The organism is Aeromonas sp. s8, assembly GCF_040907785.1.
Lineage (GTDB): Bacteria > Pseudomonadota > Gammaproteobacteria > Enterobacterales > Aeromonadaceae > Aeromonas > Aeromonas veronii.
The window spans coordinates 56,439-103,695 of sequence record NZ_JBFOCL010000026.1; the positions used below are offsets into that span (position 1 = coordinate 56,439).

At 59.8% G+C, this 47,257-nt stretch carries 41 protein-coding genes and 1 riboswitch (1 of these 42 running past the window's edge); of the genes, 33 read left to right on the forward strand and 8 right to left on the reverse strand.

Translation table 11 applies throughout. The annotated features are described in order from the left end of the window. The 19 genes from mshE to tldD all read left to right on the forward strand — a co-directional run. A protein-coding gene (gene mshE, locus AB5Y86_RS08605; RefSeq protein ID WP_005348611.1) for an MSHA fimbrial ATPase MshE crosses the window boundary here: on the forward strand, positions 1 to 1,372 show its 3' portion. Its footprint begins 338 nt before the window's first position; 1,372 of the gene's 1,710 nt are visible here — the last part of the coding sequence; the start codon falls outside the window, past its left edge; its stop codon occupies positions 1,370 to 1,372. Positions 1,373 to 1,375: 3 nt separating this feature from the next. Then, positions 1,376 to 2,596, forward strand: a complete 1,221-nt coding sequence (locus AB5Y86_RS08610; RefSeq protein WP_139476570.1) for a type II secretion system F family protein — start codon at positions 1,376 to 1,378, stop codon at positions 2,594 to 2,596. A 77-nt stretch (positions 2,597 to 2,673) separates the two neighbouring features. After that, complete coding sequence (locus tag AB5Y86_RS08615) at positions 2,674 to 3,135, forward strand: hypothetical protein (protein WP_005340030.1); 462 nt, start codon at positions 2,674 to 2,676, stop codon at positions 3,133 to 3,135. Positions 3,136 to 3,212: 77 nt separating this feature from the next. Further along, positions 3,213 to 3,884 (forward strand): prepilin-type N-terminal cleavage/methylation domain-containing protein, encoded by a 672-nt coding sequence (locus tag AB5Y86_RS08620; RefSeq protein WP_005348617.1) that lies wholly within the window; start codon positions 3,213 to 3,215, stop codon positions 3,882 to 3,884. Positions 3,885 to 3,898: 14 nt separating this feature from the next. Further along, positions 3,899 to 4,330 carry a prepilin-type N-terminal cleavage/methylation domain-containing protein gene (locus AB5Y86_RS08625; protein ID WP_047434680.1) on the forward strand — a complete coding sequence of 144 codons (432 nt, stop codon included), beginning with the start codon at positions 3,899 to 3,901 and terminating at the stop codon, positions 4,328 to 4,330. Between the two features lie 57 nt (positions 4,331 to 4,387). After that, complete coding sequence (locus tag AB5Y86_RS08630) at positions 4,388 to 4,876, forward strand: prepilin-type N-terminal cleavage/methylation domain-containing protein (protein ID WP_368192600.1); 489 nt, start codon at positions 4,388 to 4,390, stop codon at positions 4,874 to 4,876. After that, positions 4,863 to 5,423: a prepilin-type N-terminal cleavage/methylation domain-containing protein gene (locus tag AB5Y86_RS08635; RefSeq protein WP_064337481.1), complete on the forward strand. Its 561-nt coding sequence runs from the start codon at positions 4,863 to 4,865 to the stop codon at positions 5,421 to 5,423. Before AB5Y86_RS08630 ends, AB5Y86_RS08635 begins: the two co-directional genes overlap by 14 nt. Then, entirely contained in the window at positions 5,423 to 6,352 is a 930-nt protein-coding gene (locus AB5Y86_RS08640) for a PilW family protein (RefSeq protein WP_368192601.1), read from the forward strand. Before AB5Y86_RS08635 ends, AB5Y86_RS08640 begins: the two co-directional genes overlap by 1 nt. 37 nt (positions 6,353 to 6,389) lie before the next feature. Continuing rightward, the gene (locus AB5Y86_RS08645; protein ID WP_368192602.1) at positions 6,390 to 6,815 is read left to right on the forward strand and encodes an MSHA biogenesis protein MshP; all 426 of its coding nucleotides are present in this window, start codon (positions 6,390 to 6,392) and stop codon (positions 6,813 to 6,815) included. A 137-nt stretch (positions 6,816 to 6,952) separates the two neighbouring features. After that, positions 6,953 to 11,380: a DUF6701 domain-containing protein gene (locus AB5Y86_RS08650; protein ID WP_368192603.1), complete on the forward strand. Its 4,428-nt coding sequence runs from the start codon at positions 6,953 to 6,955 to the stop codon at positions 11,378 to 11,380. A gap of 204 nt (positions 11,381 to 11,584) precedes the next feature. Continuing rightward, complete coding sequence (locus AB5Y86_RS08655) at positions 11,585 to 12,625, forward strand: rod shape-determining protein (protein WP_005340051.1); 1,041 nt, start codon at positions 11,585 to 11,587, stop codon at positions 12,623 to 12,625. Positions 12,626 to 12,667: 42 nt separating this feature from the next. After that, positions 12,668 to 13,558 (forward strand): rod shape-determining protein MreC, encoded by an 891-nt coding sequence (gene mreC / locus AB5Y86_RS08660; protein ID WP_005340053.1) that lies wholly within the window; start codon positions 12,668 to 12,670, stop codon positions 13,556 to 13,558. Then, positions 13,558 to 14,043: a rod shape-determining protein MreD gene (gene mreD, locus AB5Y86_RS08665; protein ID WP_005340054.1), complete on the forward strand. Its 486-nt coding sequence runs from the start codon at positions 13,558 to 13,560 to the stop codon at positions 14,041 to 14,043. The genes mreC and mreD overlap by 1 nt, the downstream gene beginning before the upstream one ends. A gap of 2 nt (positions 14,044 to 14,045) precedes the next feature. Further along, positions 14,046 to 14,633, forward strand: a complete 588-nt coding sequence (locus tag AB5Y86_RS08670) for a nucleoside triphosphate pyrophosphatase (protein WP_005340055.1) — start codon at positions 14,046 to 14,048, stop codon at positions 14,631 to 14,633. 95 nt (positions 14,634 to 14,728) lie between these two features. Beyond that, a complete protein-coding gene (gene rng / locus AB5Y86_RS08675) occupies positions 14,729 to 16,198 on the forward strand; it encodes a ribonuclease G (RefSeq protein ID WP_005340056.1) in 1,470 nt (489 codons plus the stop codon). Continuing rightward, a complete protein-coding gene (locus AB5Y86_RS08680) occupies positions 16,199 to 20,092 on the forward strand; it encodes a YhdP family protein (RefSeq protein WP_368192604.1) in 3,894 nt (1,297 codons plus the stop codon). A gap of 34 nt (positions 20,093 to 20,126) precedes the next feature. Next, positions 20,127 to 20,447, forward strand: a complete 321-nt coding sequence (locus AB5Y86_RS08685; RefSeq protein ID WP_368192606.1) for a Dabb family protein — start codon at positions 20,127 to 20,129, stop codon at positions 20,445 to 20,447. Positions 20,448 to 20,472: 25 nt separating this feature from the next. Continuing rightward, complete coding sequence (locus tag AB5Y86_RS08690; RefSeq protein ID WP_368192607.1) at positions 20,473 to 21,291, forward strand: carbon-nitrogen hydrolase family protein; 819 nt, start codon at positions 20,473 to 20,475, stop codon at positions 21,289 to 21,291. Positions 21,292 to 21,424: 133 nt separating this feature from the next. Continuing rightward, positions 21,425 to 22,873: a metalloprotease TldD gene (gene tldD, locus AB5Y86_RS08695; protein WP_368192609.1), complete on the forward strand. Its 1,449-nt coding sequence runs from the start codon at positions 21,425 to 21,427 to the stop codon at positions 22,871 to 22,873. Between the two features lie 132 nt (positions 22,874 to 23,005). On the opposite strand, the gene AB5Y86_RS08700 is transcribed toward tldD, so the two are convergent. From AB5Y86_RS08700 to AB5Y86_RS08710, 3 genes are all read right to left on the reverse strand, one after another. Continuing rightward, positions 23,006 to 23,209, reverse strand: coding sequence for a hypothetical protein (locus AB5Y86_RS08700; RefSeq protein WP_005340062.1), 204 nt, complete (start codon positions 23,207 to 23,209; stop codon positions 23,006 to 23,008). Positions 23,210 to 23,368: 159 nt separating this feature from the next. Further along, a complete protein-coding gene (locus tag AB5Y86_RS08705) occupies positions 23,369 to 24,091 on the reverse strand; it encodes a MarC family NAAT transporter (RefSeq protein ID WP_108612743.1) in 723 nt (240 codons plus the stop codon). Positions 24,092 to 24,229: 138 nt separating this feature from the next. Continuing rightward, entirely contained in the window at positions 24,230 to 25,549 is a 1,320-nt protein-coding gene (locus AB5Y86_RS08710; protein ID WP_139461607.1) for an MFS transporter, read from the reverse strand. 166 nt (positions 25,550 to 25,715) lie between these two features. Here AB5Y86_RS08710 and AB5Y86_RS08715 point away from each other — a divergent pair, with 166 nt between their 5' ends. Further along, positions 25,716 to 26,390 (forward strand): ATPase, encoded by a 675-nt coding sequence (locus AB5Y86_RS08715; RefSeq protein ID WP_019446503.1) that lies wholly within the window; start codon positions 25,716 to 25,718, stop codon positions 26,388 to 26,390. Positions 26,391 to 26,496: 106 nt separating this feature from the next. Next, positions 26,497 to 27,216, forward strand: a complete 720-nt coding sequence (gene aphA, locus AB5Y86_RS08720) for an acid phosphatase AphA (RefSeq protein ID WP_005342927.1) — start codon at positions 26,497 to 26,499, stop codon at positions 27,214 to 27,216. 73 nt (positions 27,217 to 27,289) lie between these two features. On the opposite strand, the gene AB5Y86_RS08725 is transcribed toward aphA, so the two are convergent. Next, the gene (locus AB5Y86_RS08725; protein ID WP_368192610.1) at positions 27,290 to 27,556 is read right to left on the reverse strand and encodes a hypothetical protein; all 267 of its coding nucleotides are present in this window, start codon (positions 27,554 to 27,556) and stop codon (positions 27,290 to 27,292) included. 169 nt (positions 27,557 to 27,725) lie between these two features. On the opposite strand from AB5Y86_RS08725, the gene AB5Y86_RS08730 reads away from it, so the two are divergent. Together AB5Y86_RS08730 and AB5Y86_RS08735 are read left to right on the forward strand one after the other, a co-directional pair. After that, on the forward strand, positions 27,726 to 28,547 hold the full coding sequence (locus AB5Y86_RS08730; RefSeq protein ID WP_368192613.1) for an HDOD domain-containing protein: 822 nt from the start codon (positions 27,726 to 27,728) through the stop codon (positions 28,545 to 28,547). 131 nt (positions 28,548 to 28,678) lie between these two features. Next, positions 28,679 to 29,176, forward strand: a complete 498-nt coding sequence (locus tag AB5Y86_RS08735; RefSeq protein WP_368192614.1) for a GNAT family N-acetyltransferase — start codon at positions 28,679 to 28,681, stop codon at positions 29,174 to 29,176. Positions 29,177 to 29,331: 155 nt separating this feature from the next. Here the strand turns inward: AB5Y86_RS08735 and AB5Y86_RS08740 are convergent, their stop codons facing one another. Both AB5Y86_RS08740 and AB5Y86_RS08745 read right to left on the reverse strand, forming a co-directional pair. Further along, positions 29,332 to 29,508: a hypothetical protein gene (locus AB5Y86_RS08740; RefSeq protein ID WP_005340085.1), complete on the reverse strand. Its 177-nt coding sequence runs from the start codon at positions 29,506 to 29,508 to the stop codon at positions 29,332 to 29,334. 505 nt (positions 29,509 to 30,013) lie between these two features. Next, positions 30,014 to 31,291, reverse strand: a complete 1,278-nt coding sequence (locus AB5Y86_RS08745; protein WP_021231596.1) for a sodium:proton antiporter — start codon at positions 31,289 to 31,291, stop codon at positions 30,014 to 30,016. Positions 31,292 to 31,507: 216 nt separating this feature from the next. Between AB5Y86_RS08745 and metH the strand changes: the two genes are divergently transcribed. Beyond that, complete coding sequence (metH, locus tag AB5Y86_RS08750) at positions 31,508 to 35,203, forward strand: methionine synthase (RefSeq protein ID WP_368192635.1); 3,696 nt, start codon at positions 31,508 to 31,510, stop codon at positions 35,201 to 35,203. Between the two features lie 231 nt (positions 35,204 to 35,434). Continuing rightward, positions 35,435 to 36,331 carry a 30S ribosomal protein S6--L-glutamate ligase gene (gene rimK, locus AB5Y86_RS08755; protein ID WP_005340088.1) on the forward strand — a complete coding sequence of 299 codons (897 nt, stop codon included), beginning with the start codon at positions 35,435 to 35,437 and terminating at the stop codon, positions 36,329 to 36,331. 95 nt (positions 36,332 to 36,426) lie between these two features. Here rimK and AB5Y86_RS08760 read toward each other — a convergent pair whose 3' ends face one another. Further along, a complete protein-coding gene (locus AB5Y86_RS08760) occupies positions 36,427 to 37,671 on the reverse strand; it encodes a HAMP domain-containing sensor histidine kinase (protein WP_323893676.1) in 1,245 nt (414 codons plus the stop codon). After that, complete coding sequence (locus AB5Y86_RS08765) at positions 37,668 to 38,336, reverse strand: response regulator transcription factor (RefSeq protein ID WP_323893674.1); 669 nt, start codon at positions 38,334 to 38,336, stop codon at positions 37,668 to 37,670. Before AB5Y86_RS08765 ends, AB5Y86_RS08760 begins: the two co-directional genes overlap by 4 nt. Before the next feature lie 88 nt (positions 38,337 to 38,424). Between AB5Y86_RS08765 and AB5Y86_RS08770 the strand changes: the two genes are divergently transcribed. The 8 genes from AB5Y86_RS08770 (at position 38,425) to AB5Y86_RS08805 (ending at position 47,159) form a co-directional block, all read left to right on the forward strand. After that, entirely contained in the window at positions 38,425 to 38,847 is a 423-nt protein-coding gene (locus AB5Y86_RS08770; protein WP_005340092.1) for a hypothetical protein, read from the forward strand. An 86-nt stretch (positions 38,848 to 38,933) separates the two neighbouring features. Continuing rightward, positions 38,934 to 39,419, forward strand: a complete 486-nt coding sequence (locus AB5Y86_RS08775; RefSeq protein WP_236272305.1) for a hypothetical protein — start codon at positions 38,934 to 38,936, stop codon at positions 39,417 to 39,419. Positions 39,420 to 39,679: 260 nt separating this feature from the next. Continuing rightward, the gene (gene aerA, locus AB5Y86_RS08780; RefSeq protein WP_368192637.1) at positions 39,680 to 41,143 is read left to right on the forward strand and encodes an aerolysin AerA; all 1,464 of its coding nucleotides are present in this window, start codon (positions 39,680 to 39,682) and stop codon (positions 41,141 to 41,143) included. Positions 41,144 to 41,414: 271 nt separating this feature from the next. After that, a riboswitch (TPP riboswitch) is annotated at positions 41,415 to 41,527 on the forward strand. Positions 41,528 to 41,807: 280 nt separating this feature from the next. Further along, a complete protein-coding gene (gene thiC, locus AB5Y86_RS08785; RefSeq protein WP_368192616.1) occupies positions 41,808 to 43,799 on the forward strand; it encodes a phosphomethylpyrimidine synthase ThiC in 1,992 nt (663 codons plus the stop codon). After that, positions 43,796 to 45,403 carry a thiamine phosphate synthase gene (gene thiE / locus AB5Y86_RS08790; RefSeq protein ID WP_368192618.1) on the forward strand — a complete coding sequence of 536 codons (1,608 nt, stop codon included), beginning with the start codon at positions 43,796 to 43,798 and terminating at the stop codon, positions 45,401 to 45,403. Before thiC ends, thiE begins: the two co-directional genes overlap by 4 nt. Next, complete coding sequence (locus AB5Y86_RS08795) at positions 45,393 to 46,187, forward strand: ThiF family adenylyltransferase (protein WP_368192620.1); 795 nt, start codon at positions 45,393 to 45,395, stop codon at positions 46,185 to 46,187. The genes thiE and AB5Y86_RS08795 overlap by 11 nt, the downstream gene beginning before the upstream one ends. Continuing rightward, positions 46,184 to 46,390 carry a sulfur carrier protein ThiS gene (gene thiS, locus AB5Y86_RS08800; protein ID WP_368192621.1) on the forward strand — a complete coding sequence of 69 codons (207 nt, stop codon included), beginning with the start codon at positions 46,184 to 46,186 and terminating at the stop codon, positions 46,388 to 46,390. Before AB5Y86_RS08795 ends, thiS begins: the two co-directional genes overlap by 4 nt. A 1-nt stretch (position 46,391) precedes the next feature. Further along, positions 46,392 to 47,159: a thiazole synthase gene (locus AB5Y86_RS08805; protein WP_368192622.1), complete on the forward strand. Its 768-nt coding sequence runs from the start codon at positions 46,392 to 46,394 to the stop codon at positions 47,157 to 47,159. The last annotated feature ends 98 nt before the right edge of the window (positions 47,160 to 47,257 follow it).

The window sequence follows — 47,257 nt, forward strand, 5'->3', positions numbered from 1 at the left end:
CGCACTGGATGCCGTCGCCGCCCTGCTCAGCCCGCGCATCATGGTGCTGGCGGTGGCGCGGGAAGGGCAGCTGCTGGAGTATTTCGACCGCCTCTATCGCCGGACCCGCGAGATCGAGAGTTTCGCCGAACAGTTGCAGGAGGAGTATCAGGACTCCGGCTTTGAGCTGGGCTCCAGTAACCTAGGGGCCAACGACGAGGGGGAGGCGACGGTGGCCAAGCTGCTGCGCTCCCTGTTCGAGGATGCGGTTCAGGTGGGGGCGTCGGATATCCACATCGAGCCGGACGAGAAGGTGCTGCGCATTCGCCAGCGGATCGACGGTATCCTCCACGAGAACATCCTCAACGAGGTGCGCATCGCCCAGGCGCTGGTGCTGCGCCTCAAGCTGGTGGCCGGGCTCGATATCTCCGAGAAGCGGCTGCCGCAGGATGGCCGTTTCAACATGAAGGTGCGCGGCCGCGATGTCGATGTGCGGATGTCCACCATGCCGGTGCAGTATGGCGAGTCGGTGGTGATGCGTCTGCTGGATCAATCCTCCGGCATTCTGTCACTGACCGAGACCGGCATGCCGCCGGAGATCCTGACCCGTTTCCGCCGTCAGCTCAAACGCCCGCACGGCATGATCCTGGTGACCGGCCCGACCGGGAGCGGCAAGACTACCACCCTTTATGGCGCCCTCTCCGAGCTCAACCAGTCCAGCAACAAGATCATCACGGTAGAAGACCCGGTGGAGTATCGTCTCTCCCGCGTCAATCAGGTGCAGGTCAACCCCAAGATCGGTCTCACCTTCTCCAACGTGCTGCGCTCTACCCTGCGTCAGGATCCGGACATCCTGCTGGTGGGGGAGATGCGGGACAACGAGACGGTAGAGATCGGTCTGCGTGGCGCCATCACCGGTCACCTGGTGCTGACCACCCTGCACACCAACGATGCGGTGACCAGTGCCTTGCGCCTCATCGACATGGGGGCGCCCGGCTATCTGGTGGCGAGCGCCCTGCGGGCGGTGGTCGCCCAGCGGCTGGTGCGGCGGGTATGTGAGCACTGCGTTGAGGAGAAGGCGCCCGACGAAGGGCAGGCCACCTGGCTCACCGTACTCTCCGGCGAGGCGCCCGGCCAACACACCTATCACAAGGGCCGGGGTTGCCAGAGCTGCAACTTTACCGGTTATTCCGGCCGGATCGGGGTCTACGAGCTACTGGAGCTGGATCAGCCGATGATGGATGCCCTGCGCCGCAACGATGCGGAAGGGTTCGCCAAGGCGGCCCGTCAACACGAACACTACCGGCCGCTGGCCCTCACCGCCCTCGATTATGCCCGTCAGGGGATCACCTCGGTGGATGAGGTGTTGCGACTGGCCGAGGATTTGGGGTAAGCGATGGCTAACTTTGCCTACAAGGGGCGTGACAGCCAGGGCAACGCCACCAGTGGCGTGGTCGAAGCGGCCAACGAGATGGCGGCCGCCGAGCAGCTGATGCGCCGTGGCGTGATGCCGACCGAGCTCAAACCGGGCAAGGCCAAGTCCGCCGCCATCGACTGGTCACTGTTGCTGGAAGGGGGCGTCAAGCTGGACGAGCTGGTGATCTTCAGCCGCCAGATGTATGCCCTGACCCGGGCCGGGATCCCGATCCTGCGTGCCATCGCCGGGCTGGAGGAGGGCACCCACAGCAAGCCGCTCAAGCGGGCGCTGCACTCGCTGGGGGAGGATCTCGGTAACGGCCGCCCGCTCTCCAGCTCGATGCAGGCGCACCCCAAGGTATTCAGCAGCCTGTTTGTCGCCATCATCCATGTGGGTGAGAACACCGGTCAGCTGGAAGAGGCCTTTTTGCAGCTCGCCAACTATTTCGAGCTGGAGCTGGAGACCCGCAAGCGGATCAAGACCGCGATGCGCTACCCCAGCTTCGTGATGATCGCCATCGGTATCGCCATGGTGATCCTCAATATCATGGTGATCCCGGTGTTTGCTGGCATGTTCGCCAAATTCGGGGTGGAATTGCCGCTGGCTACCCGCATTCTGCTCGCCACCTCGCACTTTTTTGTCAACTACTGGTGGCTGCTGCTCGCCATTCTGGCTGGGATGGTGTTCGGCTGGCGCCGCTGGGTCGCCACCACCAAGGGCAAGCTGACCTGGCACCGCTGGCAGCTCAAGTTGCCGATCGTCGGCACCATCATAGAGCGCTCCCTGCTGGCCCGTTTTGCTCGCAGTTTTTCCATGATGCTCAAGGCCGGGGTGCCGCTGAACACGGCGCTGACCCTGGTGGCCGATGCAGTAGATAACGCTTATATGGCGGGGCGGGTGCGGGATATGCGCGCCGGTATCGAGCGGGGCGAGAGCCTGCTTCGCACTGCCAGCAGCAGCGGCCTGTTCACCCCGCTGGTGATGCAGATGATCGCCGTGGGGGAGGAGACAGGTCAGGTCGATGACCTTCTACACGAAGCGGCCGAGTATTACGAGCGGGAGGTGGATTATGACCTCAAGAGTCTCACCGCTCGGATCGAGCCGATCCTGATCGGGATCGTGGCAGTAATGGTACTGATCCTGGCACTGGGTATCTTCACCCCCATGTGGGACATGATGCGCGCAGTTCGCGGCAAGTAACTCGGCATCTTCACGCCTGAGTGGTGGGACATGATGGGAGCTGTAAGAGGCAAGTGATCGGTGGAGTCGAGGGCTGGATGAGCAGACAGACGCAGCAAGATGATCGCTGGCTGACCGGATATCGGCGGATCGCCGTGATCATCCTGCTGATGGTGATTGTGGCGACCCTAGTGCGCAGCTATCAGGGCCACCGGGAAGAGGCGCAGCAGCTCACCCTCACTTTGCTGGGGGAGCAATTTGCCGAGCGGGCACAGCGTTTGCACGGCATTTGGCTCGATGAGCGGCGCCCGCAGACACTGCATGTTGCCGGCAAGGGGTGGCAGTTTGACGCCCGGGGTTGGCCTCTGGGGCTGGTGCCGCTGCAATCCCCTTCGGAAAATTGCCGTCAGTTGTGGCTGGCACTGATGGGTGAGACGAAGGGGGGCATGCCTCCCCTGCAGGTTCTGGCCCGCCCCGATGGCAGTGGTTGCGAGATGGGGTGGGATGGTTATTGGCTGGTTTATCAGTTTTCTGATGGGCGGGTGATGAAAAAGCCTTGAATGAAACTAATCATATGACCCAACTACATGATTTTTTTGGGCCTGCATGAAATAATGTAGGGCATTACGGAGGGAGCATGACAATGAAACCAATGGCACCAACAATGCCGGAAAACGGGATGAGGAGACGGTCTGCCGGCTTCTCCCTCATTGAGCTGGTGATCGTTATCGTGATCCTGGGGATCCTGGCGGTGACTGCGCTGCCACGCTTTCTCGATGTGACCGATGAAGCGAAAAAGGCCAGCGTGGAGGGAGTCTCTGGCGGTTTTGCTACCGGCGTTTCGCTGGTGCGTGCTCAATGGGAGGCGGAAGGTCGCGCCAAACAGGACAGCCTCAATACCGTGCTCTATGACGGCAGCCGCTTCTATCTGACCACTCCGACCGATACCCAGATCAGCAACGGCGAGCTGTCGCCCGGCTATCCCATGGATACCGTTGCAAGCGGTAATCCCGATGTGGATCCCGCTAATCTGACCGCCGAACGTTGTCTCAATATTTGGGAGGGGTTACTGCAAAACCCGCCCAAGGCTACGGCCAGCTTCAATGAAGTGCGCGGTAGCGGCAATGACCTGAAATACTATGCCACAGTGAGCAGTAATGGACTGGATTCGGTCTGCCGTTACTATTTGGTCAATAGTTTGAGTAAGGGCAGTGATGGCAAGTATCAGGATCCGCAAGGCAAGACTGATGCATTTATGAGTTTCAGTTACCGCCCGGCATCCGGTCAGGTGACCACAAATATTAATTAACAGAGGAAAGTGAAATGAAAAAACAGGCGGGTTTTACCCTGATCGAACTGGTTATCGTGATCATCATTCTGGGTATTCTGGCGGTTACCGCTGCACCCAAGTTCCTGAATCTGCAGGATGATGCACGTCAAGCTGCTGCTGATGGGGTTAAGGCATCCTTGCAAAGTGCGGCCAACCTAGTTTACAGCAAAGCTGCAATTCAGGGGATCGAAAAGTCTTCTGCTGCTGTATCTGTTGCGGGAACTACTGTTAAGGCTAAGTTTGGCTATCCGACAGCAGATACCATCGCAAGCGCAGTTACCTTAGATGGATGGGATGAAGTATCTGCATCCAAAGGGACCTTCAAGCCTGCTGCTGCAGGCAATAACGCTAATTGCCAAGTCAAATACAATGAGGCATCAGAGAATGATCCCTTTAGTGTTGATGTCAGTGGTTGTAGTAACTGATTGTTCGACCAAGCGAGGCTTCGGCCTCGCTTTCTCTTTTCCCTGATGAGAAGTCCCATGCCTGCAACCAAGGGCTTTACCCTGATTGAATTGGTACTGGTGATCCTGTTACTCGGGATTCTGGCCGCCTTTGCCGTGCCCAAATGGCTGGGCAAAGGCGGCTTTGAAACTCAAACCGTACGTGACGAGTTGCTGACCCGCTTGCGGCTGGTGCAGACCGTCAATATGCATGAGCCTGCCAACCGCTGCACCCAGCTGGTGGTTGCCTCCCCCCGTTTTGCCCACCGTACTTATGCTGCGTGTCCTGCCAGCGATGATCTGAGCAGTGGCTGGACCGACAATCTGCGCACCCGTGGTCGGCTGGTGACCCCCTCTGCCGGTATGTCTATCTCCCTCAATAACAGCAACAACTTCGTGCTGCGCTTCGATCAGATGGGCAGACCGCTAGGCAGCTGCGCCACCGGTTGTACCTTGCTGGTGAGTGATGGTCGCGAAACCAGCCGTATCCAGATTGAGTCAGAGGGATATATCCATGAGATCCCTTAAGCGTGGTTTCACCCTGATTGAGCTGATCGTTGGCATAGTGCTGCTGGCGGTGGCTTTGACCGGTATTTTGGGGTTGCTTATCAATCAGGCGCCACAGGCGGTAGACCCGGTGCAGCAGGTACGCGCCGCCCAGCTGGCCCAGCGCCTCTCCGGCGAGATCTTGCAAAAGTCGTTTGATGAACATTCGGATCATAACGGTGGTCGTTATCGTTGTGGCGAGCAGGTGGCAGGGGTGACCATCTCTTCCTGCTCCACCAGTTATGGTCCGGATGGCGAGCCCGCATCCTATGCCTATAACGATGTGGATGATTTCGATACCGCAGGTAGCTGGGTGGATGCCAACACCCTGACCCAAACTGAGGTGGGAGTCAGCAGTGAGGAGTATCGCAACTATCAGGTGAAAATTGCGGTGAGCGGAGCCGATTTCAGCGACGGCACCTTCAAGAGTTGTGCCGCACCCTGCTCTGTGGGCAAGCGTATTGATCTGCAGATCAAGCTACCGGATCAGAGCGTGCTCGACTTCTCCTTCTATCGGGGGAATTACTGATGGATCGCTCTGCTATCAGGTGTTGCCTGTCTACCGGAATATCCGCGCCCCTAGCCAACTCCGGCGCCAGATTAAGCCTGGCGGCCAATCGAACCGACCGTAAACCTCGGGGTAATCGTGGCTTTACCCTGGTCGAGCTGGTGATGGTCATCCTGCTGCTCGGGATTATGGCGACCTTTACCAGCCAGTTTATCGGTATCGGCAGCCAGATTTATGGCGATGCCAGTAGTCGTGAGCAACTGATGAGCGATGCCCGCTTCGCCATGGAGCGGCTTAACCGCGAACTGCGCGATGCGGTGCCGGGATCGGAGCGGATCGAGACGACTGGCGGGACATGGGACGACACCGGTGCCTGTTTGCGGTTCTGGCCCATCAGCACCTCCAGCCGCTATTTGGCGCTTAACCACGCCATGTCGGGGAGCACGGCCACCCTTGAGCTGGTGATGGCGACCCCGGCTTCTGCTGCCAATCCGCTGGATGTGGATGCCACCGCCGTTAAAAAAGACGATCAGCTGATCGTCTTCCCCGTGCCGGACAAAAATGTCGGTTCGCTTACGGCAGGCTGCGATTATGGCCGTTGTGTAGCCAGGGTTACCGATGTGCTGACGCCCGTATCCGGAGCGCAAACCATCCGCTATACCAGTGCCGAGAGTCTGACGGGACTCTCTCCAGGCAGCCGGGTCTACTTTGCCAATCAGCAGGTACGTTACTGTGTGGAAGGAAACACGCTGACCCGCGCTACCGCGCCCATTGGGGGACCCTTACCTGCACAGGGCGTGTTGATGGCGGATTCCCTTCGTATTGGCACCTTCTATCGGGAAACCTCGGCGTTTAACGCCGAAGGGGAGTTTGGCATGCGCTTTGTCTTCGAGCGCAAGGGGGAGTCGGTCACCTTCAACCACAAGATCGAGGTGTTCAATGTGCCCTGATCCACAGGCTTTCGGACGGATGCGAGGCAGTGCCTTGATGATCGCCCTGTTTGTGATTGTGGTGATGGCGCTGCTGGCGGCTGCAATGGGCCGTTTTCTGGTCGATAGCGGCGAGAAAAATACCGTGGAGGTGCGCAGCGTGCGGGCCCTGCTGGCCGCCCAGAGCGGGCTGGAAGTGGCGCTCTATCGGTTGTTCCCCAAACGCACGCTTGCCCAACCGAACCCACCTGCGGTCTGCCCGGCAAGCAGCCCACTGAGCTTTGCCAGCACGCCCGGATTGACCAACTGCCAGGCAGTGGTTCGTTGCGCCACGGTGCCGGTGACCTATAACGGATCTGTGACCAATGGCTATCGTCTCGAGAGTGTCGGAACCTGTGGCAGCTCGGAACTTAACAGTGCCAACCCTGATTTTGCCGTGAGCCGACCCCTGATGGTTGAAGCTTATGATGGAGGAACGCCATGAATCGTGATGGCGATGATGTCGGTTGTGTTAGTCACTTCTGGCTGGAGTGGTTATCGCTGTTTCAGTGCAAGTCATTCGCCTGCACTTTGTACTGACGATCGATATTGCGGCAGATGATACAAGTGGAGAGGAAAGTGATGGATTTTAAATGGCTGGTTGGTTTATTACTTTTCTGCGGTACAGCTGTGGCGCAACAATATAATTTATCCATCAATCAATACCCACCATGTAATACCACATGGCAAAAGTCAGGAAATGTTTACACCTGTACTGGTGGTAATGGTCAGGTAACATTAAACGACGGTGATGTGATTGTCGCTAGTCAAGATTCAACGCTGAGTGCAGATGCCGGGATTTCTCTCACGAATAACAAGATTGGCAGTGCCTCAAGTAGAATAAACCTTAAGGCTAGTTTTGGTGGCATTGTATCTCAAGGATATCAAAACACCATATATGGTGATATTTTAGCTGGTGGCTCAAATATTACACTGAACAATATCTACTTATACGGAAGTATTACTACCAGTGGGAACGTGTCGCTAAACTCGGGAGTTGTTCAGGGAAATATCACCAGCAGCAGTAACTCTGTCAGTGTGACTAATGTGCAGTTATCAGGAGATATCAATGCAAATAGCTCGGTGACGATATCTGGCGGAACTTATAGTGGTAATATTACCATGAGCTCAAATAATCCAGTGACGTTCAACTCAGTTAATATGACTAGTGGAAGTGTCTCTGGGGCTAGCTCTTTTAATGCAACAGGTAGCCAACTGGGATCTCAGGGAAGTCCTGTCATTATCTCGACCACATCAAATAATATCACTGTTACCAATTCTACGGTTTATGGCAATCTGACTGCTGCAACAAATAATGCCGGTGGGGTGGTGAATGTCAACAATAGCTCTGTGACTGGTACTTGCTTACCAGTATCAAATCCGGTAAATGCTTGTGTCCCGGCACCTGTTGCCTTGTATCAGCTTGAAGAGAGTAAGTGGACTGGCGTTGCAGGAGAAGTCAAAAACGCTGTTGCTGATGTGCTACATGGTCGCGCAATGAGGGGGGCGAAAACTAATACTGTGTCGCCTGCATTACCTGCAAACGCGAATAATCTTGGCACTTGTGGTTATGGTGAGTTTACTGGCAGCAGTAATCAATACATTGAAGTGCCACATGACGCTCGCCTGTCATTTTCCAATCAGTTAACTGTTTCTGCTTGGGTATATCCGGTAAGTCGGCCATCGGCTGGAAATTTGTATTCTATCGTGTCAAAAGATGGCAACTACGAGTTTCATCTGGATAGTCAAGGCAGAGTGTTTTGGTATTGGGAAAGAAGTTCTGGCGTGAGCCGGACACTGACATCAAACACCAGAATACCGTTAAATACGTGGTCTCATATAGTCATTCGCTATGATGCAATGGCTGCTAATAATCAACGTCAAAAAATATATATCAATGGCGTCGCTGATACAGCTAGAAGTAATGATGCAAACTCATTAAGAGCAAATACACAAAATTTGGAGATTGGCCGAGATTATATTGATAGTCGCAGCTTTAATGGCCGAATTGATGAGGTTGCTATTTATGGTTCGGCCCTGTCTGACACTCAGATAGCTGAGTTATATAGTCAACGTCATCCCTGTGGTGGCTCGACATTGATTTGTGAGACCGATGACTTCTCCCAGCCGCTCGGTGATAGGTGGGCCGTCAAGCAGAGTGCTGGCGGATTTATACCATCCATTACGGCAGACCGACGTTTACGGATGACCCAAGCCAGCACGGGGCAAGCAACCTCCGCGACTTATCAGCGGTTATTTCCTGCTGCTGGCAATCTGGTGACGCTGACATTTAATCACTACGCCTATGGTGGCACGAGCACTGGGGCAGATGGCATGACAGTTGTGCTTTCTGACGCGTCGGTGACGCCACAGCCAGGTGCTGCTGGGGGGCCCTTGGGTTATGGCCATTATCAACCGAGTAACTCACCTGGATTTGCTGGCGGTTGGCTCGGTTTTGGCTTGGATGAATATGGCAACTTCTCATCATTTGGGGGGGGGGGAAGTGTGGGCTATCGCCCGCAATCGGTTGTCGTGCGTGGCTCGGGATCCAATTTTTCCGGATATAACTATCTGCGAGGCACCTGTAATAACGGAACTACCAATGTTAATACCAGTTGCTTGAGTCCAAAGGTAGATGGCAACGGTAGCGCCAACCATCGTTACCGTCTGACGATTGATTCACGAACCAGTGGGCGAGCGATTGTCAAAGTAGAGCGTGATACGGGAAGCGGGTTTATTTCTCTTATCGATTCGTTTGATGCGCTGGATCCTGCATTGGGGCAAAGTCCGTTACCGCAAGACTTTTATGTGTCATTGACAGGTTCTACAGGTGCCCTGACCAATATTCACGAACTCGATAACGTAGAAATATGTGCGCTGAAATCAAGAGAGGTAGGCGTTCAGGTAGATCATTTCGAGTTGCAGTATTCGGGTCAACCTCTGACCTGCAATCCGGAAGAGATCACTATCAAGGCGTGTGCAAATCCAGATTGCAGTCTGCTGATTACCGAACAAGTTGCTGTTTCCTTGTTGCCACAGAGCCTCCAGGATGGTGGTTGGTACCCATTGTCTGGTGCCAACAATGTGAGTGGCAATACGGTGACCTTTACCGGTGGAACGGGCAAAGTTTTGTTGCGTAACAATACTCAGACCCAAGTTACGTTGGGCGTGAGCAATTCCGTTCCTGCTGTCAAACCACTCAGTGAAACCTTGTGCAAGGCTGGGGCCGGTACGCCCAGTGCGGCAGCCTGTACCCTGAACTTTGCCGATAGCGGCTTCTTCTTTGATGTGCCTGATACTTATTCCAACCAGCCTCAGGATGTGACTATCAGTGCGGTCAAAAAAGACGACATTACCAAGCAATGTGTGCCCGGATTTACCGGCGTGAGATCTGTCGGCTTTTGGGGAACGTACAACAATCCAAATACCAATAGCTTTGGTAGCAAGATCTCCATCGATGGCAACGCTATTGCAACTTATGCCGGCAGTGTTCCTTCACCAACGCCAACCACCCTTAACCTGACTTTTGATAATCAGGGTAAAGCGACCTTGAAAAAAGTGACCTACCCGGATGCGGGTCAGATGCAGCTTTCAGCCAGTCATAATGGCAGTGGTGAGACGGCGGGTCTGGTGATGACGGGGTCCGACACGTTTGTGGCACGTCCTGTCGGCTTGTGTATAACCCCTCCGCAAGGGGTCTGCGCGGCTGGTGATAGCAGCTGTCCGGTCTTCAAAAAAGCGGGGGATACGTTCCAGGTAGATATCAAGGCGATGGCCTGGGAGTCGGCCAATGATGGAGATATCTGTGCAGGGAATCTGACTACGCCCAACTTTGCTTTGACTAACATCGCTCTTGCTACTCAACTGGTTGCCCCGATTCCCGGGCAAAATGCGCAGGTCGGTACAGCGAGCTATAACCACTCTAACGGGATGGGCATCAACAATCTCAATAAGGTCTCCCAGTCAGTCAGCGAGGTGGGAGTGTTCCGGATGACGGCGACGCCGCCAGCCAATGGCTACTTCAATTACACCATCCCATCAGCCCAGAGCCAGCCGGTGGGCCGCTTCGTACCCTGGGATTACAGTTTGAGTAATGGCTTTATCACGCCTGCCTGCAATGCCTTTACATACATGAGCCAGCCCTTTGCCAGCGGTTTTGTCCTCACTGCACGCAATCTGCAGAAAGGGACGACACAGAACTATCAGGGGGCGTTCGCTAAAGGGGTTGCTGAGATGGTGGCTGCCAATGCTCTGGATGGGGTTGCGCGAGACAAGCGTATTACACTATCTCCCTCGCTCAGCTGGGCAAGTGGTATTGCGAGCGTTAATCAGCAGTCACCTTTGGGGCTGAATACCCGCTTTGATCGTGCAGCGAGTCCAGAAGCACCTTTCGCCACGTTGAGCTTTGGTATCAAAGTCGATGATAAGGATGGCGGCAATACACTGTTGGCTAATCCAAATATGAATACTGCTGTTGCTGGGACATGTTCCGGATCGGGGTGTAATGCGGTGCTGCTGGGTACTCAAAAGCTGTTGTACGGCCGCCTGCAGGCTGGTACGGCGGCGGGCCTGGCCTCGGCGCCGCTGGCCATTCCACTGCAGATGCAATATTACGAAGGGGGCAACTGGCTGCAAAACAAGGAAGATCAATGTACCCAGCTCTCTTTGGCCAATCAGGGGTTCATTTTTCTTAATCCGAGTCACACCTTTGATGCGGCGACTCGCGAGCTGAATCTGGGGGCGGGTCGCAAGATCAAGCTGGGGTTGGGCAGTTCGGCACCGGGTGGGGATGCTGCACTGGCGAAAGACGGGGAGATCTTGTTCCACTTTGCCAAGCCGGACATCTCGGTGCGCATCCCCTACAAGGTCGAATTGGCAAAACAGCCGTCGCAGCCCCTCTGGTTGTCTGACCCAACGAGTGCCAATGACGGCAACCTGCAAGGTGAGGCCATTTTCGGCTCCAGCCGGGGTAATGACAGAATTATTTATCGGCGCGAAGTATTGCATTGAATGATGTGTGAGGGGGGCTGGCTCAACAGCATCCCTCTAAATCCTTGTTTATTAGTATTTGCAAGCGTGTGCGAGTGAGTGATGACTCGCATTTTTGTCGCGCCTGATTGATTGGCGACAGTTTGAGCGCTTGCCCATTGGGGTGGGCATTGGTAAAGTTAGCCGGTTTTCTGCACCTCCAAATTCTTAGGATTTCCCGTAGCCATGTTCAAAAAGCTCAGAGGCGTCTTTTCCAACGATCTGTCGATCGATTTGGGAACTGCCAACACCCTGATCTATGTAAAAGATCAAGGGATCGTCCTTAACGAACCCTCAGTTGTCGCCATTCGCCAAGAGCGCGGGAACGCCAAATCGGTCGCTGCTGTCGGTCATGCCGCCAAGCAGATGCTGGGCCGTACCCCGGGCAACATTTCCGCAATCCGCCCGATGAAAGATGGCGTGATCGCCGATTTCTACGTGACTGAGAAGATGCTGCAGCACTTCATCAAACAGGTTCACGACAACAACTATTTCCGCCCCAGCCCGCGTGTGCTGGTGTGTGTACCGTGTGGCTCCACTCAGGTTGAGCGTCGCGCCATCAAGGAATCCGCTCTGGGTGCTGGTGCCCGTGAGGTCTACCTGATCGATGAGCCTATGGCTGCTGCCATCGGTGCCGGCCTGCCGGTATCCGAAGCGACCGGCTCCATGGTGGTTGATATCGGTGGTGGTACTACCGAAGTGGCCATCATTTCCCTGAACGGTGTGGTCTACTCCCAGTCCGTCCGTATCGGTGGCGACAAGTTTGACGAAGCCATCATCAGCTACGTTCGTCGCAACTACGGCAGCCTGATCGGTGAAGCGACTGCCGAGCGCATCAAGCACGAGATCGGCTCCGCCTATCCGGGCGAAGAGGTGCGCGAGATTGAAGTCCGTGGTCGCAACCTCGCCGAAGGTGTACCGCGCAGCTTCACTCTCAACTCCAACGAAATCCTGGAAGCGCTGCAAGAGCCGCTGTCCGGTATCGTGGCTGCCGTCATGGTGGCGCTGGAGCAGTCTCCGCCGGAACTGGCTTCCGACATCTCCGAGCGCGGCATGGTGCTGACCGGTGGTGGTGCGCTGCTGAAAGATATCGACCGTCTGCTGATGGAAGAGACCGGCATTCCTGTCGTCGTGGCCGAAGATCCCCTCACCTGTGTGGCCCGTGGCGGCGGCAAGGCGCTGGAGCTGATCGATATGCACGGTGGCGATCTGTTCCACTACGAATAAGACCCAAAGCCGGCCAGCGTGCCGGCTCTTTTTTGACGACCCATGAAACCCATTTTTGGTAGAGGCCCTTCGCTTCAGTTACGGTTGTTTCTCGCCGTCATCATCTCCATCGCTGCCATCGTCGCGGATTCCCGCTTCGGTGTGTTTACCCATGTCCGCGTCTACCTCAGTTCGTTAGTCAGTCCCCTGCAATACATGGCCAATGCGCCCGGTACCCTGCTCGACACCATGTCGACCCAGGTGCAGACCCGTGCCGATCTCATCGAGCAGACCAAGCAGCAGGAGCAACAGCTGTTTACCCTGCGTGCCCGTCTGCTCAAAATGGATCAGCTGGAGCACGAGAATCAGCGGCTGCGTGAGCTGCTGGGTTCGCCGGTGCACAAGGAGTCCCGCAAGATGGTGGCCGAGCTGCTGTCGGTGGATTCCGACCCCTTCAGCCATCAGGTGCTGATCAATAAGGGGGCGCTGGATGGCGTCTACAACGGTCAGGCGGTGATCAACGATCAGGGTGTGATTGGTCAGGTGCTCCACGTGGGCTCCACCACCAGTCGCGTGCTGCTGATCACCGACTCCAGCCATGGCATTCCGGTGCGGGTGCTGCGCAACGACTTGCGCGCCATTGCCTCCGGCAGTGGCGAGCTCGACAAGCTTGAGCTGCGCAACCTGCCGCGCAACACCGATATTCAGGTGGGTGACCTGCTGGTCACCTCCGGTCTGGGTGGCCGCTTCCCGGAAGGTTATCCGGTGGCGACTGTGACCCGCTCCGAGTATGTGGAGGGCAAGCCGTTTGCCCAGGTCGAGGCCAAGCCGCTGGTGGAGCTGGACAGACTGCGTTATCTGCTGCTGCTGTGGACCGACAAGAAGCCTGAAGTACACGATGAGGATGGCGAACGGGCGGCTCCCGCTGCGTCCGCCGCAGGAGCCACCCGCTGATGCTAGAACCCGCCAGCGGCAGGATCTGGATCTGGATCTCGATCCTGCTGGCCTTGAGCCTGTCGATCCTGCCGCTTCCTTTCGAATTTGACCCCTTCCGTCCGGACTGGCTGGCCATGGTGCTCATCTACTGGGCACTGGCTTTGCCGCATCGGACCAACGTCGGCACCGCCTGGGTGGCGGGCCTGCTGCTGGATGTGCTGCTTGGCAGCACCCTCGGCGTGCGGGCGATGGCGATGGCCATTACCACCTATCTGGCGGCCTTCCAGTTCCAGAAGATCCGCAACTTCTCCCTCTGGCAGCAGGCACTGATCATCGGTGGCCTCTCGCTGGTGGGTAAAATGACGGTATTCTGGGCCGAGCATCTGTTCAGCCAGGCCAGTCTCAACTTCTCCTACTTTTGGTCGACGTTGACGACGATGCTAATATGGCCCTGGGTGTTTCTGGTGCTGCGCAAGGTGCGGCGCCGCTTCAATATCAGGTAAATATGAACAAAAACAACGAACCACAACTCTATCTCGCCTCGGCTTCTCCCCGTCGCCGTGAACTGCTGACCCAGATTGGCTACCGCTTCGAGGTGCTGAAACTGGATGTGCCCGAGCAGCGGGAAGAGGGTGAAAAGGCGCAGGATTATGTCTGCCGTCTCGCCCGTGACAAGGCGATGGCGGGCGTGGCGTGTGCGCCGACGGCGTTGCCGGTGCTGGGTGCCGACACCATAGTGGTGCTGGGCGACCGGGTACTGGAGAAACCGTCCGATCTGCTTGATGCCAAAGATATGCTGGAGTCCCTCTCCGGCAAGGTGCATCAGGTGATGACGGCGGTGGCGCTGGCCAGCAAGGATCGTTGTGACGTGCGTCTGGTCACCACCAACGTGGCGTTTCGCAAGCTGGACGAGGCCGAGATCGAGGCCTACTGGCAGACCGGTGAGCCCTGTGACAAGGCCGGGGCTTATGGCATTCAGGGTATTGCCGGCAAGTTTGTCAGCCGCATCGAAGGGAGCTATAGCGCCGTGGTCGGCCTGCCCCTGCTGGAGACAGACCTGCTGATCAAGCATCATCTGGAACAGCTCAAATAATTTCCCGTCAGCTGTGCTCTGCTGCGTTTCTCCCTTGCGCGCGTTGTACCGGATTGGCTCTATAGAATTCAAAACTGGAACAGGCAAGGTTACTTATGTCGGTAGAACTGCTGGTTAACGTTACCCCCTCCGAAACCCGGGTCGCTCTGGTCGAAAACGGTCTGCTGCAGGAAGTGCATGTAGAGCGTCAGGCCAAGCGCGGCATTGTCGGCAATATCTACAAAGGCAAGATCAGTCGGGTGCTGCCCGGTATGCAGGCGGCCTTCGTCGATATCGGCATGGACAAGGCAGCTTTTTTGCACGCCTCTGATATCGTCCCCCACACCGAGTGTGTGGCGGTGAAGGAGAAGGAGCAGTTCCAGGTCGGTAACATCGCCGAGCTGGTGCGTCAGGGGCAGGACATCATGGTGCAGGTGGTGAAAGATCCGCTGGGTACCAAGGGTGCCCGTCTCACTACCGATATCACCCTGCCATCCCGCTATCTGGTCTTTATGCCGGGCAGTGCCCACGTCGGTGTCTCCCAGCGTATCGAGTCCGAAGCCGAGCGCGAGCGCCTCAAGCGCACCGTAGCCGGTTATGTGGACGAGCTGGGTGGCTACATCATCCGCACCGCTGCCGAAGGGGTGGGGGAGCAGGAGCTGGAGCAGGATGCCGCCTTCCTGAAACGGCTGTGGCGCAAGATCCTCGAGCGCAAGCAGAAGTATCCACCCTGCAAGATCCTCTACGAGGATCCCAGTCTGGCGTTCCGGGTAGTGCGCGACTTCGTCGGTGCCGAGCTCGACAAGATCCGCGTCGACTCCCGCCAGAGCTTCGATCAGCTCAAGCGCTTCACCGAGGAGTACGTGCCTGAGCTGGCCAGCAAGCTGGAGTACTATCCTGGCGAGTCGCCGATCTTCGATCTCTACGACGTGGAGAACGAGATCCAGCGGGCGCTGGAGCGCAAGGTAGAGCTGAAATCCGGCGGCTACCTCATCATCGACCAGACTGAAGCCATGACCACGGTGGATATCAACACCGGCGCCTTTGTCGGCCATCGCAATCTGGAAGAGACCATCTTCAACACCAACGTCGAGGCAACGGCGGCCATCGCCCGTCATCTGCGCCTGCGCAACCTCGGCGGCATCATCATCATCGACTTCATCGACATGCAGTCGGAAGATCACCGCCGTCGGGTGCTGCACAGTCTGGAGCAGGCGCTGTCAAAGGATCGCGCCAAGACCAACGTCAATGGCTTCTCCCAGCTCGGTCTGGTGGAGATGACCCGCAAGCGCACCCGCGAGAGTCTGGAGCATGTGCTCTGCTCCGAGTGCCCCGAGTGCAAGGGACGCGGCCGGGTCAAGACGGTGGAGTCGGTCTGCTTCGAGATCCTGCGGGAGATCATCCGGGTCAATCGTGCCTATGATGCGGATCAGTTCACCGTCTACGCAGCCCCGGCCGTGGCCGACTACCTCCATGGCGAGGAGTCCCACAGTCTGGCGGAGCTGGAAGTGTTCATCGGCAAGCAGGTGCGGGTAGTGAGCGAACCCCTCTGTGGTCAGGAGCAGTTCGACGTGGTGATGATGTAATTGGTCTATCGCTGGCTGAGTCGGGGCTGGTTGGCCCTGGGGGTCCTGTTCGTACTGATGGCCATGCTGGTCACCTTGGTACGGGTCGGGGGCCCTTTGCTGAATCAATACCGGGAGAGTCTGATCCACACTCTGCTGGGTGATTCACAACTCAAGGTCAGCGTGGAGCAAGTGGGGCTGGACTGGACACAGTCCGGGCCCGCCCTCGAACTGCAGCAACTCGCCATCGCCCCAGATTCGGGGCGTTTTACCGTACAGCTCGGCAAAGCCTGGGTGCATCTCGACTTCTGGCGCACCATTAACGAGCTAAAGCCGGTGTTTGGCGAGCTGATCCTGAGCGATGGCGATATCACCATCGACTTGCGCCAACCGGCTGACGACAGCCCCTCCGGCGATCCCCAGCAGGGCGCCCTGCTGCGCTTTCTGCTGACCCAGCTCTCTACCTTCGATGTGCACAACACCCGCCTCAGCGTCACCACCTCCCTCGGTGATCTGCGCGCCCTCGACATCGCCCAACTGCGCTGGCAGAACCGTGGCAAGCGCCATCAGGGGGTCGGCAAGGCTTACCTCATCAACGGGGTGGGCGAGAGCACCCTCGATCTGATTCTGGATGTGGACGCCCCGACTGCCCGGCTCGATCGCCTCAAGGGTCAGCTCTATCTGGGGGCCCGCCAGCTCGATATCACCCCGACCCTGGCCAAAATCCATGCGGGCGAACCCAAGGTTGCCGGTCAGCTCGACTTTCAGCTCTGGAGCGAGTTTGACAGCGGCAAGCTGGGCAATACCCTGCTGGCATTTGGCAACAACTACCTGATCTGGAAGGATCCCAAGAAAGGGGATATGCACCGTTTCGGCCTCGATGGTGGCAAGATCCAGCTGCGCCGTGAGGGCACCGACTGGCAACTGGCGAGCCATAACGTCACCTTCAAGCTGGATGGCAAACCCTGGTTGCAGAGCCGCTTGCAGCTAGAGCGGATCGGGGATCGGGTGCAGGGCTATCTGCCCAGCATAGAGTTCGACAAGATCACCCAGATCAGTCAGCTGGTCTCGGCGCTCTACCCCACACTCTGCGAGACCCTGCGCCAGACCAATCCGCAGGGTTCGGTGCAGGATCTGACGCTGCTGGCCAACGCCGACTGGCAGGATCTCTCCCTCAGTGGCCGCTTCAGCAAGGTGCGCCTCAAGGCCTGGCAAGATATACCCGGAATGCAGGATCTCAACGGCGAGTTCTGGCTTACCCCGACCGGCGGTAGCGCCAGATTGGCGCTGGCGAACGACAAGGTGGATCCCGCCCGTCACTTCAAGATGCCGATCCCGGTCGACCACTTCTCGGCCCGCCTCGATTGGTGGCGCGAAGCACAGGGCTGGGTGCTGTACGGGCAGGATATCGCGCTGGATAACCCGGATCTGACCCTGGCCAGCCGTTTCCGCCTCGATCTGTTCGAGCACCCTTTCCTGGCCCTGACCGGCCGCATCGATGTGAAGAATGCGGGCCATGCGGATCGCTACTTCCCGCTGCAGGCGATGGACAAGGGGCTGGTGGATTACCTGAGCGGCGCCATCAAGGGGGGCAAGGCCAAGGGGGCCGACCTGCTCTGGTATGGCGAGTTCAGGGACTTTCCCTACGACAACGGCAAGGGCATCTTCCAGGTGGCGGTGCCGCTGGAGCAGGCCACCTACGAGTTCTTCCCCGGCTGGCAACCGCTTACCGACCTGCAAATCGATCTCTTGTTCCAGAATGCCGGTCTCGATATGCGCAGCCGATCCACCAAACTCGGCAAGGCGAGCTCCGACTCGGTGCATGCCTGGATCCCGGATCTCTCCCCCGGCGCCCACCTCTATGTGGATGCCAAGGTGCAGGGGGAGGGCAAGGCCATCAGCGACTACCTGCAGGACTCCCCGCTGGGCAGTTCGGTGGGACAGGCGCTGCGGGAGATCGAGATCCGCGGCCCGATGGCCGGTTCGGTCAAGCTCGATATTCCTCTCGATGGCGAGAGCGAGGTCAAGGCGAGCGGCGATGCCACCTTCAGCAACAACAAGGTGCGGGTCGCCAGTCTGGATCTGCCGCTGGAGAAGGTGCAGGGGCGCCTCGAATATGACAACGAACAGACCCGTTTCAGCAACCTCAAGGCGAGCCTGTGGAACCAGCCGCTGACCCTCGACTATCAGGGGCGCCAGCATCCGGATCACTATCAGGTCGACCTCGATTTCAAGGGGCAGTGGGATAGCCGCCGCCAGCCTGCAGCCATCTCTTCATTCGGCATTCTCAACGGCCGCAGCAACTGGGGCGGCAAGCTCGGGTTGACCCTGCCCGACAGCAAGCCGCTGCGCTTCCAGCTGGCGCTTGACTCCAACTTGCAGGGGATGGGGCTGGATCTGCCGCTGCCGCTTGCCAAGAGCAGTGCCAGTCGGCTGCCGCTCAAGGTGATCGCCCGTGGCCGGGATGGCAGCGCCGACATTCGTGCCGTACTGGGGGATGATGTGGATATGCAGACCCGACTGGTCTACGGCGAAGGGGTGCCTTATCTCAGCCGGGTGCGGGTCGATGTGGGTCAGCCGGGCGCCCGGGTAATGCGCGATGCCCCCATGCTGCTCGCCATCAACCAGCAGGAGGCCGATGTCGGTGGCTGGCTGGCCAGACTCAAGCAGTGGTTGCCAGCGCAGAACCAGACTGGCAATGCGGTGGTTGGCCCGGCCTTCCTGCCGCAGGAGTGGTGGGTGGATGGACAGCTGGCTCGCGCCTATATCGGCAGTGCCACCCTCAAGGCGGCGCGTTTCACCGTGGGGCCGACCAATCAGGCGACCGAGGTGATGATCGACAGCCCCGATGTGATGGGGGTGATCCGCCTGCCCGCAGTGGCCAATCGCCCGGTGGATGCCAAGTTTGCCCGCATCTACTGGTCCGGCAAGAGTTCGGATCTCAGCCCGGATCCCGATGCCAAGCAGGACAACGCCATCATGGCATCCATCCCCTGGTTGAAGGTGAGTTGTGTCGATTGCCGCTTTGGCGAGCTGCCTCTTGGTGAAGTGAAAGGGGAGCTGGTGCCCGGCGCCAACAAGGTGACCCTCAAGGGGCTGGATGTGCGGCTGGCGGGGAGTCAGCTCACCGGCAGCGTCGACTGGCTGGCCGATGGCAACCGGATGGAGACCCGCGCTCGTGGCAAGCTGACCAGCAACAACAGTGAACTGCTGCTCAAGCGGCTCGGCTACACCTCGCCCATCGGCGATGCCCCTGGATCTCTCGCTTTTGATCTGAACTGGCAGGATGTGCCCTATCGCCCGAGCCTGCCGACTCTGGGGGGAAGTGCCAACTATCAGCTGGAGGGTGGCACCCTGCGGGAGGTCAACGACAAGGGGGCGCGACTGCTCTCCCTGCTCAGTCTCGACTCCCTGCTGCGCAAACTGCGGCTCGATTTTCGCGATGTGTTCGACAAGGGCTTCTACTTCGAATCCATGTCCGCCTCTGCCACCATCAAGCAGGGGCAGGTCAGCAACGATGATTTCTATATGAAGGGGGCGGCAGGCAACCTGCGCGGCGAGGGGATCGCCGATCTGGTGCGTTGGCGGCTCGACTACGAGCTGAGCTTCTCCCCCAATCTGGGGGGCACCCTGCCGGTGGTGGCGGCTTTCTCCATCACGCCGGTCACGGGTCTCTATGTGCTGGCCCTCTCCAAACTGCTGGAGCCGGTAGTGGATGTGGTGACCCGCATCGATTTTCGCATATCGGGCCCGCTCGACGCACCCAAGCTGATCGAGGCGGGGCGAGATCGCGCGCGCATCAAGCTCAACCAGCAGCAGAAAGAGGCGGTTGACGCCGTTGCTCCCAGCCTGCCGACTCAAGAGGTGACCCCTTTCCTGCTGAGCCCCAAACACGCAGGGCCCGCTCAGCGCTGAACGAGCGGCCCGGCACCATCACAAGGAGTGAGCCATGATCCGACATATCCTGTTGATCGCCTTCAAGCCGGGCACCCAGCCTGCCCGGATAGATGCGGTGCGTACCGCCTTTCTCGCCATTCCCCATCAGGTCAGCGGCGTGACCGCCGTGGAGTGGGGGGAGAATGACAGCTCGGAGGGGAGGGATGATGGCTTTACCCACAGCGTGCTGATGACCTTCGCCGATGAAGCAGCCCGCCAGCGCTATCTGCCCCATCCTGATCACGATGCCCTCAAGGCCATCTTCCGCCCGGTGCTGGAGCGCATCATAGTGCTGGATTACACCCTGCAGGCGGGGGATGCTGTCACCGTCTAATGGCCCAAGCGACAAGGAGAACGTCATGTGGTTAGCCGCAATACAGCTGGTATCTGGCCGTCACTGGCAGGATAACCGGGAGCAGATCGCCGCCGAACTGACGGCCTTGCCCAAAGAGCGGCCGCTGCTGGTGCTGCTGCCGGAGAACTTTGCCCTGTTTGGCGAACGGCAGGGTTATCTGGATGGGGCCGAGGCCATAGGTAAGGGCCCGATCCAGCAGCAACTGGCTGAATGGGCCCGCGATTATGGCATCTGGCTGGTGGCCGGGGCTATGCCGACAAGAATGCCGACTACCATCGCAGATTCCGACCATATCCACACCAGCTCGCTGGTGTTTGACCCAAGTGGCGAGCTCAGGGGCCACTACCACAAGATCCATCTGTTCGACGTGGATGTGGCGGACAATCACGGTCGCTATCGGGAATCGGAAACTTTCAGTCCCGGTCAGGAGTGCGTGCTGGTTGATTCCCCCTTTGGTCCCCTTGGCCTCTCGATCTGTTATGATTTGCGCTTTCCCGAGCTCTACCGTCAGTTGGCCCGTGCCGGTGCCCGCGTGCTGCTGGTGCCTGCCGCCTTTACCGCCGTGACCGGCGAGGCGCACTGGGAGCCGCTGCTGCGGGCCCGCGCCATCGAAAACCAGTGCTACGTAGTCGCGGCCAATCAGGGCGGCACTCACGAAACGGGGCGCCAGACCTGGGGCCACAGCATGGTGATCGACCCCTGGGGTCGGGTGCTGGTGCGCAAAGAGTCCGGGCGCGGCACAGTGCTGGCGAAGATGGAGCCCGGGCTTATCGACGAATTGAAACGCACCATGCCAGTGCTGCAACACGCCCGTTTGCTCTGATGGTGTGGTGAAAAATTGAAACGCAGCCGTTTGCCCGTGCTGGAGCATGCCCGTTTGTTGTGATGGTGTGGCTTGTTGCCAACCCGTCGGCAAGACGATTTAAAACAGCTCGTTACGAGAGTGGAGAAGAAGATTGAGTCTATTGAGCCAGGTTAGTGCCTCCCTGTTGGCCCCGAACGATCTCGACGAAGGGCGCCTGCAGCAGCTGCTCGGCAGCCTGATGAGCCATCAGGTGGAGTTCGGCGATCTCTATTTCCAGCGCAGCTGGCACGAGTCCTGGATGCTGGAAGATGGCATCGTCAAGGATGGCAGCTACAACATCGATCAGGGGGTCGGGGTGCGCGCCGTCAGCGGCGAGAAGACTGGCTTCGCCTACTCGGACGAGCTGAGCCTGCTGGCGCTGCAACAGTCGGTGACTGCCGCTCGCGGCATCGCCGCAGCCGGTGCTCACGGCAAGGTGAAGGCGTGGGCCCGTACCGAAGCGAACCTGCTCTATCCGGCCATGGATCCGCTGCAGACCCTCGACAAGCATCAGAAGATCGCCCTGCTGGAGCAGATGGACAAGTTCGCCAGAAGTCTGGATCCCGCCATCAATCAGGTGATGGCCTCCATCAGCGGCGTCTACGAAGAGGTGCTGGTGGCCGCCACCGACGGCACCCTGGCCGCGGATGTGCGTCCGCTGGTGCGTCTGTCGGTGACTGTGATCGCCGAGAAGGGCGATCGCCGCGAGCGTGGCAGTGCCGGTGGCGGCGGGCGCTTTGGTTACGACTGGTTCCTCGAACTGGATGGGCTGGAGAGCCGCGCCTTTGGCTATGTGCGTGAAGCGGTGCGTCAGGCGCTGGTCAATCTGGAAGCCATCGACGCGCCAGCAGGCACCATGCCGGTGGTGCTGGGCTCCGGCTGGCCCGGCGTGCTGCTGCACGAGGCGGTAGGTCATGGTCTGGAGGGGGATTTCAATCGCAAGGGATCTTCCGCATTTGCTGGTCGCATCGGCGAGCAGGTGGCCTCCAAGCACTGCACCATCGTCGATGATGGCACCCTGCCGGGTCGGCGCGGCTCCGTCTCCATCGATGACGAGGGGACGCCGGGCGGCTACAACGTGTTGATCGAGAAAGGTATCCTCAAGGGTTATCTGCAAGACAAGCAGAACGCTCGCCTGATGGGGGTGCCACTCACCGGCAACGGGCGCCGCGAATCCTACGCTGCCATGCCGATGCCGCGCATGACCAACACCTACATGCTGGCGGGCCAGTACGATCCGGCCGAGATCATCGCCTCGGTGAAGAAGGGGATCTATGCCCCCAACTTCGGCGGCGGTCAGGTGGACATCACCTCCGGCAAGTTTGTCTTCTCCGCCTCCGAGGCTTACCTCATCGAGGATGGCAAGATCACCGCTCCCATCAAGGGCGCGACCCTGATCGGCAACGGCCCCGAGGCGATGAGCCAGGTCTCCATGGTGGGCTGCGATCTTGCGCTGGATCGCGGGGTCGGCATCTGCGGCAAGGAGGGGCAGAGCGTGCCGGTCGGTGTCGGCCAGCCCACCCTCAAACTGGACCAGCTCACCGTGGGTGGCACGTCGTAGGTTTGGGTTAGCCGCGCAGCAGCGTAACCCGATGCATTCAAACCCCGGCTCTTGCCGGGGTTTTGCTATTCAGGGGATCGCAGACAACAAAAAGCCCCGGTCGGTGGACTGGGGCTGGCGGGTTATTCGGTATCAGTTGACGGATATGGCGCGGGCGTCGATGAAATAGCGAGCGTTACCCTGTTTGTCGATCTGGATTTTGGCAACCAGCTGCTCTTGATCTTTATATTCCCAGCGTTGCTCGATCTTGGCGAGGGATGGGCTCGCAATCCCAACCACGTTCAGGTACTCGTGAAACAGGCTATGGCTCCCTATTTCGGTCAGCATCTTGTCCATCTGCATACTCTCCTGAAGTTGAGTGGGTATTCATCAACAAACCTATCAGCGTCCATCTGAATACAGTCTGTATGAAAAACAAACTAACTCATTTGTGTGTCAATAACATGATCAGGAACAAGATCAGTGCAGATCGTCAGGGACTTTTTGATACCGTTTTCAATCAGAGCTGGTGGGCTTCTGCGGCAACTGATCAAACGTGCCGGAAGCCTTTGGTAGCGCCGGTGCGGTTTGCACGGTCTGGCCGCCGTGGAAGACCGGATCCTGTGCCACTTCCTTGATGCCGTTGATGCAAAACTGCATACCCATGCAGACCAGCAGGAAGCCCATGATGCGGGTCATGGCATCGATGCCGGTGGCGCCCAGGATCTTGCAGACCGGATCCGCCAGCTTCAATACTCCCCAGCTGATCAGGCTCATCAGGGCAAACGCCGTTACCACACCGGCGTAGATGGTGAGGCGGTTGTACTCGTCAGGCAGCTCGGCGATCTGGGCGGCCCCGCTTATCACCAGCGCCATGGTGCCCGGTCCGCACATGCTGGGCATGGTGAGCGGTACGAAGGCGATGCTCTGGTTGATGTCGACCCCGCTCTGCTGGCTGGGGGCGGGGAACAGCATGCGAAAGCCGATAAAGCCGATGATGAGGCCACCGGCCAGGCGCAAGCCCGGAATGGAGATCCCGAACAGATCCAGGATCGAGGATCCGATAAAGAAGGTGATGCAGAGGGTGCAGAACAGATAGATGGCGGCCAGATTGACCTGACGGCGCACGTGTTCGCGCGACATCCCCTTGCTCAGCCCCAGCAGCAGGGTGGCCGTGGTGGGCGGGTTGACCATGGGCAGCAGCGCCAGCAAGGTGAGTAATACGACCTGAAAGAACATCTTGAGCCTCGGATAAAGAGTTGGAAGCCATGGGGCGATGCGGGTGGCAGGCCCCAGAGGGAGGCTATCTTATGCTGGCGAAACTGAACATAAGCAGTACAAAAAAGCCCCGACAGATACCGGGGCGTGTTGTTCGGGTCAGGCCGCTTGCGGCGCTTGCTGTTGCCGGATGGCCCGTTGCTGGAACCAGAGCCAGAGACCGATGGCGAACCCCAGTACAGACAAGCTCACCACATAGTGGGAGGGGGCCAGCATGTCGCTCTTCATCCAGAGGGTCACCGCCATCGGGGTGAGGCCGCCGAAGATGGCGTAGGCCACGTTGTAGGAGAACGACAGACCGGAGAAGCGCACCACCGGCGGGAAGGCGTTGACCATCACGTAAGGCACGGCGCCGACAATCCCGACCGCAAAGCCCGCCAGCATGTAGAGCGGCACCAGCTGGCTCGTACCGGCCGCCAGACCGTGATAGAAGGCGTAGCTGGAGCCCGCCAGCAGCAGGGAGCCGAACATGAAGGTGATACCGCTGCCCAGCAGGTCGATCAGTCGACCATAAACGATGCAGCCGAGGGTCAGGGCAACGATCGCCAGCGAGTTGGCGGTCAGGGCGTCGGCCGGGCTGATGCCATAAACCTTCTGCAGATAGGTGGGGGTCATCAGGATCACCACCACGATACCGGCGGAGAGCAGCCAGGTGAGCAGCATGGAGACCACCACGCTGCTCTTGTGGTTGCGCAGCACCGACTTGAGGGGCAGTTCATCGGCCAGGGTCTTGTTGGCTTTCATCTCGGCGAAGACCGGTGTCTCGTGCAACCAGCGACGCAGGTACATGGCGACGATGCCGAAGATACCGCCCAGCAGGAAGGGCACTCGCCAGCCCCAGTCACTCACTTCGGCTGGTGTCAGGCTCTTGTTGACCGCAGTGGCGATGAGGGAGCCAAGCAGGATGCCGGCCGTCAATCCCGCCGTGAGCGTGCCGCAGGCGACCCCGACCCGACGGGCAGGGACGTGCTCGGCGACAAATACCCAGGCGCCCGGCACTTCACCGCCGATGGCGGCGCCTTGCAGGATCCGCAGTCCCAGCAGGGCGATGGGGGCGCCGATGCCGAGCACCGCATAGGTGGGCAACAGACCGATCAACAGGGTCGGCAGCGCCATCATGATGATGCTGAGGGTGAACATCCGCTTGCGACCGATGAGATCGCCAAAGTGGGCCATGATGATGCCGCCAAGCGGTCGGGCCAGATAACCGGCGGCGAAGATGCCGAAGGTCTGGAACTGGCGCAGCCACTCGGGAATATCGGCCGGGAAGAACAGCTCGCCGATGACCACGGCGAAGAAGACGAAGATGATGAAGTCGTAAAACTCCAGCGCGCCGCCGAGGGCAGCCAGACTCAGGGTTTTGTAATCCTGTCGATTGAGGGGGCGGGCGTGATCGTGCTGTTGTGTGCTTGTGGTCATATCCGTATGTTTCCCATCGGTTTTTTTAGTTATTGTCACCCCGTGCAAGGGGCATATACAGGTGATCGAGAGTATGCTGCCTGCCTCTTGTGTGTAAATCGCGCAATTCGCAACACTGTCTTGCATCTTTTTGGGGCAATCCGAGTGCCCCGCTGGCGGAGGAATGATGGAAAAGAAACGGGTACTGCTCTCCTGGAGCAGCGGCAAGGATTGCGCATGGGCACTGCATCAGTTGCGGCAAGATCCCGCCATCGAAGTGGTGGGACTGTTTACCACCCTCAATCAGGCATTCGAGCGGGTGGCGATGCACGGGGTGCGCAAGCAGCTGTTGACCGAGCAGGCCGCCTGCGTCGGGCTGCCCCTCATCACCATCGATCTGCCCTGGCCCTGCAGCAACGAGGATTACGCCCGCATCATGACCGGCTTTATCGCCGATGTGGTGGCACAGGGGATCCGCCATATGGCCTTTGGCGACTTGTTCCTCGAGGATGTGCGCGCCTACCGTGAAAAGCAGCTGGCAGGTACCGGCATCGAACCACTGTTCCCGCTGTGGGGCAGCAATACTCGTGAACTGGCGCCGCAGATGGTGGCCGCTGGGTTGAAGGCGCGGATCAGTGCTCTCGACCCGAACAAGCTGGATGCCAGCCTGGGTGGCCATGACTTTGACGAGGCACTGCTGGCGGCGCTGCCGGAGGGCGTTGACCCATGTGGCGAGAACGGCGAGTTTCACACCCTGGCCTATGATGGCCCCATGTTCTCCCGTCCGCTCGGCATTCGGGTCGGCGAGACAGTGCTGCGCGATGGCTTTGTCTTTACCGATCTGCTGCCAATCGAAGATTAATTATCGGGCGTCAAATGCTCCCTTTTGCAGGAGCTTTCACAGATTTGAAGGGCGGGATGGGGGCACTATTGGCCCCCTCTTTTGATTGAAGATGACAACCTGCCTTATGAAACACATATCTCGTCCGGCGCTGCTTGCCTCCTTGCTGGCTGCCGCCCTCTCTCTGCCTGCAGTCGCGGGTCAAGCCGCTACCGTTCAGCCAATCCCTGCCGGTGTCACCACCGTCACGTTGGCCCAGCAGGCGCCGATCCACTGGGTGTCGGTGGAGCAGATTGCCAAGAGTCTGGATGGCCTGCCGCCGATGGCGGTCGGGTTTGATATCGACGATACCCTGCTCTTCTCCAGCCCGGGTTTTTATCGCGGCAAGCAGGAGTTCTCGCCCAACGACGAGAGCTATCTGAAGAACCCCGCCTTCTGGGAGAAGATGAACAATGGCTGGGATGCGTTCAGCATGCCGAAAGAGGTGGGCAAGGCGCTTATCGCCATGCATCTCAAGCGCGGAGACCACATCTATTTCGTCACCGGCCGCTCGGCCACCAAGACCGAAACCGTGAGCCAGACCTTGCAGCAGACCATGAATATTCCGGCCGACCAGCTCAATCCGGTGATCTTCGCCGGTGATCAGCCAGGCCAGAACACCAAAGTGCAATGGCTCAAGGATAAGCAGATGAAGCTGTTCTACGGCGACGCCGACGGGGATATCAAGGCGGCGCAGGAGGTCGGCATTCGCGGCATTCGTCTGCTGCGGGCCGCCAACTCCAGCTATCGGCCACTGCCGTTGGCAGGGGCGCTGGGGGAAGAGGTGATCATCAACTCCCAGTTCTGATCCGGAGCGGATCCATGCAACAAGGGCGGGGCCATTGGCACCCGCCCTTTTTGCATCCGTTATCCAGTTCGGGTCAGTCGTCTGCCCACGGCATCTCGGGCAGGCTGTCGAGGAACTCGCCGTAACGGGTCAGATTGAAGGGGCCCTGATCGGCCTCCATTGCCATCAGCTCGGCACCGAGGGCGCAGGCGATATATTGCAGCGCCTCTTCCCTCGGGGTGCCCTTCATTACCAGCCGCATCAGGGTCGCCTTCACATGGGGCGGGTGACCGTCGTGGAGCTGGTTCTCCACCATCTCCAGCAGCGCGTCTTCGTCAAAAAATTCCTGAGTGTCGTTCATGGGATATCCGCAACAGTGAATGTGGCGGCCAGTATAGCCTGAATGTGACTAACACCTTGAATGACCAGCGAATAAACAATCCGATGGGGAGGCCATTTGTTACCCATAATTAGGAGGAGTTTGCCAAGGCAAACAGGTTGGAACACAGATAACATGGATGGACACGCCTATGCCCACGATAGATTCCCTGCTGGCCGAGCCCAAGCTACTGCCCCAGATCCCGGAAGTGATGCGCGATTTGATCCAGACCTTCAATGAAAAGGATCCGGATCTGCTCAAGATCAGCAAGTTGATCAACAAGGACCCTGTCATCTCCGCCAAGTTGCTGCGGCTGGCCAACTCGGCCAAATTCGGCAGCAGTCGTCAGATCGGCACCGTCAATGAAGCCTCGGTGCGGCTGGGATTGGCGATGGTGCGCAACATGGTGCTGGCCTGCGGGCTCACCGAATCGGTCACTGCGGTGCCCGGCATTGACCTCAAACATTTCTGGGGCTGCGTTTTCAACGTGGCGGAGCTGGCCCGTCGTCTGGCGGTGAAGAAGGGGATGAAGGGGGATGAGGTCTTTACCTGCGCCCTGCTCTACGATCTCGGCCGCTTGGTGATGCACGTAGGCTTGCCGGAAAACACCGTCCATCACATCCACGATCTGGAGTTGCACAAGGGACGGGCCAAGGCGGAAGAGCTGGTGGTCGGCTTCAACTATGCCCAGGTCGGGGCGGCCATGGCACGCTACTGGAAGTTCCCCGAGACCATCAGCAATGCGGTGGAGTATCACTACAACCCCATGCTGGCCAAGGAGTTCTCTCCCGAGGCCGGGTTGATCCATCTGGCGATCGTGCTGGCTGCGCAATCCGATGTGGGGGAAGAGGCGCCACCCGAGTGGCCCCACAAGGTGGCAGATGCGCTGGGGTTGAGCTGGGCCGATTGTGCCGCCCAGTTCACTGCGCTGCGCGAGCAGGGTAATGGCTATGCCGGGTTGCTGGCCGCCTGAGCCCGTTTATCCCATCTCATCATCAGGGGCCAACGCGGCCCCTTTTTCATGGCCGATGGCGCCACAGGCTTGCCAGCCCGGGAGTGACGGGGCACTCTTTGCCCTTCACTTTCCGTTTGAGAGCCCTTGCCATGATTGCCTCCTCCCGCCTGATCCTGCGCGAAATGATCGCCACCGATGCCTCCTTCATCCTTGAGCTGCTCAATGACGGCGACTTTTATCGTTACATCGGTGATCGGGGCATTCGCACCCTGGAGCAGGCGCAGGAGTATATCCAGCAGGGACCGGCGGTCAGCTATGCCCGCTATGGTCACGGGCTCTATCTGGTGGAGCGTAAGGAGGACGGTGTCAGCCTCGGTATTTGCGGCCTGATCAAGCGCGATACCCTGGAGCAGGTCGATATCGGTTACGCCTTCCTGCCGCAATATCGCGGTCAGGGCTACGCCATTGAAGCGGCGCAGGCCGCCCTTGCCGATGGCAAAAGCCGGTTGGGGATCGGGCAGGTAGTTGCCATCGTCACTCCGGGCAACGAGCGATCCATCGGCCTGCTGGCCAAACTGGGGTTGGTGCGCAGTCGACTGGTCAAATTGAGCGAAGATGCCGATGAGTGCCTGCTGCTGGAGCAGTGATCAAGGTCAGAGAGCGGGAAAGCGAATGACGAGGTGGCTGTCAGGCTGAGTGACAAGCAAGAGGCCGGGTCTGGCTAAAGGCGTGAGAGAGAAGCAAAGAGGCCGCCGTGAGTTGCGGCCTGTCTGCATCGGGCGCTGCCGGAGGGCAGGCAGGATCAGTTGAGGTCTTCGATGGAGAACTCGCCAGCGATACCATCACAGGAGATGGCGAAACCGCCGCTGAAGCGGGTGCTGAACTGGATCAGAAACGCATCATTGTCGTGCTCTTGCACAGGCAGGTTGATGGGCTTGCTGCGACGCAGGGGCTTGTGTGTTTGTACTGCTTTCATCATGGTATTTCTCTATATAAATTAGGTGTTTGCTCCTTGTATTGGCAAATGTCAGGTCAATGGGCGCGGTCGATTGGGTGAACGACAAGCGCGCAGGAATACCCAGCCCGGTTAAGGGGCGTCTGCACTTTCAAGGAATATGCTGATGCATAAATCAAATTGGGTGGGCAGATCGGGTCTGCACCGTGAGAGCCGGGCAACGCAGGCAGACAGCCTGACGGTTCTCAAGGCGAGTAAATCAGAAGAAGGTTATGCGGGTACTGGCAGGATTCATCGTGAGGTGAAGCATTGCAGGGCAAACATAAACAGGCTGATTAACTAGCCGACGCGCATTCTCTCCTCGAAATGAATAAAAAGCAAACAATAATTTGCCGATGTTGAAGTTAGTACGCTTTTCCTCTGTGTAATCAAGGGGCTATCAGCAGCAAATATTCGCATCTATCCGCCATAAAAAGAGGGCTCCCGACGGGAGCCCTCTCTCATTCTGCAATCAGCACAGTGGGCCGACTCAGTAGTCGCCACAGGCCTTTTTGGCAGCCGTGATCATCGGGGTGATGGTCATGCCTTGCACCACGATGGAGAACATCACCACCGAGTAGGTCATCACCAGGATGACCTGACGCAGGTCGACGCCATGTTCCGGGATCATCATGACGCCGGAGGGGAGTGCCAGTGCCATCGCCATCGCCAGACCACCGCGCAGGCCACCCCAGGTGAGGATCCGCACCGAGAAGGTGTTGTAATTGCGGAATCGGCGGAAAGCCACATAGGGCAGCGACACGCTGATAAAGCGGGCACCCAGGCAGAGCGGCACCGCAATGACCAGCAGGATCCAGTCACGCCAGGCGAGATCCAGCAGTACCAGCGCCAGACCGATCAGCAGGAACAGCAGGGCGTTGAGGAACTGGTCCATCAACTCCCAGAAGTGGTCCAGGTGATGGCTGCTCTGCTCGGAGAAGCCGGAGTGACGGGTCCAGTTGCCGATCATGATGCCGGTGACCACCATGGCCAGTGCGCCGGAGACGCCGATCATGTTGGCAAAGGCAAAGCCGGCGGTCGGGATGCAGAGGGTCAGCAGAAGCTCCAATGAACCGTCGTCGGTGGCGCTGATCATCACGTGGGCGATGAGGCCCAGCACGGCACCAAACAGGATGCCGCCGAGGGCTTCGTGCAGGAACAGACCGGCCACGCTACCGAAGGTGGGCTCGACACCGCCAAAGGCGACGGCAAACACGGTAGCGAAGATGACGAGGCCAACACCATCGTTGAACAGGGATTCCCCTTCGATCTGGATGGCGATCTGGGGTGGCGCTTTCATCTTCTTGACGATGGCCAGTACGGCAATCGGGTCAGTGGGGGAGATCAGCGCGCCGAACAGCATGCAGTAGACCAGCGGCAACTCCCAGCCCAGCAGCTTGGCGATAAACCAGAAGCCGTAGCCGATGAGGAAGGTGGAGAGCAGGGTGGCAATGATGGCCAGAATGGTGATCTCCCACTTCTGGCTACGCAGCGCCTTGAGGTTGATGCCAAGGCCACCGGCGAACAGCAGGAAGCCCAGAATCCCCTTCAGCAGGAAGTTCTGGAAGTCGATGCTCTCCATGGTCTTGACGGCAAGAGGTTCCAGGTTGAACCAGCCCAGTTTGCCAAACAGCACCAGCAGTGCGGAGATCAGCATGGAGCCCGCAGTAATGGCGATGGTGGTCTGGATCTTCACAACATACTGGTTGGCAAAGGCGATAAAAATCGCCAACGCTGCCAGAAAACAGAGTGTGTAGTAGACGCTCATAGTTATTTTTTTCTCGTTGGTAGACAGCAAGCACGTATCCCTATGCAGGACGGGCATAGGTTACTCTCGGGCCCTATGTTACTCATTACCCATAAATGAGTATATGGTGGCGCATTTGGACTGATAGACGGCTAGATTTCCATTTTATTTGTTTGCTGTTAGGATGCTGTTTACGCAGTTGCATGGATGTAAGAGGAACACGCGGTGTCGAACGTAATGTCGAGCAGAGAGCCGAGCAAGCAGTCGGACGTAACAAAGAAGCTGGAAGCCTGCCTCAGGGAGCGGATCCTGATCATCGACGGGGCCATGGGCACCATGATCCAGGGCTACAAGCTGGGGGAGGCGGATTATCGGGGTGAGCGGTTTGCCGACTGGCATACCGACATCAAGGGCAACAACGATCTGCTGGTGCTGACCCGTCCGGCGGTGATCCGCGAGATCCACGAGCAGTATTGCGCTGCCGGGGCCGACATTCTCGAGACCAACACCTTCAACGCCACTCGCATCGCCATGGCCGATTACGAGATGGAAGAGTTTTCCGCCGAGATCAACCGGGAAGCCGCCCGTCTGGCCCGCGCCGTGGCAGACGAGTGGACGGCAAAAGATCCCGCCAAGCCGCGCTTCGTAGCAGGGGTGTTGGGCCCTACCAACCGTACCGCCTCCATCTCGCCGGATGTGAACGATCCCGGCAAGCGCAACGTCACCTATGACCAGCTGGTGGCCGCCTACACCGAATCGACCCACGCCCTGATCGAGGGCGGCGCCGACATCATCCTGATCGAGACCATCTTCGATACCCTCAACGCCAAGGCTGCCGCCTTCGCGGTGGAAGGGGTGTTCGAGGCGCTGGGCTACAGCCTGCCGGTGATGATCTCCGGTACCATTACCGATGCCTCCGGTCGTACCCTCTCCGGCCAGACCACCGAAGCCTTCTACCATTCGCTGCGCCACGTCAAACCGGTCTCGTTCGGTCTCAACTGTGCGCTCGGGCCAGACGAGCTGCGCCAGTATGTGGAAGAGCTGTCGCGCATCAGCGAGACCCATGTCAGTGCCCACCCCAACGCCGGTCTGCCCAATGCGTTCGGTGAGTACGACCTCGATGCCGTCGAGATGGCGGAGCATATCCGCGAGTGGGCCCAAAGCGGCTTTCTTAACCTGGTCGGCGGTTGCTGCGGTACCACCCCGACCCATATCCGCGCCATGGCCGACGCCGTGGCGGGCATCAAGCCGCGTGTGCTGCCCAAGCTGCCGGTAGCTTGCCGGTTGTCGGGCCTCGAGCCCCTCATCATCACCCCCGAATCCATGTTCGTGAACGTGGGGGAGCGCACCAACGTCACCGGTTCGGCCAAGTTCAAACGGCTGATCAAAGAGGGGCTCTACGACGAGGCGCTCGATGTTGCCAAACAGCAGGTGGAGAACGGCGCCCAGATCATCGACATCAACATGGACGAGGGGATGCTGGACGCCGAAGCGGCCATGGTGCGCTTCCTGAACCTCATCGCCGGTGAGCCAGATATCGCCCGGGTGCCGGTGATGATCGACTCCTCCAAGTGGGAGGTGCTGGAGGCGGGCCTCAAGTGCGTGCAGGGCAAGCCGGTGGTCAACTCCATCTCCATGAAAGAGGGGGAGGAGAAGTTCATTCAGCAGGCGAAACTGCTGCGCCGCTACGGCGCCGCCGTCATCGTGATGGCGTTCGATGAAGCGGGGCAGGCCGACACCCGCGCCCGCAAGTTCGAGATCTGCCAGCGTGCCTACCGGATCCTGGTGGATCAGGTCGGTTTCCCGCCGGAAGACATCATCTTCGACCCCAATATCTTCGCGGTAGCGACCGGCATCGATGAGCACAACAACTACGCGGTGGACTTCATCGAGGCGGTGAAGGACATCAAAACGCACCTGCCCCACGCCATGATCTCCGGCGGCGTCTCCAACGTCTCGTTTTCGTTTCGCGGCAACGAGCCGGTGCGCGAAGCCATTCACGCCGTCTTCCTCTACCACGCCATCAAGAACGGCATGGACATGGGGATCGTCAACGCCGGTCAGCTCGCCATCTATGAAGACATTCCGGCGGAGCTGAAAGAGAAGGTCGAGGCGGTGGTGCTCAACCTCAATGACAATGCGACCGAGGAGCTGCTGGCCATCGCCGAGAAGTATCGCGGTGCCGGTGCCCAGGCTGAGGATCCACGGGATCAGGAGTGGCGCAGCTGGCCGGTGGGCAAGCGGCTGGAGCACGCGCTGGTCAAGGGGATCACCGACTTTATCGAAGAGGATACCGAAGAGGCGCGCGCTGGCGCCGAGAAGCCGCTGCACGTCATCGAAGGGCCGCTGATGGATGGCATGAACGTGGTCGGCGACCTGTTCGGCGCGGGCAAGATGTTCCTGCCGCAGGTGGTGAAGTCAGCGCGGGTGATGAAGCGGGCGGTGGCCTATCTGCAGCCCTATATCGAGGCGGAAAAGTCGGGCGGCTCCAGCAACGGCAAGATAGTGCTGGCCACCGTGAAAGGGGACGTGCACGACATCGGCAAGAACATCGTCGGGGTGGTGCTGCAGTGCAACAACTTCGAGATTGTCGACCTCGGGGTCATGGTCTCCTGCGAGACCATTCTCAAGACTGCGCGGGAGGTCGGCGCCGATATCATCGGGTTGTCGGGTCTCATCACCCCGTCGCTGGACGAGATGGTGCACGTGGCCAAGGAGATGGAGCGTCAGGGCTTCAAGCTGCCGCTGCTGATCGGCGGTGCCACCACCTCCAAGGCGCACACAGCGGTGAAGATCGAGCAAAACTACTCGGAGCCTGTGGTCTATGTCTCCAACGCCTCCCGCGCGGTAGGGGTGGCCCAGAGCCTGCTCAGTCCGGATCTCAAGGAGGCATTTGTCGCCCGCATCGACAAGGAGTACGAGATCGCCCGGGATCAGCATGCCCGCAAGCAGCCGCGCTCCCGTCCGGTCAGTCTGGCTCATGCCCGCGCCAACCGGCATCAGCTGGATTGGGTTGGCTACCAGCCACCCAAGCCCCGCGAGCTCGGGGTGCAGAAGTTGGAAGATGTGGCCATTTCGGTGTTGCGCCCATACATCGACTGGACGCCGTTCTTCCTCAGCTGGGAGCTGGCGGGCAAATTCCCGCGCATCCTCGAGGACGAGATCATTGGCGAGGAGGCGACCAAGTTGTTTGCCGATGCCAACGCCATGCTGGACCAGCTGGAAAAGGATCAGAGCGTGCGCTGCGCCGGGGTGATCGGCCTGTTCCCGGCAAACGCGGTAGGGGACAGCATCGAAGTTTACAGCGACGAGTCGCGCACCGAGGTCATCAAGGTGCTGCACCACCTGCGCCAGCAGAGCGAGAAGCAGGGCTTCCCCAACTACTGTCTGGCGGACTATGTGGCGCCGAAAGAGAGCGGCAAACCCGACTGGATCGGTGCCTTCGCGGTGACCGGCGGCATCGGTGAGGAGGCCATCGCCAAGGCCTACAAGGCGCAGCATGACGACTACAACGCCATCCTTATTCAGGCGGTGTGCGACCGTCTGGCCGAAGCCTTTGCCGAGTATCTGCACGAGCAGGTGCGCAAGGTACATTGGGGTTATGCCCCCGACGAGGCCCTCAGCAACGAGGAGCTGATCCGCGAGAACTATCAGGGCATCCGCCCGGCTCCCGGTTATCCGGCCTGCCCGGAGCATACCGAGAAGGGGAGCATCTGGGAGTTGCTGGATGTCGAGCAGGCCATCGGCATGCAGCTGACCGAATCCTACGCTATGTGGCCGGGGGCGGCGGTATCGGGTTGGTACTTCTCTCATCCCGAGAGCAAATACTTCGCGGTGGCGCAGATCCAGCAAGATCAGGTGGAAGATTACGCCGCCCGCAAAGGGATGACGCTGGCCGAGGCCGAGCGCTGGCTGGGGCCAAACCTGAACTGACTCCCGCGTGACACCGGTTGATCTTTAACGAGAAACGGCGGCATCCTTGCACGGGTTGAACAACCTGCGCAGAGCCGCCGTTTAACCTGTTGGTCACAGTGATGTGGTAGCGTGCGGTTTGGTGTGGTTTGTCTTGTTGTCAGGATAAACAATTGGCGTTGTCTTGGCGCTGTGGCACCTTATACTCTCCCGCCCCATCCTGCCCAGGCACAGCCTTCTAGCGGAATTGTCATGAAGATCGCCATTTTATCCCGTGAGCCGAAAAACTACTCCACCCGCCGTCTGGTCGAGGTGGCACAGGCGCGCGGTCATCAGGTAGAGGTGCTCGACACCCTGCGCTGCTATATGAATATTGCTTCCCACAACCCCTCCATTCACTACGAGGGTGGGGAGCTGGGAAGTTATGACGCCGTGATCCCGCGGATCGGGGCCAGCATTACCGCTTACGGTACCGCCGTGCTGCGCCAGTTCGAGATGATGAACACCATGGCCCTCAACAGCTCGGTGGCCATCAGCCGTTCCCGCGACAAGCTGCGGGCGATGCAACTGCTCTCCCGCCACGGCATCGGCCTGCCCATCACCGGCTATGCCCACAGCACCCACGACGTGCCCGACCTCATCACCATGGTGGGCGGGGCGCCGTTGGTGGTGAAGCTGCTGGAGGGAACCCAAGGGATTGGCGTGGTGCTCTGCGAGACTCAGAAGGCCGCCGAGAGCGTGATCGAGGCCTTTATCCAGACCAACAACAACATTCTGGTGCAGGAGTATATCCGCGAGGCCAATGGCGCCGATATCCGCTGTCTGGTGGTCAACGGCAAGGTGGTTGCCGCCATGCGCCGTCAGGCACAGCCGGGGGAGTTTCGCTCCAACCTGCACCGTGGCGGTACTGCCGAAGCGATCAAGATCACCCCGGAAGAGCGCGCCACCGCGGTGCAGGCCGCCAAGATCATGGGGCTGGATGTGGCGGGGGTGGATATCCTGCGCAGCGCCCGTGGCCCGCTGGTGCTGGAGGTCAACTCCTCCCCCGGCCTGCAAGGGGTGGAAGCCGCCTCCGGCAAGGATGTGGCTGGCAAGATCATTGAGTTCCTCGAACTCAAGGCGAGCCGCAAGAACAAACCGGCGGAGTGAGCCTCAGGCTTGCATCCGCCAGATAAAAACAGGGCGCCCTCGGGCGCCTTGTTGCTATCTGGCTGCTGGGTTGGCGGTGCCACTGCTCCCTCACCCTAACCCTCTCCCAAAGGGAGAGGGAACTGTTCGGCAGTGATCATCGCCAGCCGGGCGCTGAAAATTCCGTCCTTCAGCCGGGTATCGATCTTCCAACCGAGTTTCTCGCAGATGCGCTGGATGATGGTGAGGCCACAGCCGTAGCCGAGGATCTGATCCGGAGCCGCCGCCGTCGGGTTGCTGATGGTGAGCACCGGGCCACACAGCTCGATGTCGATATGTCCCTCGGCATAGCTCAGGGCATTTTTCAGCAGGTTGCCGAGGGCGATGGCGAGCAGGGAGAGGGGGGCATTTACTTCGCTGCTCTCATCCAGATTAAGCCGGATATCGAGGGCCTCCCGCTGCAATAGCGGGGCGAGGCGGGCCAGCTCCTGACGGATCAGCGGGGTGACCTGTTGCAGCGGTCGCTCCACAGCCTCCTTGCGGCCCAGCAGCAGGAAGGTCTCGGTGAGCAGCGCCATCTCGTCGGCGGCAGCGCGGATACGGGTGGTGGCGCGGGCGGCCGGTGCGGGCAAGTCCGTCACCTTGCCGAGCAGGGCCGCCGAGCCCTGGATCACCATGTTGGGGGTCCGCAGCTCGTGGCTGGCGAAGCGACTGAACTCCTGCTCGCGGGCGAACACTGCGCTCACCTCCTGCTTGCCGGCCAGCAGCGCCAGCTCGATGTCCCGCAGCTCCTGCCAGGGGGCGTCGGGCTCGAAATCCGCCTGATCCGGAGTGAGGTGGGCGACCCTCTGTTGCAGCCGTTGCAGCGGCCCTGTGATATGGCGTACCAGCCAGATACCGAAGCCGAGGCAGCCCAGCAGCAGGGTCACCCCAATCAGTCGGGTGGCCAGATGCAGCTTGTCTTCGTAGGGGTCGAGGTAATCATCGGCGTCGTCGTTGAAGACCAGATAGAGCAGTCCCTCGCCGGAGGGGTGACGGGCCACCAGAAAGTGTTTGTCCTCCTTGCCCAGTTGGTGCTCGAAAAAGCCGGGAGTCTGGTAGGGCTTCAGCCATTTCGGCAGACGGCCCGCTTCGGTCCAGTAGCTGGAGAACTGTCTGGGGCTCGGGGCTGCGGCGGCCGGGCCGAGTCGCAGCCAGTCATCGCTGTAGCGGGTCACTTCGGCTTCCAGCCAGTGGCGCAGGCTCAGCTCCTCCATCTTGTCCTCGGCCACCATCATCAGGCCGGAGAGCAGGATCAGCAGCACCACCCCGGCGCCGCCGAGTGCCATGATCAGGCGGCGACGCAGGCTCGGCAGGCTCATGCGCTCACCAGTCGGTAGCCTTGGCCGTGCAAGGTCTCCAGCATGGGAGTGGGGAAGGGTTTGTCCAGCGCGTTGCGCAGGGCGTAGATATGGCTGCGTAGGGCATCGGAGTCGGGCTCCTCATCCCCCCAGACGGTGTCGAGCACCTCCTGACGGCTGACGATGGCGGGGGCGCGGCGGGCCAGCAGGGCGAGGATCCGGAACGGGATCTTGCCGAGCTTGAGGTGCTCACCGGCGCGGGTGGCGCGGCCGCTGGCGACATCGACCGTCAGATCGCCAAAGCTGATGGCCCCCACATCGCCGCGCGGGCCACGCAGGCTGAGGGCTTGCAGCCGCACCTCCAGCTCCTCCATGGCGAACGGCTTGACCAGATAGTCATCCCCTCCCGCCTTGAAGCCTGCCAGTTTGTCTTCCAGGCTGTCGCGGGCGGTGAGAAACAGCACGGGAGTGGCAATCCCCTGCTCGCGCAGGTGCGCCACTGTGCTGAGGCCATCGAGGCGCGGCATCATCACATCCATGATGATGACGTCGAAACGCTGATCCTCCAGCAGTTGCAGCGCCGCCTGACCGTGATAGGCACAATCGAGGCGGTGACCGGCCAGCTCCAGATAATCCATGATGGTTTCCGCCACCTGAGGATTGTCTTCCACTACCAAAATCTTCATGCTTTGCTCTCCTGGTTGGCGAGCGTTTCACGCTCTTTTCACACCGGATTCGGCATCCTGTTTGCCAGTGTAACCCCGAGGATCCCTGATGAAGAAGTCTCTCTGCGCCCTCCTGCTGTTGATCTTGTTGCCACTTGGCACCGCACAGGCGACCGAATTCAAACTGACCGGCCGCACCACCTGGCAGCTTGGCCAGTTGATGGTCAACGGCATGCCGTTCGTGATCGACGACCAGACCCGCTTCAAGGATTGGCTCAACGAAGATGATCTCGGCGGTACCTGGGTCGAGATGAAAGGGGTGGTGGAGAACGGCGTGCGCTATGTGCGCAAGGTCGAGGCCCTCGACGAAGATGACAAGGACGAGATGGATCTGGAGGGGCCGGTCGAAGGGGGGCGGATCTGGGGCTACACCACTTCGGACAACAGTCTGGCGCCGTTCGAAGGGCGCTGGCTCGAGCTGGAGTGCAAGTTTGACGGCATGCGTCTGAGCCGCTGCCGCGAGGATGACTGATCCGATCTCTGCGTTCCGATTAGAAATGCTCCCGAATGAAGCCCATGCTTGTTCAGCATGGGCTTTTTGTTCAGGGACGAACGAAGATGGAACAATCGAGAAAGTGGTGTGCATGGATGCTGGGAATGCCGCTCTGGGCGGCGCAGGCGGGAGCCGACGAATTGTGGCTGGTGGAGCTGGAGCACAGCGACGGCATCCGCCTGCAATTTCAGGGGGCCGAGGTGGAACAGGGCAGTGCCGCCATCTGGCGGCAGGGGGAGATTTGGCCGCAGCCACTCAAGCCCGGCGACCAGCTCGCCCTGCTGGTGGCCGATGGCGTTGCCACCCGGATTGAGCTGCTGGCCGCCAGAGCCCCGCGGGCCAATCAGCCCTGGCAGCGGGCGCAAGATCGCCTGCAATCCTTCGATGACCGGCAGCTCACGCTGGCAACTCTGGGCACTGTGCCACTCAATCCGCAGGTGCGCTGGGTCAACGGTTCGGCCGCCGATCTGCATGCCGGGAGCGAGCTGGTATTGATCCGTTCGGCGGATGGAATATTGCAGGGAATTGAAGTGATCAATCCGGAAGAGTAATTCAGCATCTTCTTATTTAATATGGTTTCACCATATTGTGGCAGCCATTAAATAATGGCTGCCACAATATTTATGATTTATTCCTCAATAAAGTCATCGCTCTAATTATTTTCCTGTATCACCATTATTTTGTTTGTCATGGATGTTTTTTGGTGGTTTATTTTATTTGTGTCAGGTTTTGTCGGAGTCCATACCTGTCAAATGAAAAAGGATATTTCTACACAATAACAATTATCGTATGTCTGAAAGAGGGATAAATGATGAATAGAATAATTACCGCCAATCTGGCGTTTTTGGCGTCTTCATTGATGCTCGCTCAGGTGCAGGCGGCTGAACCTGTCTACCCTGATCAGGTCAAGTGGGCGGGCCTTGGCACGGGCGTCTGTGCCAGTGGTTACCGTCCTCTGACCCGCGATGAAGCCATGAGTATCAAGGGTAATCTGGTCAGCCGCATGGGGCAGTGGCAGATAACCGGGCTGGCTGATCGCTGGGTGATTATGGGGCCGGGATATAATGGCGAAATCAAACAGGGCACAGCCGGAGAAACCTGGTGTTATCCCAACTCACCGGTTTCCGGAGAAATACCAACACTCTCTGACTGGAATATTCCGGCGGGTGATGAGGTCGATGTGCAATGGCGGCTTGTCCACGACAATGATTATTTTATCAAGCCAGTCAGTTATCTCGCCCATTATTTGGGATACGCCTGGGTGGGTGGAAATCATAGCCCCTATGTCGGGGAAGATATGGATGTTACCCGGGTTGGCGATGGCTGGTTGATAAAGGGAAATAATGACGGCGGCTGCTCCGGATATCGTTGCGGGGAGAAGAGCTCCATCAAGGTAAGCAACTTCTCATATACCCTGGAACCCGACTCCTTCAGCCATGGTCAGGTCACCGAGAGCGGCAAGCAGCTGGTCAAGACCATCACGGCCAATGCGACCAACTACACCGACCTGCCCCAGCAGGTGGTGGTGACCCTGAAGTACGACAAGGCCACCAACTGGTCGAAGACCGACACCTACAGCCTGAGCGAGAAGGTGACCACCAAGAACAAGTTTCAGTGGCCGTTGGTGGGGGAAACCGAACTGGCCATCGAGATCGCTGCGAGCCAGAGTTGGGCCTCCCAGAAAGGGGGCTCGACGACCGAGACCGTCTCGGTTGAAGCGCGCCCCACGGTGCCGCCTCACTCCAGCCTGCCGGTGCGGGTTGCCCTCTACAAGTCCAACATCTCCTACCCCTACGAGTTCAAGGCCGAGGTCAATTATGACCTGACCATGAAGGGCTTCCTGCGTTGGGGCGGCAATGCCTGGTATACCCATCCGGAGAATCGTCCGACCTGGGAGCACACCTTTGCCGTCGGCCCGTTCCGCGACAAGGCAAGCAGCATTCGCTACCAGTGGGACAAGCGTTATATCCCGGGTGAAGTGAAGTGGTGGGACTGGAACTGGACCATCAGCGAGTATGGTTTGTCGACCATGCAGAATAACCTGGGTCGTGTGCTGCGCCCGATCCGTTCGGCAGTGACCGGTGACTTCTATGCCGAGAGCCAGTTTGCCGGCGATATCGAAATCGGTCAGCCCCAGACCCGTTCCGCGGCCTCTGCCCAGTTGCGTAACGCCTCTGCTGAAGGTGTGGCTCTGACCGGTGTGGATCTGGATCAGGATGCCCTTGCCAACGAAGGGTTTGGCAACGTATCCCTGACCATAGTGCCGGTTCAATAACCTCACTCGCAGGCCCCTTTCATAGGGGCCTGTTTCTGTTCTGCGCAAGACGATGCACTTGCCCTGCGCCCCTCGATTTTCCCTCTTTTTGTCCTCTTGTCCCTGCATGATCACAGCGGGAATCTGTGGCTTGCCAAGGGGATGCCAACGCAGGTTTGACCTCTGTTTGGGGTGGCCCCGTGAGCGAGGCATCGTTCACTCATTTGTTGAAAGAGGCGTGTTGGCCAGATTGTTAACGGCTTGTGCTTTAGATTTTCCCCCTTATACTGGCGCCATCTTGTCGGAGTGCTGACCGTCGAACGACGCGAAGCTGAGACCGTTAATTCGGGATCCGTGGAACCTGATCAGGTTAAAACCTGCGAAGGGAACAAGGGTAACTTGCGGGTTACCGCGCCGGAGGAGGGACAAGCCTCTTCCGCTCATCAAAGGGCTCACCCTTGATGGGTCAGGGCGCACAGGAGGGAGTCTGTCCCGTCCGGTTGTCCAGCACGTGGGGCGCCTTGCCCACAGCGTGCAGAGAACGGGAAGTGGTAGAACAGCAGCGCGGAGATCTATCCCGCGCGCACTCCCTCCCGAGATAAACACCCCGCCGCAAGTTCATCTTCTCCTCGAACTCCAGACAAGCAAACACCCATAACTTCAACCAGTTAATGTGAGTTTTGCTATGTCTACTTCCGTATCTGATACCAATAAATCCAGCCGCCGCGAGCAGCGTTCCAGCGCTCAGGCCTTTATCGACAGCCTCAAGGGGATGGCTCACCCCAACTCCCGCCGCATCTTTATCCAGGGTTCTCGCCCCGATATCCGGGTGCCCCTGCGGGAGATCCTGCTGGCCGACACCTTCGTCGGCGGCACCAAAGAAGATCCCAAATTCGAACCCAACGAGCCGATCCCGGTCTACGACACTTCTGGCCGTTACGGGGAGGAGGGGGTCGCCATCGACGTGCGCCGTGGCCTGCCGCGCCTGCGGGAGAACTGGGTGCTGGAGCGCGATGATACCGACGAACTGCCGGGGCTCAGCTCCACCTTCACTCAGGAGCGTCTGGCGGACGAGGGGCTCGACCACCTGCGCTTCGAGCATCTGCCGAAACCACGCCGCGCCAAGCCGGGCCGTCGGGTCACCCAGCTCCACTACGCCCGCGCCGGCATCATCACTCCCGAGATGGAATTTATCGCCATTCGCGAGAACATGGGGCGCGAGCGGGTGCGCTCCGAGCTCTTGCGCACCCAGCATCCGGGCCGCGATTTCGGTGCCCGTTTGCCCCAGAACATCACCCCCGAATTTGTGCGCGATGAGGTGGCCGCCGGTCGCGCCATCATCCCCAGCAACATCAACCACCCGGAAGCGGAGCCGATGATCATCGGCCGCAATTTTCTGGTGAAGATCAACGCCAACATCGGCAACTCGGCAGTCACCTCCAGCATCGAGGAGGAGGTAGAGAAGCTGGTCTGGTCGACCCGCTGGGGCGCCGACACAGTGATGGATCTCTCCACCGGCCGCTATATCCACGAGACCCGCGAGTGGATCCTGCGCAACAGCCCTGTCCCCATCGGTACCGTGCCCATCTATCAGGCGCTGGAGAAGACCAACGGCATCGCCGAAGACCTCACCTGGGAGCTGTTCCGCGACACCCTGCTGGAGCAGGCCGAGCAGGGGGTGGACTACTTCACCATCCATGCCGGCGTCCTGCTGCGTTTCGTGCCGATGACCGCCAAGCGCCTCACCGGCATCGTCTCGCGCGGCGGCAGCATCATGGCCAAGTGGTGCCTGTCACACCACAAGGAGAACTTCCTCTACCAGCACTTCCGCGAAATCTGCGAGATCTGCGCCGCCTATGACGTGGCGCTGTCGCTGGGCGACGGTCTGCGTCCGGGCTCCGTCTATGACGCCAACGACGAGGCTCAGTTCGCCGAGCTGCGCACCTTGGGCGAGCTCACCAAGATCGCGTGGGAGTACGACGTGCAGGTGATGATCGAGGGGCCGGGTCACGTGCCGATGCACATGATCGAGCGCAACATGACCGAGCAGCTGGAGCACTGCCACGAGGCGCCTTTCTATACGCTGGGCCCGCTCACCACCGACATCGCGCCCGGTTACGATCACTTCACCTCCGGCATTGGCGCCGCGCTCATCGGCTGGTACGGCTGCGCCATGCTCTGCTACGTCACCCCCAAGGAGCATCTGGGGCTGCCCAACAAGGAGGATGTGAAGCAGGGTCTGATTACCTACAAGATCGCCGCTCACGCCGCCGATCTGGCCAAGGGTCACCCGGGCGCCCAGATCCGCGACAACGCCATGTCCAAGGCACGCTTCGAGTTCCGTTGGGAGGATCAGTTCAATCTGGCGTTGGATCCCGACACCGCCCGCGCCTACCACGACGAAACCCTGCCCCAGGAGTCCGGCAAGGTGGCCCACTTCTGCTCCATGTGCGGGCCCAAGTTCTGCTCCATGAAGATCACTCAGGACGTGCGCGATTACGCGGCGAAATTGGAAGCCGTTGAGATCAAGCTGGTCGGCATGGATGGCCAGCAGGAGCAGGTGGTGGCTCAGGTGGAGAGCGGCATGGCCCGCATGGCTGAGACTTTCAAGGAGACCGGCGGCGAGATCTACCATCAGGCGGCGGCGCTGAAACAGGCCGCAGGGGAGGAGGCGTGAGCAGCGCAAGCGGGGCTGTCAGCCCCGCCGACCTGCCACCTGTGACCGACTCTCGCCCTGTGGTCTGGACCATCGCCGGTTCCGACTCCGGCGGTGGCGCCGGTATTCAGGCCGACTTGCACACATTGCACGACCTCGGCGTGCACGGCTGCTCGGTTATCTCCGCCATTACCGCCCAGAACTCGGTGGCGGTGAAGATGGTCGACCCTGTGCTGATGCAGACCTTCACCGCCCAGATCGACGCCCTTGGCGTCGATCTGCCGCCCGCCGCCATCAAGATCGGCCTGCTGCCGACCCGGCTCCATGTGGAGGTGCTGGCCCGCCGACTGGCGGCCATCGAGGCTCCCTTCGTGGTCTACGACCCGGTGGCTATTGCCAGCAGCGGCACCCCGATGGCGGAGCCCAATATGCTGGAAGCGGTGCGCGAGCAGCTGTTGCCACGTCTGTCGCTCATCACCCCCAACGGCCCCGAGCTGGAGGCCCTGACCGGCATTCCTGCGACAAGCCCTGTGCTGGTGCGTTTCGCTGCCCAGCGGCTGCGCGAACTCGGCGCCCGCGCCGTGCTGGTCAAGGGCGGCCATCTGGGCTGGAGCGGCGATCTCTGCCTCGATTACTACCAGGACGAGACCCGCGAGTTCTGGCTGGCGGCGCCGCGCCTCGATACCCGCCACGGCCACGGCACCGGCTGCTGCTACGCCAGCGCCATAGCCGCCGTGGTGGCGCAGGATTATCCGGTGGAGGACGCCATCACCCTGGCGCGTGCCTACCTGCAACAGGGCTTGGCTGCAGCGCAGGGAGTGGGCGCAGGCCCGGGCCCCATCGCCCATCTTGGCTGGCCCGCCGCTCTTGCCCACTTCCCCCGCGCCGTGTTGGCGGGATCAACCCTCGATCGCCGCTTCGGATTGTATGAAGCGAGCAGCGCCCGCCTGCCGGATGGCCCCTTCGCGCCGACCGAACACAACCTCGGCCTCTATCCGGTGGTGGATTCGGTCAAGTGGCTGCGCCGCCTGCTGGGGTCAGGGGTCAAGACCATCCAGCTGCGGATCAAGAATCTGCCTGCCGCAGAGGTGGCACCGGCCATTCGCGATGCTGTGGCGCTTGGTCGCCGCCATGGGGCGCGGCTCTTTATCAACGACTACTGGCAACAGGCCATCGAGGCGGGCGCCTGGGGCGTGCATCTGGGGCAGGAGGATATGGAGACGGCGGATCTCGCCGCCATTCAGGCGGCCGGGCTGCGCCTTGGCATCTCCACCCACGGCTACTTCGAGCTGATGCGGGCGCGCGAGCTGGCCCCCTCCTATATGGCGTTGGGTCATATCTTCCCGACCAACACCAAGGCGATGCCTTCGCGCCCGCAGGGGCTGGTGCGGCTGCATCGCTACCGCGCCCTGATGGCGGAGTGGCCGACGGTGGCCATCGGCGGCATCAGCGAGGATCGGGTGGCGGCGGTCAAGGCAAGCGGGGTCGGAAGTATTGCGCTGGTCTCTGCCATCACGGCCAGCGACGACTGGCAGGGGGCGACCGAGCGGCTGCTCGCGGCCGTGGGGGCAGGGGATAAGCCACGCTCGGCCACCGTTATACGGGAGGCAGAACATGCGCTCTGATGCCGCTTCTCTTAGTGACAAAGAGTATCTGAGATATGGCCGCCAGCTGATGCTGGCGGAAGTGGGGGAGGCGGGGCAGGCGCGGCTGAAAGATAAGTCCGTGCTGCTCGTCGGCTTGGGCGGGCTCGGCTCGCCGCTGGCCCTCTATCTGGCCGGGGCCGGGGTGGGCACCTTGTGGCTGGCCGATGGCGATACGGTCGATTCCAGCAATCTGCCGCGCCAGATCCTGTTCGATAGCGAGGCGGTGAACCACTCCAAGGCGGAGCTGGCCCGCGAGCGGTTGGTTGCCCACAACCCGCTGGTGGAGCTGATTGCCATCAACCAGCGGCTCGATGCCGCCAGCCTGCCGGAGTTTGTGGCCGAGGTAGATCTGGTGATCGACTGCTGCGACAACCTCCCTACCCGCCATGCCATCAACGCCGCCTGCGTGGCTCAGGACAAACCCTGGATCTCCGCCGCTGCGGTGGGCTGGCTGGGGCAGCTGATGGCGCGTACCAGCAGCGATCACGCCTGCTACGCCTGCCTCTACCCGCTGGATACCAAGACCGCCGAGCGCTGCGAGACCAGCGGCGTCACCGGCCCACTGGTCGGGGTGATGGGCTCTTTGCAGGCACTGGAGGCACTGAAACTGCTGCTCGGAATGCCAAGCCCGGTCGCTGGCACATTGCGCCGTTTCGATGCGTTGGCCCATCAGTGGCAGACCCTCACTCTGGCCCCCGATCCCGATTGCCCGGTTTGCGGGCAGCGCCGATGCCCGACACTCGATAAGGAGATCACCCCATGACCTTGACCATTCGACTCAACGATAAAGCCCAGCAGCTGGCGGCAGGGCAGAGCGTGGCCGACCTGCTGGCGGCGCAAGACGTTAATCCACAGGGAGTGGCTATAGCCCTTAACGGCGCCGTGCTGCCCCGTGGCCGCTGGGCCGAGACCCGTCTCAATGACGGGGATGAACTTCACCTCTTCACTGCCATTGCAGGAGGCTGACATGCTGACAATTGCCGATCACACCTTCTCATCGCGCCTCTTTACCGGCACCGGCAAGTTTGCCCGCCCGGATCTGATGGCCGCCGCCATCGAGGCGAGTGGCTCCCAGCTGGTCACCATGGCCATCAAGCGGCTCGAACCGGGCAAGGCTCACGACGATATCCTGAGCCCCTTGCTGCAACTCGGGGTCAAGCTGCTGCCCAACACTTCTGGCGCCAAGACCGCCGCCGAGGCGGTATTTGCCGCCCACCTCGCCCGCGAGGCGCTGAGGACGAACTGGCTGAAGCTGGAGATCCACCCCGACCCGCGCTATCTGCTGCCTGATCCCATCGAGACGCTGAAAGCCGCCGAGCAGCTGGTGAAAGAGGGCTTTGTGGTGCTGCCCTACTGCGGTGCCGACCCCGTGCTGTGCAAACGGCTCGAAGAGGTGGGTTGCGCTGCCGTGATGCCGCTCGGTGCGCCCATCGGTTCCAATCAGGGGCTGGTGACCCGGGAGTTTCTCTCCATCATCGTCGAGCAGGCCAATGTGCCTGTGGTAGTTGATGCGGGCATCGGTGCGCCGAGCCACGCGGCCGCCGCCTTTGAGCTGGGCGCCGATGCCGTGCTGGTCAACACCGCCATCGCGGTGAGCGGCGACCCGGTCGCCATGGGCCGCGCCTTTGCGCTGGCCTGCACCGCCGGGCGCAGCGCCTATGAAGCCGGCCTTGGCGCCCGCGCCCTGCAGGCCCAAGCCTCCAGCCCGCTTACCGATTTTCTGGGGGCGTTATGAGTCATGATGCTGGCTCGGGGCAAGAGCCAATGGCCGCGTCCTCTTTCTCGGTTTCTCCTGAGGCAGATGTGTTTAGCCCCCCTCTCCCCTTGGGAGAG

Excerpts from the sequence above, each read along its gene's own strand:
- AB5Y86_RS08610 (WP_139476570.1), top strand. The coding sequence starts at position 1,376 with ATGGCTAACTTTGCCTACAAGGGGCGTGACAGCCAGGGCAACGCCACC.
- AB5Y86_RS08615 (WP_005340030.1), top strand. The coding sequence starts at position 2,674 with ATGAGCAGACAGACGCAGCAAGATGATCGCTGGCTGACCGGATATCGG.
- AB5Y86_RS08620 (WP_005348617.1), top strand. The coding sequence starts at position 3,213 with ATGACAATGAAACCAATGGCACCAACAATGCCGGAAAACGGGATGAGG.
- AB5Y86_RS08625 (WP_047434680.1), top strand. The coding sequence starts at position 3,899 with ATGAAAAAACAGGCGGGTTTTACCCTGATCGAACTGGTTATCGTGATC.
- AB5Y86_RS08630 (WP_368192600.1), top strand. The coding sequence starts at position 4,388 with ATGCCTGCAACCAAGGGCTTTACCCTGATTGAATTGGTACTGGTGATC.
- AB5Y86_RS08635 (WP_064337481.1), top strand. The coding sequence starts at position 4,863 with ATGAGATCCCTTAAGCGTGGTTTCACCCTGATTGAGCTGATCGTTGGC.
- AB5Y86_RS08640 (WP_368192601.1), top strand. The coding sequence starts at position 5,423 with ATGGATCGCTCTGCTATCAGGTGTTGCCTGTCTACCGGAATATCCGCG.
- AB5Y86_RS08645 (WP_368192602.1), top strand. The coding sequence starts at position 6,390 with ATGATCGCCCTGTTTGTGATTGTGGTGATGGCGCTGCTGGCGGCTGCA.
- AB5Y86_RS08650 (WP_368192603.1), top strand. The coding sequence starts at position 6,953 with ATGGATTTTAAATGGCTGGTTGGTTTATTACTTTTCTGCGGTACAGCT.
- AB5Y86_RS08655 (WP_005340051.1), top strand. The coding sequence starts at position 11,585 with ATGTTCAAAAAGCTCAGAGGCGTCTTTTCCAACGATCTGTCGATCGAT.
- mreC (WP_005340053.1), top strand. The coding sequence starts at position 12,668 with ATGAAACCCATTTTTGGTAGAGGCCCTTCGCTTCAGTTACGGTTGTTT.
- mreD (WP_005340054.1), top strand. The coding sequence starts at position 13,558 with ATGCTAGAACCCGCCAGCGGCAGGATCTGGATCTGGATCTCGATCCTG.
- AB5Y86_RS08670 (WP_005340055.1), top strand. The coding sequence starts at position 14,046 with ATGAACAAAAACAACGAACCACAACTCTATCTCGCCTCGGCTTCTCCC.
- rng (WP_005340056.1), top strand. The coding sequence starts at position 14,729 with ATGTCGGTAGAACTGCTGGTTAACGTTACCCCCTCCGAAACCCGGGTC.
- AB5Y86_RS08685 (WP_368192606.1), top strand. The coding sequence starts at position 20,127 with ATGATCCGACATATCCTGTTGATCGCCTTCAAGCCGGGCACCCAGCCT.
- AB5Y86_RS08690 (WP_368192607.1), top strand. The coding sequence starts at position 20,473 with ATGTGGTTAGCCGCAATACAGCTGGTATCTGGCCGTCACTGGCAGGAT.
- AB5Y86_RS08700 (WP_005340062.1), bottom strand. The coding sequence starts at position 23,209 with ATGGACAAGATGCTGACCGAAATAGGGAGCCATAGCCTGTTTCACGAG.
- AB5Y86_RS08705 (WP_108612743.1), bottom strand. The coding sequence starts at position 24,091 with ATGTTCTTTCAGGTCGTATTACTCACCTTGCTGGCGCTGCTGCCCATG.
- AB5Y86_RS08710 (WP_139461607.1), bottom strand. The coding sequence starts at position 25,549 with ATGACCACAAGCACACAACAGCACGATCACGCCCGCCCCCTCAATCGA.
- AB5Y86_RS08715 (WP_019446503.1), top strand. The coding sequence starts at position 25,716 with ATGGAAAAGAAACGGGTACTGCTCTCCTGGAGCAGCGGCAAGGATTGC.
- aphA (WP_005342927.1), top strand. The coding sequence starts at position 26,497 with ATGAAACACATATCTCGTCCGGCGCTGCTTGCCTCCTTGCTGGCTGCC.
- AB5Y86_RS08725 (WP_368192610.1), bottom strand. The coding sequence starts at position 27,556 with ATGAACGACACTCAGGAATTTTTTGACGAAGACGCGCTGCTGGAGATG.
- AB5Y86_RS08730 (WP_368192613.1), top strand. The coding sequence starts at position 27,726 with ATGCCCACGATAGATTCCCTGCTGGCCGAGCCCAAGCTACTGCCCCAG.
- AB5Y86_RS08735 (WP_368192614.1), top strand. The coding sequence starts at position 28,679 with ATGATTGCCTCCTCCCGCCTGATCCTGCGCGAAATGATCGCCACCGAT.
- AB5Y86_RS08740 (WP_005340085.1), bottom strand. The coding sequence starts at position 29,508 with ATGATGAAAGCAGTACAAACACACAAGCCCCTGCGTCGCAGCAAGCCC.
- AB5Y86_RS08745 (WP_021231596.1), bottom strand. The coding sequence starts at position 31,291 with ATGAGCGTCTACTACACACTCTGTTTTCTGGCAGCGTTGGCGATTTTT.
- metH (WP_368192635.1), top strand. The coding sequence starts at position 31,508 with ATGTCGAGCAGAGAGCCGAGCAAGCAGTCGGACGTAACAAAGAAGCTG.
- rimK (WP_005340088.1), top strand. The coding sequence starts at position 35,435 with ATGAAGATCGCCATTTTATCCCGTGAGCCGAAAAACTACTCCACCCGC.
- AB5Y86_RS08760 (WP_323893676.1), bottom strand. The coding sequence starts at position 37,671 with ATGAGCCTGCCGAGCCTGCGTCGCCGCCTGATCATGGCACTCGGCGGC.
- AB5Y86_RS08765 (WP_323893674.1), bottom strand. The coding sequence starts at position 38,336 with ATGAAGATTTTGGTAGTGGAAGACAATCCTCAGGTGGCGGAAACCATC.
- AB5Y86_RS08770 (WP_005340092.1), top strand. The coding sequence starts at position 38,425 with ATGAAGAAGTCTCTCTGCGCCCTCCTGCTGTTGATCTTGTTGCCACTT.
- AB5Y86_RS08775 (WP_236272305.1), top strand. The coding sequence starts at position 38,934 with ATGGAACAATCGAGAAAGTGGTGTGCATGGATGCTGGGAATGCCGCTC.
- aerA (WP_368192637.1), top strand. The coding sequence starts at position 39,680 with ATGAATAGAATAATTACCGCCAATCTGGCGTTTTTGGCGTCTTCATTG.
- thiC (WP_368192616.1), top strand. The coding sequence starts at position 41,808 with ATGTCTACTTCCGTATCTGATACCAATAAATCCAGCCGCCGCGAGCAG.
- AB5Y86_RS08795 (WP_368192620.1), top strand. The coding sequence starts at position 45,393 with ATGCGCTCTGATGCCGCTTCTCTTAGTGACAAAGAGTATCTGAGATAT.
- thiS (WP_368192621.1), top strand. The coding sequence starts at position 46,184 with ATGACCTTGACCATTCGACTCAACGATAAAGCCCAGCAGCTGGCGGCA.
- AB5Y86_RS08805 (WP_368192622.1), top strand. The coding sequence starts at position 46,392 with ATGCTGACAATTGCCGATCACACCTTCTCATCGCGCCTCTTTACCGGC.